General features: G+C 43.6%; 49 protein-coding genes (2 of these 49 running past the window's edge). 23 read left to right on the top strand and 26 right to left on the bottom strand.

What is annotated here, in order from left to right; genetic code table 11:
- Positions 1–314: the 3' end of an NAD(P)/FAD-dependent oxidoreductase gene (locus tag UQW94_RS17715; protein ID WP_005378463.1), read on the top strand. The gene continues 976 nt to the left of window position 1, outside the view; 314 of the gene's 1,290 nt are visible here — the last part of the coding sequence; its start codon lies off the left edge, out of view; the stop codon is at positions 312–314.
- A 76-nt stretch (positions 315–390) separates the two neighbouring features.
- Here the strand turns inward: UQW94_RS17715 and UQW94_RS17710 are convergent, their stop codons facing one another.
- From UQW94_RS17710 to UQW94_RS17695, 4 genes are all read right to left on the bottom strand, one after another.
- A complete protein-coding gene (locus tag UQW94_RS17710; protein ID WP_005387823.1) occupies positions 391–939 on the bottom strand; it encodes a GNAT family N-acetyltransferase in 549 nt (182 codons plus the stop codon).
- A 160-nt stretch (positions 940–1,099) separates the two neighbouring features.
- On the bottom strand, positions 1,100–1,873 hold the full coding sequence (locus tag UQW94_RS17705) for a peptidoglycan binding protein CsiV (RefSeq protein WP_005387825.1): 774 nt from the start codon (positions 1,871–1,873) through the stop codon (positions 1,100–1,102).
- A gap of 7 nt (positions 1,874–1,880) precedes the next feature.
- Positions 1,881–5,342, bottom strand: coding sequence for a transcription-repair coupling factor (gene mfd / locus UQW94_RS17700; RefSeq protein ID WP_239938931.1), 3,462 nt, complete (start codon positions 5,340–5,342; stop codon positions 1,881–1,883).
- Between the two features lie 5 nt (positions 5,343–5,347).
- Positions 5,348–5,917 (bottom strand): hypothetical protein, encoded by a 570-nt coding sequence (locus UQW94_RS17695; RefSeq protein ID WP_017820014.1) that lies wholly within the window; start codon positions 5,915–5,917, stop codon positions 5,348–5,350.
- 249 nt (positions 5,918–6,166) lie between these two features.
- On the opposite strand from UQW94_RS17695, the gene lolC reads away from it, so the two are divergent.
- From lolC to lolE, 3 genes are read left to right on the top strand one after another with little or no spacing between them, the layout of a single operon-like run.
- Positions 6,167–7,375, top strand: a complete 1,209-nt coding sequence (gene lolC, locus UQW94_RS17690) for a lipoprotein-releasing ABC transporter permease subunit LolC (protein WP_322142449.1) — start codon at positions 6,167–6,169, stop codon at positions 7,373–7,375.
- On the top strand, positions 7,368–8,075 hold the full coding sequence (gene lolD, locus UQW94_RS17685; protein ID WP_005378457.1) for a lipoprotein-releasing ABC transporter ATP-binding protein LolD: 708 nt from the start codon (positions 7,368–7,370) through the stop codon (positions 8,073–8,075). Before lolC ends, lolD begins: the two co-directional genes overlap by 8 nt.
- A 2-nt stretch (positions 8,076–8,077) precedes the next feature.
- Positions 8,078–9,322, top strand: coding sequence for a lipoprotein-releasing ABC transporter permease subunit LolE (gene lolE / locus UQW94_RS17680; RefSeq protein ID WP_322142448.1), 1,245 nt, complete (start codon positions 8,078–8,080; stop codon positions 9,320–9,322).
- 149 nt (positions 9,323–9,471) lie between these two features.
- On the opposite strand, the gene UQW94_RS17675 is transcribed toward lolE, so the two are convergent.
- Positions 9,472–9,981 carry a DUF2062 domain-containing protein gene (locus tag UQW94_RS17675; RefSeq protein ID WP_005387834.1) on the bottom strand — a complete coding sequence of 170 codons (510 nt, stop codon included), beginning with the start codon at positions 9,979–9,981 and terminating at the stop codon, positions 9,472–9,474.
- 8 nt (positions 9,982–9,989) lie between these two features.
- Between UQW94_RS17675 and UQW94_RS17670 the strand changes: the two genes are divergently transcribed.
- Entirely contained in the window at positions 9,990–12,275 is a 2,286-nt protein-coding gene (locus UQW94_RS17670) for a DNA internalization-related competence protein ComEC/Rec2 (protein WP_322142447.1), read from the top strand.
- Positions 12,276–12,278: 3 nt separating this feature from the next.
- Here the strand turns inward: UQW94_RS17670 and UQW94_RS17665 are convergent, their stop codons facing one another.
- Positions 12,279–13,268 (bottom strand): glycosyltransferase family 8 protein, encoded by a 990-nt coding sequence (locus UQW94_RS17665; RefSeq protein WP_104978932.1) that lies wholly within the window; start codon positions 13,266–13,268, stop codon positions 12,279–12,281.
- Between the two features lie 345 nt (positions 13,269–13,613).
- Here UQW94_RS17665 and msbA point away from each other — a divergent pair, with 345 nt between their 5' ends.
- The 4 genes from msbA to kdsB are packed head-to-tail and all read left to right on the top strand — an operon-like array spanning position 13,614 to position 17,290.
- Positions 13,614–15,362 (top strand): lipid A ABC transporter ATP-binding protein/permease MsbA, encoded by a 1,749-nt coding sequence (msbA, locus tag UQW94_RS17660; RefSeq protein WP_104978934.1) that lies wholly within the window; start codon positions 13,614–13,616, stop codon positions 15,360–15,362.
- Between the two features lie 5 nt (positions 15,363–15,367).
- The gene (gene lpxK / locus UQW94_RS17655; protein WP_322142446.1) at positions 15,368–16,375 is read left to right on the top strand and encodes a tetraacyldisaccharide 4'-kinase; all 1,008 of its coding nucleotides are present in this window, start codon (positions 15,368–15,370) and stop codon (positions 16,373–16,375) included.
- Positions 16,356–16,535 carry a Trm112 family protein gene (locus UQW94_RS17650; protein WP_005378451.1) on the top strand — a complete coding sequence of 60 codons (180 nt, stop codon included), beginning with the start codon at positions 16,356–16,358 and terminating at the stop codon, positions 16,533–16,535. The genes lpxK and UQW94_RS17650 overlap by 20 nt, the downstream gene beginning before the upstream one ends.
- Positions 16,535–17,290, top strand: a complete 756-nt coding sequence (kdsB, locus tag UQW94_RS17645; protein ID WP_005378450.1) for a 3-deoxy-manno-octulosonate cytidylyltransferase — start codon at positions 16,535–16,537, stop codon at positions 17,288–17,290. Before UQW94_RS17650 ends, kdsB begins: the two co-directional genes overlap by 1 nt.
- A gap of 79 nt (positions 17,291–17,369) precedes the next feature.
- Here kdsB and UQW94_RS17640 read toward each other — a convergent pair whose 3' ends face one another.
- The 9 genes from UQW94_RS17640 to UQW94_RS17600 form a co-directional block, all read right to left on the bottom strand.
- Positions 17,370–18,929: a SpoVR family protein gene (locus tag UQW94_RS17640; protein WP_005378449.1), complete on the bottom strand. Its 1,560-nt coding sequence runs from the start codon at positions 18,927–18,929 to the stop codon at positions 17,370–17,372.
- An 11-nt stretch (positions 18,930–18,940) separates the two neighbouring features.
- Entirely contained in the window at positions 18,941–20,212 is a 1,272-nt protein-coding gene (locus tag UQW94_RS17635; RefSeq protein WP_005378448.1) for a YeaH/YhbH family protein, read from the bottom strand.
- Between the two features lie 47 nt (positions 20,213–20,259).
- Entirely contained in the window at positions 20,260–22,194 is a 1,935-nt protein-coding gene (locus tag UQW94_RS17630) for a PrkA family serine protein kinase (protein WP_005378447.1), read from the bottom strand.
- Between the two features lie 492 nt (positions 22,195–22,686).
- Entirely contained in the window at positions 22,687–23,187 is a 501-nt protein-coding gene (locus tag UQW94_RS17625; RefSeq protein WP_064367974.1) for a YfbU family protein, read from the bottom strand.
- A 136-nt stretch (positions 23,188–23,323) separates the two neighbouring features.
- Positions 23,324–23,989 (bottom strand): energy-coupling factor ABC transporter permease, encoded by a 666-nt coding sequence (locus UQW94_RS17620; RefSeq protein ID WP_005378445.1) that lies wholly within the window; start codon positions 23,987–23,989, stop codon positions 23,324–23,326.
- Positions 23,990–24,143: 154 nt separating this feature from the next.
- Positions 24,144–24,884 (bottom strand): pyruvate formate lyase 1-activating protein, encoded by a 741-nt coding sequence (gene pflA, locus UQW94_RS17615; RefSeq protein ID WP_005378444.1) that lies wholly within the window; start codon positions 24,882–24,884, stop codon positions 24,144–24,146.
- A gap of 211 nt (positions 24,885–25,095) precedes the next feature.
- Complete coding sequence (locus UQW94_RS17610; RefSeq protein ID WP_322142445.1) at positions 25,096–26,073, bottom strand: lipid A deacylase LpxR family protein; 978 nt, start codon at positions 26,071–26,073, stop codon at positions 25,096–25,098.
- Between the two features lie 152 nt (positions 26,074–26,225).
- Positions 26,226–28,502, bottom strand: coding sequence for a formate C-acetyltransferase (pflB, locus tag UQW94_RS17605; protein WP_005378442.1), 2,277 nt, complete (start codon positions 28,500–28,502; stop codon positions 26,226–26,228).
- A gap of 303 nt (positions 28,503–28,805) precedes the next feature.
- Positions 28,806–30,353 (bottom strand): DUF3360 family protein, encoded by a 1,548-nt coding sequence (locus UQW94_RS17600; protein ID WP_005378441.1) that lies wholly within the window; start codon positions 30,351–30,353, stop codon positions 28,806–28,808.
- Positions 30,354–30,806: 453 nt separating this feature from the next.
- Here UQW94_RS17600 and UQW94_RS17595 point away from each other — a divergent pair, with 453 nt between their 5' ends.
- The 6 genes from UQW94_RS17595 (at position 30,807) to UQW94_RS17570 (ending at position 38,517) form a co-directional block, all read left to right on the top strand.
- Positions 30,807–32,270, top strand: coding sequence for a 54K polar flagellar sheath protein A (locus UQW94_RS17595; RefSeq protein ID WP_151514641.1), 1,464 nt, complete (start codon positions 30,807–30,809; stop codon positions 32,268–32,270).
- Between the two features lie 241 nt (positions 32,271–32,511).
- Positions 32,512–33,282: an ABC transporter ATP-binding protein gene (locus UQW94_RS17590; protein WP_005378438.1), complete on the top strand. Its 771-nt coding sequence runs from the start codon at positions 32,512–32,514 to the stop codon at positions 33,280–33,282.
- Positions 33,283–33,365: 83 nt separating this feature from the next.
- The gene (locus tag UQW94_RS17585) at positions 33,366–34,136 is read left to right on the top strand and encodes an ABC transporter substrate-binding protein (RefSeq protein WP_005378437.1); all 771 of its coding nucleotides are present in this window, start codon (positions 33,366–33,368) and stop codon (positions 34,134–34,136) included.
- Between the two features lie 81 nt (positions 34,137–34,217).
- A complete protein-coding gene (locus UQW94_RS17580) occupies positions 34,218–34,958 on the top strand; it encodes an ABC transporter permease (RefSeq protein ID WP_005378436.1) in 741 nt (246 codons plus the stop codon).
- A gap of 3 nt (positions 34,959–34,961) precedes the next feature.
- Positions 34,962–35,639, top strand: a complete 678-nt coding sequence (locus UQW94_RS17575) for an ABC transporter permease (protein ID WP_005378435.1) — start codon at positions 34,962–34,964, stop codon at positions 35,637–35,639.
- A gap of 154 nt (positions 35,640–35,793) precedes the next feature.
- A complete protein-coding gene (locus UQW94_RS17570) occupies positions 35,794–38,517 on the top strand; it encodes an ImpA family metalloprotease (RefSeq protein WP_322142444.1) in 2,724 nt (907 codons plus the stop codon).
- A 93-nt stretch (positions 38,518–38,610) separates the two neighbouring features.
- On the opposite strand, the gene xthA is transcribed toward UQW94_RS17570, so the two are convergent.
- The 5 genes from xthA to dinG form a co-directional block, all read right to left on the bottom strand.
- A complete protein-coding gene (gene xthA / locus UQW94_RS17565) occupies positions 38,611–39,417 on the bottom strand; it encodes an exodeoxyribonuclease III (protein WP_005378433.1) in 807 nt (268 codons plus the stop codon).
- A 95-nt stretch (positions 39,418–39,512) separates the two neighbouring features.
- A complete protein-coding gene (rsmS, locus tag UQW94_RS17560) occupies positions 39,513–39,677 on the bottom strand; it encodes a pleiotropic regulatory protein RsmS (protein ID WP_005378432.1) in 165 nt (54 codons plus the stop codon).
- Entirely contained in the window at positions 39,677–40,222 is a 546-nt protein-coding gene (locus UQW94_RS17555; protein ID WP_222712671.1) for a primosomal replication protein, read from the bottom strand. The genes rsmS and UQW94_RS17555 overlap by 1 nt, the downstream gene beginning before the upstream one ends.
- On the bottom strand, positions 40,219–41,004 hold the full coding sequence (locus UQW94_RS17550) for a sulfite exporter TauE/SafE family protein (RefSeq protein ID WP_171344559.1): 786 nt from the start codon (positions 41,002–41,004) through the stop codon (positions 40,219–40,221). Before UQW94_RS17550 ends, UQW94_RS17555 begins: the two co-directional genes overlap by 4 nt.
- 14 nt (positions 41,005–41,018) lie before the next feature.
- Positions 41,019–43,094: an ATP-dependent DNA helicase DinG gene (gene dinG / locus UQW94_RS17545; RefSeq protein WP_017634733.1), complete on the bottom strand. Its 2,076-nt coding sequence runs from the start codon at positions 43,092–43,094 to the stop codon at positions 41,019–41,021.
- 514 nt (positions 43,095–43,608) lie between these two features.
- Here dinG and UQW94_RS17540 point away from each other — a divergent pair.
- Positions 43,609–44,640, top strand: coding sequence for a porin (locus tag UQW94_RS17540; RefSeq protein WP_182038222.1), 1,032 nt, complete (start codon positions 43,609–43,611; stop codon positions 44,638–44,640).
- A gap of 76 nt (positions 44,641–44,716) precedes the next feature.
- The gene (locus UQW94_RS17535) at positions 44,717–45,394 is read left to right on the top strand and encodes a DUF2057 family protein (RefSeq protein ID WP_213893678.1); all 678 of its coding nucleotides are present in this window, start codon (positions 44,717–44,719) and stop codon (positions 45,392–45,394) included.
- An 85-nt stretch (positions 45,395–45,479) separates the two neighbouring features.
- Here UQW94_RS17535 and UQW94_RS17530 read toward each other — a convergent pair whose 3' ends face one another.
- Entirely contained in the window at positions 45,480–46,181 is a 702-nt protein-coding gene (locus UQW94_RS17530) for a pseudouridine synthase (protein WP_005387874.1), read from the bottom strand.
- A 311-nt stretch (positions 46,182–46,492) separates the two neighbouring features.
- Here UQW94_RS17530 and UQW94_RS17525 point away from each other — a divergent pair, with 311 nt between their 5' ends.
- Positions 46,493–48,718 (top strand): NADP-dependent isocitrate dehydrogenase, encoded by a 2,226-nt coding sequence (locus UQW94_RS17525; RefSeq protein ID WP_222712672.1) that lies wholly within the window; start codon positions 46,493–46,495, stop codon positions 48,716–48,718.
- 185 nt (positions 48,719–48,903) lie between these two features.
- Here the strand turns inward: UQW94_RS17525 and cspD are convergent, their stop codons facing one another.
- On the bottom strand, positions 48,904–49,122 hold the full coding sequence (cspD, locus tag UQW94_RS17520) for a cold shock domain-containing protein CspD (RefSeq protein ID WP_005378407.1): 219 nt from the start codon (positions 49,120–49,122) through the stop codon (positions 48,904–48,906).
- 704 nt (positions 49,123–49,826) lie between these two features.
- On the opposite strand from cspD, the gene clpS reads away from it, so the two are divergent.
- Entirely contained in the window at positions 49,827–50,147 is a 321-nt protein-coding gene (gene clpS, locus UQW94_RS17515) for an ATP-dependent Clp protease adapter ClpS (RefSeq protein WP_005378419.1), read from the top strand.
- A 50-nt stretch (positions 50,148–50,197) separates the two neighbouring features.
- Positions 50,198–52,465 (top strand): ATP-dependent Clp protease ATP-binding subunit ClpA, encoded by a 2,268-nt coding sequence (clpA, locus tag UQW94_RS17510; RefSeq protein ID WP_322142443.1) that lies wholly within the window; start codon positions 50,198–50,200, stop codon positions 52,463–52,465.
- 134 nt (positions 52,466–52,599) lie between these two features.
- Here clpA and infA read toward each other — a convergent pair whose 3' ends face one another.
- The 3 genes from infA to aat form a co-directional block, all read right to left on the bottom strand.
- On the bottom strand, positions 52,600–52,818 hold the full coding sequence (gene infA, locus UQW94_RS17505; protein WP_001040192.1) for a translation initiation factor IF-1: 219 nt from the start codon (positions 52,816–52,818) through the stop codon (positions 52,600–52,602).
- Positions 52,819–52,899: 81 nt separating this feature from the next.
- Entirely contained in the window at positions 52,900–53,601 is a 702-nt protein-coding gene (locus tag UQW94_RS17500; protein WP_005378346.1) for an arginyltransferase, read from the bottom strand.
- Positions 53,598–54,305 (bottom strand): leucyl/phenylalanyl-tRNA--protein transferase, encoded by a 708-nt coding sequence (aat, locus tag UQW94_RS17495; RefSeq protein WP_005378347.1) that lies wholly within the window; start codon positions 54,303–54,305, stop codon positions 53,598–53,600. The genes UQW94_RS17500 and aat overlap by 4 nt, the downstream gene beginning before the upstream one ends.
- Before the next feature lie 39 nt (positions 54,306–54,344).
- Between aat and UQW94_RS17490 the strand changes: the two genes are divergently transcribed.
- Positions 54,345–54,821, top strand: a complete 477-nt coding sequence (locus UQW94_RS17490) for a glycine zipper 2TM domain-containing protein (RefSeq protein WP_005378348.1) — start codon at positions 54,345–54,347, stop codon at positions 54,819–54,821.
- Positions 54,822–55,111: 290 nt separating this feature from the next.
- Positions 55,112–56,392, top strand: coding sequence for a 3-phosphoshikimate 1-carboxyvinyltransferase (aroA, locus tag UQW94_RS17485; protein ID WP_017634728.1), 1,281 nt, complete (start codon positions 55,112–55,114; stop codon positions 56,390–56,392).
- A 63-nt stretch (positions 56,393–56,455) separates the two neighbouring features.
- Here the strand turns inward: aroA and UQW94_RS17480 are convergent, their stop codons facing one another.
- Complete coding sequence (locus UQW94_RS17480) at positions 56,456–56,704, bottom strand: YciN family protein (protein WP_005387884.1); 249 nt, start codon at positions 56,702–56,704, stop codon at positions 56,456–56,458.
- Between the two features lie 434 nt (positions 56,705–57,138).
- On the opposite strand from UQW94_RS17480, the gene topA reads away from it, so the two are divergent.
- On the top strand, positions 57,139–57,671 hold the 5' portion of the coding sequence (topA, locus tag UQW94_RS17475) for a type I DNA topoisomerase (RefSeq protein ID WP_005378351.1). Its footprint extends 2,098 nt past the window's final position; 533 of the gene's 2,631 nt are visible here — the first part of the coding sequence; the start codon lies at positions 57,139–57,141; the stop codon falls past the right edge of the window.

Here is a 57,671-nt window from a genome sequence, read left to right as displayed (position 1 = left end):
CTCAAGCTGCACACCAAATGGCAAGCCAGGCATTTAGTAACATCGTCGCGAAGATCAACGGGCGCGAGTTGAAAGACTACGTATATAAAGATCACGGTTCATTAGTGTCTCTAAGTCGCTTCTCAACCGTTGGTAGTCTGATGGGGAACCTAACTAAAGGGTCGATGATGGTAGAAGGCCGTATTGCTCGTGTCGTTTACATCTCGTTGTATCGCATGCACCTAATGGCGTTGCACGGTGTATTCAAAACCGGTCTGATGATGCTCGTCGGCCGCATTAATCGCGTGCTGCGTCCAAACCTTAAGCTGCACTAAGGTTTTAAATCCACTCTGTGTGGATGTGTTGTATCTTAAAAAATGCAGAAGCCACCGCAAGTCGGTGGCTTTTTGTTTATGTTAGATCTGTCGGTAAAAGTGAGAACACAACGCCATCTTTAGGCTTACCCTGAAAAATAAACCGGTTTCTGGCGATGGCTTCTTTTTGTGCACCGACGGACTCAATTAAGGCTTGGCTAGCTTCGTTGTCGGGGTCACAAACAATCTCTAGTCGAGTTAAACTTAGCTTTGCGAAGCAGAATTCTGCTAAGGCTTTAACGGCTTCTTGGGCATAGCCTTGCCGTTGATAGCGGTCGGCAACCCAGTAACCAATACTCGCCATATTAAACGTATGATATAACTCATTAACCGCTGCCATTCCAACCAAAGTGTTACTTTGCCGCTCATAGATACCGAAACCAAAAGCCTCAGTTTTGACCCAGTTAAGACGGGTTGCCAACAGAAAGTCCTGCGCGGTTTTCAATGTGACGTTTTTATCACACCAGTCAAGCCATTGGTGCAGCGAAGGGGATTCTGCAAGTAATCGTTGTAGTGAATGTGCTTCTTCAGCAGGGATGAGCTTGAGCGCTAAGCGGGGCGCAATGATTTCAAAGTCTGGACTCATGAACTAATACGACTTCCATGTTGAGTGTAAGTAAATTGAAAGCTGTCTATTTATACTTGAACGCAGCTATTTTCCTTGCTCTGCGTTGGTTAGGAATAACTGAGGTATAGCAGATAAAAACAAAGCGCAGCTTTGCTGCGCTTTGTCGAACCGCTCGTGCTTATCGAACCCGACGAACTTGAATGATCATACCCATCAACGGGTTATCTAGGTAATGAGTCTCGCTGCTACGCATACGACGTTTTTGATCCATTCGATAACTCTTCAGGAATTTCTCTTCGGTTACTGTCGGCGATATTTCTGCCAAGTTACCGACTTGGACGTTACCATCGACTTCACCTAAGTCATCCGCCAATTGCTCAGTTGAGGTTGGTTCAAAACGCACCTCTCTAACACTTGGTTCGCGGAGATCTAGTGTTGTTTCGGCGAAGAGGTAATGCTGTACGTATATTTGGAATCGACCATCTAGCTCATATAAAGGACCATTGACCGTCTCTTCACTGTAACCGTCACTGGAAAATGTTTGATTACTATTGCCATTTATTGGGCGGCCATCTGCTTGATAAGAATCAGAGAAATCTCGCCCGCCAACGATGCGGAAAATTGGGGCGCTAGATTTACCTCGGTCACCTTGACGCCAGGCTACGTGTTTAAGCACTTTAAAGCCGGCATGATTATTTAGTGCCGCTTCTTGCGCGTTGAGACGGAAAGAAGAACTTGGCAAAAGCGTCACGCCTTTAGAGCGGCGGTAGGATTCACTCTCTAGGCTACCGACATTTTCCATATCGATTTTTGGCAGTTGATTCGGCCAAGATTCTGTTGTGCTTTCAGCGTCGACTGCTCGCTTGAAAATGATCACTTCAATATCAAATTGGCGCTGTGCCCAAGAGGGCATTGAGACACATAGAAGCAATAACGGGATCAGTATTCTCATTCGACTATTAGCTCGTTGGTAATAAATTCTGTTTAAAATCATTCAGTAAGTCTTGAACAAACTGAATGCGTTTACGTCGGTCCACCAATGGTACGCTAAACTTGAACTTAGTTGGACCTTCCATTGCAAATTTTTGCGGCTGTGATTGCAGCAGTTTAACTAAATACGCTGGATTTATGTCAGCATCAGGGTAAAACTCGATAAATCCACCTTTATCATGGGCTTCTATCTTTTTCGCTTTTAAACTACCAGCCGAAATTTTCAATTCTGAGACGGCAAGTAAGTTCTTTGTTGCGTCTGGAAGCAGACCAAAGCGATCAATCAGTTCCACTTTTAGCTCTGATAGTTCATCACTGCTTGTGACACTCGCAATGCGTTTGTACATCGACAGTCGTGTGTTTACATCCGGAATGTAATCATCTGGTAAGAGCGCTGGAATTCGCATTTCCACTTCAGTTTGCTCACGAAGCAGCTCATCCAAAGATGGCTCCTTGCCTTCTTTTAATGCTTGCACTGCTTGTTCCAGCATTTCCATATAAAGTGTAAAACCAACGGATTGAATTTGCCCACTTTGCTCATCACCAAGCAGCTCACCAGCACCACGGATTTCTAAATCGTGGGTTGCTAACGTAAAGCCAGCACCTAAGTCTTCCAGTGAAGCAATCGCATCAAGACGCTTGATGGCATCTTTGGTCATGGCTTTTGGATGTGGCGTTAATAAGTAAGCATAGGCCTGATGGTGCGAACGTCCAACACGGCCACGCAATTGATGCAACTGCGCCAAGCCAAGATTGTCCGCACGATCCATGATTATGGTATTTGCCGTTGGTACGTCGATACCGGTTTCGATGATGGTTGTACACACCAACACATTAAAGCGCTGATGGTAGAAGTCATTCATGATTCGCTCAAGTTCGCGCTCGCGCATTTGACCATGAGCCACGGTAATGCGTGCCTCTGGGATGAGTTTCTGTAAGTCTTCTGCCGTTTTTTCAATGGTTTCAACCTGATTGTGCAGGAAGTAAACCTGACCACCACGCATAATTTCACGCAGTACCGCTTCACGGAGCACTGGCTCTTCTTTTTGTCGAACAAAGGTTTTAATGGCTAAACGGCGTGCAGGAGGTGTCGCGATGATCGACAGGTCTCGCATGCCACTCATTGCCATATTCAGTGTGCGTGGAATTGGTGTTGCGGTGAGGGTAAGAATGTCCACATCCGCACGCATTGCTTTGACTTTTTCTTTTTGACGAACCCCGAAGCGGTGTTCCTCATCAACGATCAACAAACCTAAATCTTTGAATTTAATGTCGCTCGAAAGCAGCTTATGCGTACCAACGACAATGTCTACTTTACCATCGGCAACGTCTTGCAGAATGACTTTTTGTTCTTTGGCAGATTTAAAACGAGACAGTACTTCAACTCGGATTGGTAAGTTGGCAAAACGGTCACGGAAGTTTTCGAAATGCTGCTGAGCAAGCAAGGTTGTTGGTACGAGTACGGCGACCTGTTTACTGTTATCCGTTGCGACAAATGCTGCGCGCATAGCGACTTCCGTTTTACCAAAGCCCACGTCACCACACACTAAGCGATCCATCGCTTTTGCCTGGCACATGTCTGACAAGACGGCATTGATGGCCATCGCTTGGTCATCTGTTTCTTCAAACGGGAATGTTGCTTTAAATGTTGCGTATTGCCCACGATCTAGCTCAAATTTGAAGCCAGGTTTTAATTCTCGTTTAGCATACACATCCAGCAATTCTGCCGCGACATCACGCACTTTTTCTGCCGCTTTACGACGTGCTTTTGCCCACGCTTCACCACCTAATTTATGCAGTGGCGCACTCTCTTCAGCGCCGCCAGAATAACGGCTGATAAGATTCAGTGATGAAACTGGCACGTAGAGCTTGGCATCGTTTTGATACTCAAGGGTGACGTATTCCGTTTTCATACCACCGGCTTCAAGTGTTTGTAAACCGATGTAGCGGCCAATACCGTGATCAATATGAACCACAGGTTGACCGGGTTTTAGTTCCGCAAGATGGCGAATAACGGTGTCACTGTTGACGGCTTTTTTATCTTTGCGGCGTCGCTGGATAACGCGGTCACCGAGTAGATCACTTTCACAGATCAGAGCGAAGTTCAGCTCTTCGTGAATGAAACCATGCTCTGCTGCGCCTAAGATCAAGCTGAATCGATCACCCGAGTCTAGAGCTTGGTAAAGTGAGCCATGTACGACTGGCCGAACTTTGATGCCTTGCAACAGCTCCGTTAGTGCTTCACGACGACCTTCTGACTCTACCGAGAAAACGATTTTTCCGCTGAATTGCTCACTAAACTGACGAAGGCGCGAGAGCGGCTCTTTATTTTGTTGCTGAACGCCAAGCTCGGCTAACGATTGTACGGGTAGGTTTTGACGACCGGCACGCTTAACCACTTTATCTAGGCTCAATTGAGCGATAGGGAGCTGTTTTAGTTGACTGAAAAGTTCGTCTTTTTTCAACCAAAGCTGTTCAGGAGTCAAAAGAGGACGCAGCGGATCAACTTTTTTCTGGTCGTATCGATATTCGACATCGGTTAAGAAAGTATCGACCGCAGATTCGATATCACCATATGTGATGACTTGAGAGTCTTCTGGCAAATATTCAAATAAAGTCTCGGTATGGTCAAAAAACAGCGGCTGCCAATACTCAATACCAGCGGGCCACGTGCCTTTGGTCACTTGCATGTAGATTGATTCAGGCTCGCGGCGTGCGTCGAACTGGGTGCGCCAACGTGTACGGAAATCTTCAATCGCTTCTTTAGTGGTTGGGAACTCATGTGCAGGCAGCAATTGGATTTGCTGAATATCGTCGATAGAGCGTTGGTTCTCTGGATCAAACGTGCGAATGGTATCTATTTCATCATCAAAGAAGTCGATGCGGTACGGGTCATTGCTGCCCATAGGAAAGAGATCCAGAATAGACCCACGACTTGCATATTCACCTGGCCCAAATACTTGATCTACATGGCGGTAGCCTGAATTTTCAAGTTGTACACGTAACTTCTTTAGCGAGATTCGATCACCAGTTTTCACCATTAAAGTGTGTTGCAACAAAAAATCACGTGGCGATTGGCGTTGCAATACTGTACTGACCGGGACGATGGTTATGCCATCACGTTGACTTGGCAGTTGGTATAGGCGTGCGATACGTTCAGAGATGATTTCTTGATGCGGAGAAAAGTTATCGTAAGGCAGCGTTTCCCAGTCGGGGAATAGGCTTACCGTTTGGTCGGTGAATTGCTCAATCTCTGCCTGAAGCTTTAAAGCGATTTGCGGGTCAGGCACAACGAGTAGCGAGTGACTCGAATGCTGCTTGGCTAGCTCTGCAATGGCTAGAGGTAGAGCTGCGCCCGGCAAATTACCTAGCTGTTTTTTGTCGCCACGCTCTGAAGGGTTGGTGACGGAAAGAATCGTTGCTTTTGTCATAGGAATTATTTTTTATCTCGCTCCATCGAGCGCTGACGTAAAAGTTTTTGTTGTTGATACAGTGCCGCCTTTATCAGTAAATCTTGATCAGATTCTCGGAGCATCTTGTATCTAAGCGTGATAATGAAATCTTGCTCTGAAGCATCACATTCTTCTACTTGAGCGTAACAGTAAATCGCCGCAGCAGGGTGATCGAGGAACAGTTTAACACGAACGAGTTGTTGAGTAGTTAACGCTGTACCTGAGCGGAAACTGAGTTGACTAGCACCAAACTGCGTCGTTTGATAGCGAATGGAGGCGTCATCTTGTTGTGAAAGCATAAAGCTCAACAAGAGGTTAAGTTTCGCGTTTTGCGTATCAAGCAAGTTGATCACATGCTTTAACTCTTTGTTTTTCAGCTCTAGACGCGCGTTGTCTGCCAACATATCTAAGTGACTAAATTCACTGGCGACAATAAATGGTGCTGGAATTTCGGAGACAAATGTTTCTTCATCTGGCAAAGCAAAGTCCTCACTCAACGTTTCGACGTTGATGGTGAGGTTATGATGGACGGTAAAGTATTCTTGCTCTGTCATATAGTCGATCCTTTTGCCAGTGAGCGCTCCCTGTTCACTCAACAAACAAAGAGAAATAGGGCACTGATTATCGCTAACTGAATGAAGTTATCAAGTTTAGCCGATTTGTCCTTGAACTTTTTGCCCTAAATACAGACTTATTGCATGTCGTTGACAAATTTAGCGATTCTCTTGTCTTCTTAATGAGAAGAGTAAGGTAAGATAATCCGCTAAAGCTTTATATCAAAACAACCAGTTGGTTTGTCTTATATGTATCATCCTATCTCATTGTTTATTGGCTTAAGGTATCTTCGGGGACGCTCTGGAGATAGGTTCAGCCGATTTGTTTCTTATATGTCGACGGCGGGTATTACGATCGGTGTAATGGCGTTGGTGACGGTTCTTTCTGTGATGAACGGGTTTGAATCGCAGTTAAAAGAACGCATTTTAGGTGTGCTACCTCATGCCGTTGTTTCGCAACACGATGGAAAAACGCCGATGACCGAGTCTGCCCCTCCATTTGTTCAAGCGATGTCGAGTGAATCCCAGCCGGAACCTATCGTTAGAGGAGAGGCTGTTATTCAGAGTTCTGCACAGCTGACGGCTGGTTACCTCATCGGTATTGAACCTAAGAAAGGCGATCCGATTAGCAACCATTTGATTGCCGGACGATTATCGTCACTTCAAGCAGGTGACTACAATGTATTTTTGGGTCACAGTTTGGCGCGTTCACTAAAGGTCTCAATCGGGGATAAAGTGCGCTTGATGGTGACCAACGCGACGCAGTTTACCCCACTTGGTCGTATTCCTAGCCAGCGAAACTTTACTGTCTCAGGCATTTTCAATACGGGATCGGACGTTGATGGTCAATTAATGATTGTGAACATGACGGATGCATCTAAGCTGATGCGTTTCCCTAAAGACACGGTTTCTGGTTGGCGTGTCTTTTTCTCTGACCCATTTATGGTGACGGATTTTGCTGACCAACCCATGCCTGATGGGTGGCAATGGAGTGATTGGCGCGAACAGCGTGGTGAGCTTTTCCAAGCGGTGAAAATGGAAAAGAACATGATGGGACTTATGCTAGGTCTAATTGTGGGTGTCGCTGCATTCAATATTATCTCCGCTTTAATCATGGTAGTAATGGAGAAGCAATCAGAAGTCGCAATATTGAAAACTCAAGGCATGAATCAATCTCAAGTGATGACCATTTTCATGGTGCAAGGTGCAAGCAGTGGTGTAATTGGCGCGATTGTTGGTGGTGCTGCGGGCGTGATCTTGTCACTTAATCTAAATGCGATTCTTGAATCTGCTGGTGTGGCGCTGTTCAGCTTTGGTGGTCATCTCCCTATCTTGATTGATTCACTACAAATTCTTTTAGTGGTGGTGTTGGCGATTGCTCTTAGCCTTGCTGCTACGCTTTATCCTTCTTATCGAGCATCTTCTGTTAAACCTGCTGAGGCACTTCGCTATGAATAAGCTATTAGAATGTCGTGATATTCGTAAAGTCTACCGAGAGGGTTCGTTAGATACGGAAGTGTTGAAAGGCGTAAGTTTCGATATCGACAAAGGGGAGTTGGTTTCTATTGTTGGCTCTTCTGGTTCGGGAAAAAGTACCTTATTGCATATTTTAGGTGCGTTAGATGACGCAACTCATGGTGAAGTTGATTTTCTAGGGCAAAACCTATCAGCTTTGAGCTCGAACAAACAGGCGGCATTACGCAACAAGCACCTTGGTTTTGTATACCAGTTTCATCACTTGTTGGCTGACTTTACTGCGCTTGAAAATGTGGCGATGCCACTGATGATTGGCGGTGCTAAAGTAGCGGATGCAAAACAGGCGGCTAAAGCGCTGTTAGATAAAGTTGGTTTGAGTCATCGGATGCAACATAGACCCTCCGAGTTATCGGGCGGAGAGCGTCAGCGTGTTGCGATTGCGCGTGCATTGGTGAATAAGCCTGATCTGGTCTTGGCTGATGAACCTACAGGGAACTTAGATCACAATACGGCACTGTCTATCTATGATTTGATGCGCGAGCTCAATAAAGAGTCAAACATTGCATTTTTGGTTGTCACGCATGACAAAGAGCTGGCAGCAAAAATGGATCGTCAAATGCACATGCAAGATGGTTTGCTCGTAGATCGTTTTGTGACTGATACAGCATCTGCGGAGGGCTAGTTTTGTTTACCTCTTTAGCTTTGATGATTGGTGGTCGCTTCAGTCGAGCGAAAAAGCGCAACAAGATGGTGTCTTTCATATCGCTTTCTTCGACTATTGGTATTGCGGTTGGCGTTGCTGTGATCATTATCGGTTTGTCTGCAATGAATGGCTTTGAGCGCGAGCTGCAATCGCGTGTGTTGTCTGTGATCCCACACGGCGAGTTAGAAGGTGTTAATGGACCATTTCATGACTACACCAAAACGATGAATCAAGCTCTAAAACATGAACATGTTGTTGCGGCAGCACCGTACGTTCGTTTTACGGGCTTGGCAGAAAAAGGCAGTAAGCTAAAAGCGATAGAAGTTCGTGGTGTAGAGCCTACTTTCGAGCAAGCGGTGTCGAGCTTATCGAATTTTATTGACCAAGAAGCTTGGCAAAACTTTTATGCCGGTCAGCAGCAAGTGATCTTAGGACGAGGTGTAGCAAACGAGCTAAATGTCGCCGTGGGGGATTACGTTACGTTGATGATTCCGCAAACAGGCGGTGCAAATAAAGTGCAGGCTCCTAAGCGAGTGCGCGTGAAGGTGTCAGGGTTCTTAACATTGAATGGCCAAATCGACCACTCTCTAGCGTTAGTACCATTAGCGGATGCTCAGCAATACGCGAGATTAGGGGAAGGGGTCACTGGCATTTCACTAAAAACTGACGATGTTCTCAATGCGCCTTCTATTGTTCGCGAGGTTGGTAGCATGATTGATGTTTATGTGTATTTGAAAAGCTGGCAGCAAAAGTTTGGTTTTTTGTATCGCGATATTCAGCTCGTGCGCACCATTATGTACTTGGTGATGGTACTGGTGATTGGCGTGGCATGTTTTAATATTGTGTCTACGTTGATGATGGCAGTGAAAGACCGAGCGGCGGAAATCGCAATTTTGCGAACAATGGGAGCAAAAGATAGCCTAATCAAACGGATCTTTGTTTGGCAAGGTGTATTCTCTGGTGTATTTGGCAGTCTCGTCGGCAGTGTTATCGGTGTCTTAGTGGCGTTAAACCTGACTCCGTTAGTTAAAGGGTTAGAGAGCTTAATTGGTCATCAGTTTTTATCGGGCGATATTTACTTCGTCGACTTCTTACCATCACAACTACACTGGCCAGATGTGGCATTGGTGTCAGTGACGGCGATAGTGCTTAGTTTACTTGCGACGTGGTATCCTGCTTCTCGTGCCGCAAGGTTGAATCCGGCGGCTGTACTGAGTTCTAAATAGCTGATTGTTTTACAATATGCGAAAAACAAAAAAGGACCGAATTCGGTCCTTTTTTGTATTTATCCGACTTGAGTAACATCGCGTTTCATTCTAACTGTTAGATGCCCCTCAACTGATAGCTCAAATGCTGATTTTTACGCAGTAAGGTCTTATCTTATTTTGCGTTTTTGCCAGCTCCGTACCACTGAGTAGCGCCAAAGCCCTCGAATTCCGAAGTAGCCAATAATCGCGGATACAACCCCACAAATTGCGCAGCCCAATAGAAATGGAGGTCCAATGGTACTCATTTGCTGCATGATGAATTCCCACGATAGTTCAAAGTGAAAAGGTTGTGGGGGAAGACGCATCACTAGAGCACCTAGCTTGTACGCAAAGTAAAATAGCACAGGCATAGTGATAGGATTGCTGATCCATACCAAAGCGACGGAGAGGGGCAGATTGACACCCAACATAATGGCCAAACCAGCGGCCATGATCATTTGGCTCGGCAGCGGAACAAAAGCCATAAATAACCCGACAGCAAAAGCCCCTGATGCCGAGCGGCGGTTTAAGCACCACAAGTTCGGGTTGTACAACACATTGCCGAAGACCTTCAATGCTTTTTGGCGTTTGATCAATTCATGATCTGGCATGAAGCGTTTTATCAGCTTTCTAGGCATAGGACAGCATGACTCTCTCAGAAAAAAGTTGGACCTTGGCGTTATTTGTAGCGAGCGTAATCTCGTCGGCTTGGTGGCCGACAATACCAGATTGGCGTTGGTTGCTGCTGGGAATAATAACCACTGGCTCAATAATCAAATTACGTCGTGGCTTAATTAGCATAGGCGCAATTGCGGGCTTTATGGTTGTCATCGTCCACGGCAATGTATTGGAGTCTCAGAGACAAGCCCTTTTTCAAGCAGGGGAGAATATTACCATAATTGGTAAAGTTGACAGCCCTTTTACGCAAATAAGTCACGGTTATGAAGGTATTGTCGCGATAGAAGCGGTAAATTCTCAAACTCTGTTACCTTTTCTTAAACCTAAAATCCGTCTTATTACGCCTTTTCCACTCGATGTTAACAGTGAGTTTACGACATCCATTTCGTTAAAGCCGATTACAGGTCTACGCAACGAAGCTGGCTTTGATGCTGAAAAGCACGCGATGGGTAAAAATACTATCGCCCGAGCGGTTGTTAACAAAGACGCTAAGTGGATTGTTCGTTCTAATGTATCTCTGCGTCAATCCATTATTGCCGATGTCGCTGATGATGTGTCTTCCCTTCATCATTTCTCGTTAATAAGTGCGTTAGTTTTTGCTGACCGTTCTTGGCTGTCTAAAGAGGATTGGCAAGCGCTCAGGGACAGTGGTTTACTGCATTTGGTCTCCATTTCTGGTTTACATATTGGTATGGCGTTTACTTTTGGGCTAGTCGTGGGCGGTACCGTTCGTTATCTATTACCCCAATACCAGTTGTTACCTAGCTTATATGGGCTGATCTTCGCTGTTGCCTACGCTTGGTTAGCGGATTTCTCTCTGCCTACTACGCGAGCAGTGTCGGTATGCGTTGTTTACGTTCTCCTGAAGTATACTCTGGTGCACTGGACTTCTTGGCGAGTTCTTTTGCTTGCAGTATCTCTACAACTGCTTGTCCAACCTTTTGCATCCTACAGTATGAGCTTTTGGTTATCATACCTCTCCGTTTGTGCGGTATTGTTCGCAATTAATTTGATTCGACATCAAAGGGGAGGTTGGAAAACGAAATTAAAAGCGGTATTGCTTACTCAATTGATGTTGAGCGCTTTAATCGTACCTGTTAGTGGCCATTTCTTTTCCGGTTTTAGTTTGTCCTCAATAGCCTACAACTTGGTATTTATTCCTTGGTTTGGATTTATCGTTGTACCTTTGATGTTCCTAGCCCTGTTCTCATCTTTGTTTCTTGAAATGATAGCGAAGCCTCTGTGGCATTTGGTGGACTGGTCATTACAGCCACTGAGCACGTCAATACAGTACGCAATAGGTTCTTGGCAACCTATTAGCATGGAAATGACAATGCTGGTTATGGCGATAGTGGTTTGCTTAATATTTCAACGGTTCATGTCTCAGTACGCGTGGTATTTGTTACTCGGCATCGTTATTAGTATCAAGCTTGCATCGGAGTATGAACCACATTGGCGTATCGATGTATTAGATGTAGGTCATGGCCTTGCAGTGGTTGTAGAAAAAGACGACAAGGTGTTGCTGTATGACACTGGTAAAGCATGGCAAAGCGGCAGTATCGCAGAGCAGGTCGTCACTCCGGTTTTGCATCAACGAGGTTATGAAAGCATAGATACACTGATTCTAAGCCATTCCGATAATGATCACGCAGGCGGCCGCTTTTTCATTGAAGATGCCTTTTCTCCACAGCGTAAACTTAGTAGTCAATTCTTTATCGAATATGAGCCTTGCACTAGAGGCGACCAATGGAAATGGCAAGGATTAAACATGGAAGTGCTCTGGCCTCCTGCACTTGTTCAACGTGCGTATAATCCGCACTCCTGTGTATTACGACTTACTGACCCTATTTCTAACTTTAGTATGCTTTTTACTGGTGATATTGAGGCCATTAGCGAGTGGATTTTGCTTAGAGAACCCGGAAAGTTACAAAGCGATGTGATGCTAGTCCCTCACCACGGGAGTAAAAGTTCATCGAATCCTCGATTTATTGAGGCGGTGAGCCCGAGTGTGGCAGTTGCTTCTTTAGCAAAAAACAATCGATGGGGAATGCCAGCGGAAAATGTCGTTGCTTCATACCGAAAGCTTGGCGTTACTTGGCTTGATACTGGTGAGGGTGGTCAGGTAAGCTTCTTTATTCACCGTGATAATTGGCGCTCAGAAACCAAACGTAGCGATACATTTGAGCCTTGGTATAGGCAAATGCTGCGTAGCGGAACTAATATAAAAAGACCTAATGTCGAATTAGGTCTGTAAGTTTTAGCTTTTTATTTTTAATATATCCAACCTGAATTTTTTATTCTTTTTTAATGGTAGTGTAAAACTAAATAGTTTCTTTTCACCATTTGGTCTGGCTAGTTGCTCTAAGCTAGAAAAGTAGTCTTCGAAAAACTCGGTCTTAAGTATACATTCTAACCACAAGTTAGCTTTTATAGAATCTAATTTGTTCCATGGTTTTACTCTTGATGCGTAATGGAGTTGAATCGGATTATCATATGCATCCAATAATTCTTCTTTAGTATAGTTAACCTCATCCACAAACTCTTTTCTGTCATACATACTATACACATAGTTACAAACCATGTTTCTTAAGGGTAATTTTCCAACTCTAGGGTGACAACAGAAGTTTAGAACGTCTTGTTCTGGCTGTATTAATCTGTGAGAGTTTTTTTCGAGGTAGTCTTTAAACCTTTTCTCTAAATTATCTTTTCTAATGAGATCGGCATTCATAAAAAAGTATCCAGCACCTATTTTCAGTTGGCTAATCTCTTCATTAGAAAAACTCTTTTTATAAACATCATTATAGCTTAGGATCTTATCTACAGAGAATACCCCTGATATATAATTATTATCATCGTTGTTATTATATTCTATAAAATCTTTTGAAATGTCATTTAAGTAAATAACATCGACATCAGATACGATCATTTTTTTATGTTCTTTAATTAAACTTGAAATACTAAGTTTGTAAAACATAGCTTTAGAGTAATGACCTTTTGTCTTTATGTTTTTCCAATCATTTTCAAAGTCGACATTTTCATCGAAATTAATGAAAATAAGCTCTGAGTTTTTGAATTTTTGTATGGTTTTTTTTAATTTTTCTTGATTTAGCAGCGTAATATCTTCATGTAAGACATATATCTGGTATTTGTAGTTTTTATCTGATTTCTCAAGCAAAGAATAGAATGCTACTGCAGCTGGAATAACATAGTTGTTATCAAAGCAATGAACAATGGGAATGACTTGCATATTTTTTATTGTAAATAAGAATGAACATATCAAGAGTATAGAGCGAAATATAAAAGACTAAAAGACTTTCTCTAAGTGGACATAACACATTTATTAATGTTTATCAGTAGATGAACAGGTACGATGGTCAAGTTTGCTTCACGATGAGGCTTGATCCCCCAATTTTCATATTTAAGATTGAATATCAGTTGAGTCAGAGTAGGTTAGCCAATGACACATTGGAGATCTACTGGGTAAAAGTGGCAGTCTTATACGTTAGCAAACTTAGTGTACGTTCTAGGGATAGGCATATGAGCGCTAACAGAGTAGAATGAATGCCTTAATGTAAGAAAACAAAGCACTTCTATGTCAACAAATACTGATGAAACGACTTGGCAGACGTTTAAGCGTCTCTGGCAATTTATACGCCTTTATAAATCTGGCCTAATCGTTGCTGTTTTAGCATTAGTTATTAATGCAATATCAGATACTTATATGATTTCCTTGCTAAAACCGCTACTCGATGAAGGTTTTGGGAACGCTGAGTCTGATTTTTTACGCACGCTTCCATTGATTATTTTTGCTATGATGTTCATTCGTGGCATAAGTGGATTTGTCTCCACCTACTGTTTGAGTTGGGTATCTGGCAACGTAGTTATGCAAGTCCGTCGCATGGTGTTCAATCACTTTATGCATATGCCGGTGTCTTACTTTGATAAGGAAAAGACGGGCAATTTATTGTCGCGTATAACCTACGACTCAGAGCAAGTGTCAGCGGCAACTAGCCAAGCGTTGGTGAGCATTGTCCGTGAAGGCGCAAGTATCATTGGTCTGTTAGTCTTGATGTTTTACAACAGCTGGCAATTGTCGCTAGTGCTGTTTGCTGTTGCTCCCGTTGTAGCATGGGGTATTGGTGTTGTTTCTAAACGTTTTAGAAAAATATCCAAAAATATGCAGACCATGATGGGTAACGTAACTGCATCAGCAGAGCAGATGCTGAAAGGCCATAAAGTTGTGCTGAGCTATGGCGGCCAAGACATCGAACGTAAACGATTTGAAAAAGTCAGCAACCAAATGCGTCAACAAAGCATGAAGTTGGTGACGGCTCAAGCGGCGGCTAACCCTATCATCCAAATGATTGCATCACTTGCAATTGTTGCCGTTCTTTATTTAGCAAGTATTGATTCGATTAAAGAGCAGTTGACTCCAGGGACATTTACTGTTGTCTTCTCTGCAATGTTTGGTCTGATGCGCCCACTTAAAGCGCTGACTAACGTTACTTCTCAGTTCCAACGTGGTATGGCCGCGAGCCAAACGCTCTTCGCGTTAATTGACCTCGAGCCTGAGAAAAACGAAGGTAAGTTGACAGTTGAACGCGCAAATGGCGATGTTTCGGTTAAAAACGTAAGCTTTACTTACACTGGCGCAGAAAAACCAGCATTGGAAAATGTCAGCTTCGATATTCCAAGAGGAAAAACGGTGGCGCTAGTTGGCCGTTCTGGCTCAGGTAAAAGTACCATCGCGAACTTGTTCAACCGCTTCTATGATGTTGGCAGTGGATCTATCACATTAGATGGGCATGATATTCGTGATTACGAGCTAAAGAATTTACGTCAGCAATTTGCACTAGTATCGCAAAATGTTCATTTGTTTAATGACACGATAGCAAACAATATTGCGTACGCAACGGATGGCCAATACGAACGCAGTGATATCGAGAAAGCGGCAACACTCGCGCATGCGATGGAGTTCATCAGTAAGATGGATGGCGGACTAGATGCGATGATTGGTGAAAATGGTGCTAGCTTGTCTGGTGGTCAACGCCAACGTGTTGCGATTGCGCGAGCTCTATTGCGTGATGCTCCAGTGCTGATTCTTGATGAGGCAACTTCGGCTTTGGATACCGAATCCGAGCGAGCTATTCAAGCTGCACTTGATGAGCTGCAAAAAGACAAAACGGTACTTGTAATAGCGCACCGCTTATCCACAATCGAGAAAGCCGATGAAATTCTTGTGGTTGATGATGGTGCCATCATTGAACGTGGCAACCACGCTGAGCTTATTGAGAAAAATGGTGCGTATGCACAATTGCACCGTATTCAGTTTGGTGAATAAGCGCGGTGATTGAAAAAATCTGGTTTGAAAGCCATCCAATAAAATATCTCTTGTGGCCGCTTTTGTGGCCACTGAGTTTATTATTTGGAGCGATAAGCAAGTCAAAGCGAAAGCAATACCAAACTGGCCGCAAGCAAGCTTATAATGCGCCTATACCTGTTGTTGTGGTTGGCAATATCACTGCTGGTGGCAATGGTAAAACACCAGTTGTTGTGTGGCTTGTTGAGCAACTACAGCAAATGGGCTTTAAGCCGGGGGTTGTTTCTCGTGGTTATGGGGCAAAGGCTCCTGCCTATCCGTTAGTGCTAAAAGAAGATACGCCAGCGAAGCATTGTGGCGATGAACCTAAGTTGATTCATCGCCGTACAGGAGCACCTGTTGCGGTAGATCCTGTGCGTTCAAATGCAGTGAAAGCACTGCTAGATTTGGATGTGGATATCATAATTACGGATGATGGATTACAACATTATGCGTTAGGCCGTGATATTGAGTTAGTGATTGTGGATGGGAATCGCCGGTTTGGGAATGAAAACCTGATTCCATTAGGTCCTTTACGTGAAGGTATTGAGCGACTTAAAGAAGTCGACTTTATCATCACCAATGGCGGTCAAGCGCATACGGGCGAAATCGCAATGGCTTTAGCACCCTCTAAAGCTATTAATCTTAAGACTAAGCAACATGTGGATGTCTCGGAGTTGAAAGATCTCGTCGCATTTGCGGGCATTGGGCATCCTCCGCGTTTTTTTCATACACTAAACTCGATGAACGCAAATGTTAAAGTCACAAAAGGTTTTGCTGACCATCAAGACTTTGATCAACAAGAATTAGAAGCATTGGCTCAACAAGGGACCAATGTGATTATGACCGAGAAAGATGCCGTCAAGTGCAGCCATTATGCGCAAGATAATTGGTGGTATCTGCCTGTATCTGCCCAGTTTGAATCAAACGATGCAGAGCAAATTTTAAATAGAATAAAAGAGGTTAAAGCGGCTTATGGATCACCGTCTACTTGAGATTGTAGCTTGCCCTGTTTGCAAAGGTAAGCTGACGTACGATAAAGATAATCAAGAGTTGATCTGCAAATTGGATCGCCTTGCTTACCCGATCAAAGAGGGTATTCCAGTTCTGCTAGAGCCTGAAGCTCGCACTATGAGCATGGATGAGGGACGCTAATGTCTTTTACGGTTGTCATCCCTTCGCGCTACGCATCGAGCCGTTTGCCTGGTAAACCGCTAGCGGATATTGGTGGTAAGCCTATGGTTCAGTGGGTTTATGAACAAGCGCTACAAGCGGGTGCGGAAGATGTCATCGTTGCAACTGATGACGAGCGTGTTGCGAAAGCGGTTTCGTCATTTGGTGGTAAAGTTTGTATGACCTCTCCCCACCACGAATCAGGTACGGAGCGTCTTGCCGAAGTTGTTGAAAAGATGGCTATTCCGTCAGACCACATTATTGTTAATGTGCAAGGGGATGAGCCTTTGATTCCGCCGTCCATCATTCGTCAGGTTGCTGATAACTTATCTGGGTGTGAAGCCCCGATGGCGACGTTAGCTGTAGAAATAGACTCGGAAGAGGAAGTGTTCAACCCGAACGCTGTTAAAGTTGTCGCAGATGAGCAAGGCTATGCGTTGTACTTTAGTCGAGCAACCATCCCTTGGGATCGCGATAACTTTGCTAAACAAGACAAAACTATTGCCAACCCATTAATGCGTCATATTGGTATTTATGCTTATCGAGCTGGTTTCATTAATACGTATGTCAACTGGGCACCAAGTGCATTAGAGCAGATTGAGTGTCTTGAGCAACTGCGAGTGCTTTGGTACGGTGAAAAAATTCATGTGGCGGTAGCGAAAGAAGCACCAGCGGCAGGGGTTGATACGCCCGAAGACCTAGAAGCCGTGCGCGCGATTGTTGCAAAGCAAGCGTAACAAATGCTCATATAGATTTAAGAATAAACAAGGCTCCTGAATTAGGAGCCTTTTTGTTTTACTTGTATCGCGGTATTAGTTAAATGTTAGTGTCGTATTGGTTCCGTTTAGGGCAGGTTGCTAACACTTCTCGGTGACCGGTGTCTTTCACTTCTTGGAGAATGACATCAAAGCCCCATAATCGGTACACGTGCTTTAGAACTTCTTCGTAACTATCATCAAGTGGGATGCGGTTGTGAGGAACGTACTGCAACGTAAGCGATCTATCACCACGGACATCGACATTAAACACCTGAATGTTTGGCTCAAGATTAGATAAGTTATACTGAGCAGCTAAGGTTTCTCTAATGCGTTTATAACCCATCTCATCGTGTATCGCAGCGACTTCAATAAAGTTCTTATGATCATCATCGTTGATCGCAAACAGCTTGAAATCACGCATTAATTTCGGAGAAAGGTATTGGCTAATAAAGCTTTCATCTTTGAAATTATGCATCGCGAAATGCACTGCATCTAACCAGTCGGTTCCTGCTAGGTCTGGAAACCACTCTTTGTCCTCATCAGTTGGTTCTTCACAGATACGCTTAATATCTCGGAACATGGCAAAGCCTAACGCGTAGGGGTTAATGCCATTAAAGTAAGGACTGTTATAAGGCGGCTGAGCCACGACACTGGTGTGGCTATGTAAGAACTCTAGAATGAATTTTTCAGACACCAAGCCCTCATCATAAAGATGGTTGAGTATGGTGTAGTGCCAGAACGTTGCCCAGCCCTCATTCATAACTTGCGTTTGTTTTTGCGGATAAAAATACTGACTGATCTTACGGACGATCCGAACAACTTCACGCTGCCACGGCTCTAGCAACGGCGCATGTTTTTCGAAGAAGTAGAGCAAGTTTTCCTGAGGCTCGCTTGGGAATCGCTCTTTAATGTCTTCCTCTTTCGTCTTGGCTGTCGGTACCGTGCGCCAAAGCTCATTAACTTGAGATTGTAGGTATGCTTCGCGTTCTTCTTGTCTTGCTTTTTCCTCTGTAATTGAGATTTTCTCTGGACGCTTGTAGCGGTCTACACCAAAGTTCATTAACGCGTGACAAGAGTCGAGCAGTTTTTCCACTTCTTTTACGCCATATCGTTCTTCACACTCGGCTAAATACTTTTTGGCGAACAGCAGATAGTCGATAATAGAGCTGGCGTCAGTCCACGTTTGGAATAGGTAATTACCTTTGAAAAAAGAGTTATGGCCGTAACACGCGTGCGCTATCACGAGTGCTTGCATTGTTACCGTATTTTCTTCCATCAAATAAGCAATACAAGGGTCGGAGTTAATCACAATCTCGTAGGCTAACCCCATTTGACCATGTTTATAGTTCTGCTCTGTTTGAATGAATTTTTTACCAAATGACCAGTGGTTGTAATTGATTGGCATGCCGATACTTGAGTAGGCATCCATCATCTGTTCTGAAGTAATCACTTCTATTTGGTTAGGGTAAGTGTCTAGGCGATAATGCTCCGCGACACGCTTAATTTCTTTGTGGTATCGCTCTAACAGCTCAAATGTCCAATCTGGTCCATCTGGCAACACTTTACTGTTACGCTTTTTAGGCGCCTCTCCTGAGAGGTTTCTCGTTGCGGTATTCATCGCTAGCCTCCTTACGCCGTTTCTTTTTGGAATAGTTCACGAAAGACTGGGAAAATATCCTCCACAGAGCGAATGTTTTTCATTGCGAAATTAGGAAACTCTTCAGTGAGTTTTTCGTACTCATGCCATAGAGTTTGGTGCGATCGCCGCGTGATCTCTATGTAAGAGTAATACTGACAGTTTGGAAGTAATTTGTTCACTAACAGATCCCGGCATCTTGGCGAATCATCTGCCCAGTTGTCACCGTCGGATGCTTGAGCTGCATATATGTTCCACTGACCAATCGGGTATCGCTCTTTTACTATTTCATCCATTAACTTGAGCGCGCTAGATACAATGGTACCCCCGGTTTCTTGTGAGTAGAAAAATTCGTGCTCGTCCACTTCCTTCGCTTGGGTATGGTGGCGGATAAAGACGACTTCGACATTCTCGTAGGTACGAGTTAAGAACAAGTACAAAAGAACATAGAAGCGTTTTGCGATGTCTTTCGTTGCCTGGTCCATCGAACCGGATACGTCCATTAGACAGAACATTACCGCTTGGCTCGATGGTACCGGGCGTTTCTCATAGTTCTTGAAGCGTAAGTCGAAGGTATCGATGAACGGCACGCTTTCGATTTTCTTGCGCAGTTCTTCAATTTCAGCCTTCAAGCGGTTCTCTTCAAACTGCTGAGCAGGTTCAATATTTTTGATGCGAGCAAGTTCGTCTTCTAACTCTTTAAGAAGTCGTTTCTTACCAGCAGTCATTGCAGTACGGCGCGCAAGAGATTGTTGCAGAGAGCGTACTACGGCGATATTGGAAGGGATACCGGCAGTTTGAAAGCCTGCACGGTGCGTTTTCCATTCTGTGATTTTGGCAATTTGGTTTTTTTCTAGATTAGGCAGCTCGAGATCTTCGAACAAAATATCGAGGTACTCATCTTTTGATATTTGGAATACAAATTCGTCTTGGCCTTCTCCATCTGGACTGGCGTTCCCTTCTCCAGAGCCGCTACCTTGACCGCCACCTTTGGGACGCTCAATTTTATCACCAGTAATGAATTGGTCGTTACCGGGATGAACTCGTTCTCGAACACCACCTTTGCCTTGATGAAATATAGGCTCATTGATGTCTTTGTGAGGGATAGAGACGTCTTCGCCCGTTTCCGTATTCGTAATCGAGCGTCGATTCACTGCGTCTGCTACCGACTCTTTTATTTGCTCTTTGTGGCGCTTCAAGAAGCGCTGTCGATTAACAGCGCTCTTGTTCTTGCCATTGAGCCTTCGGTCTATAAATTGCGCCATGAAATAGCCCTCTTCATGTTTCACAAGCGACCTAACTCAATACTGGGTTAGGATGACTTACGTACTCGTAGGTACCACTCAGAAAGTAGGCGAACCTGTTTCTCGGTATAGCCTTTTTCCATCATGCGAGCGACAAAGTCGTCGTGCTTCTTCTGATCTTCAGAAGAGGTTTTCGCATTAAATGAGATAACCGGAAGTAGCTCTTCGGTATTGGAGAACATTTTCTTCTCGATTACTGTGCGCAGTTTTTCGTAGCTGGTCCAAACCGGGTTTTGACCATTGTTATTCGCTTTCGCACGAAGCACAAAGTTAACGATTTCGTTTCGGAAATCTTTCGGGTTAGAAATACCAGCTGTTTTTTCGATCTTCTCTAGCTCAGCATTCAGTGAAGAGCGATCAAATAGCTGACCAGTTTCTGGATCTCGGTACTCTTGGTCTTGAATCCAGAAGTCTGCATAGGTGACATATCGGTCGAAGATGTTTTGGCCGTACTCAGAGTAAGACTCAAGATAAGCGGTCTGAATCTCTTTACCGATAAATTCAACGTATCGAGGTACTAGGTAGCCTTTCAAGAACTCGAGATATTTCTCTGCTGTTTCAGCAGGGAACTGTTCGCGCTCAACCTGTTGTTCAATCACATAGAATAGATGTACAGGGTTGGCTGCCACTTCGGTTTGGTCGAAGTTAAATACGCGTGACAAAATCTTAAAGGCAAAACGTGTTGAGAGACCGTTCATGCCTTCATCGACACCAGCATAATCACGATACTCTTGATAGCTTTTTGCCTTTGGATCCGTATCTTTCAGCGTTTCACCGTCGTATACGCGCATCTTAGAGAAGATGGACGAGTTTTCAGGCTCTTTAAGTCGAGAAAGAATACTGAATTGTGCCAGAGTCTCGAGCGTGCTTGGTGAACAAGGGGCTTGAGACAACTCACTGTTTTCAAGAAGTTTTTGGTAGATTTTGACTTCTTCTGAAACACGTAGACAGTAAGGTACTTTCACAATATAAACACGGTCCAAGAACGCTTCATTGTTCTTGTTGTTACGGAAGGTCTGCCACTCAGATTCGTTTGAGTGAGCCAGAATCATACCGTCGAATGGAATCGCAGAAAGGCCTTCTGTACCGTTGAAGTTGCCTTCTTGCGTTGCTGTTAACAGCGGGTGAAGCACTTTGATTGGTGCTTTGAACATCTCAACGAATTCCATTAAACCTTGGTTTGCTTTACACAGCGCACCGGAGTAGCTGTAAGCGTCTGGATCGTCTTGCGAATAGTGTTCAAGCTTACGAATATCGACTTTACCAACCAATGATGAGATATCTTGGTTGTTTTCATCGCCTGGTTCAGTTTTGGCAATACCGATTTGGTCAAGGATAGAAGGGCGTACTTTCACTACTTTAAATTTGGTGATATCACCACCAAACTCGTGAAGACGTTTAGCGGCCCAAGGAGACATGATCGAGCGAAGATAACGGTGCTCGATGCCATATTCTTTTTTCAAAATATCGCCATCTTCTGTGGCTTTGAATAGGCAGAACGGATGGTCATTCACTGGGCTGCGTTCGCCGTTAGCAGTAAGAACATAAATAGGCATCTGTTCCATCAGAGCCTTAAGCTTTTCTGCAAGCGAAGACTTACCGCCACCTACAGGGCCAAGTAGGTAAAGAATCTGCTTACGCTCTTCTAGGCCTTGCGCCGCATGTTTTAGGTAAGACACAATTTGTTCTATGGCATCTTCCATGCCATAAAAGTCTTTAAAGGTTTCATAACGAGAGATAACACGATTCGAGAAGATTCGGCTTAGTCTCGGATCCTTTGCCGTATCGATTATCTCTGGTTCACCAATCGCCATCAGTAGGCGTTCTGCTGCATTAGCATAAGCGCTTTTGTCATCTTTACACAGGGCTAAAAACTCCTGTAACGACATCTCTTCATCTTTTGCAGCTTCATATCTTGATTGATAGTGGTCGAAAATACTCATGTCGCTTTCCCCTTTAATAGTCAGTCTACCGACGAACGTTGATTCAGGCTTTCCACCAACAGTTATGCTCGTTGTTGTTTGAATATACGTCCTGTTATCACATTTGGTTCGTACAGAATGTAAGATTGGCGACACCAAAGACTTTGCTTTATGGACGGTTTTTTCGTTACAACGGTGAGCGGTGGATATGAATTTTTCAATCACAGCCTTTCTCTACTTAAGCCTAGTCGGGGATTTGCAATTTTGCTTAACAATTATGAATTTATTGTAAAAGTGACATTTGAATCACTCTTTTATTAAGGACGAATTTATGTCGTGAATAGGTGCAATAGAAATCAAATATTTGGCAAAGACAGAAGAGTCTCAGTGATTCGTTGTTCTACATTGAGCAAGGTAAGTGAAAGAGGTAGGAAGAGAGCAAAGTCTTAGATAAGTTTGTGACAGGGTAAATAACAAGGAGAGCGGGCGCTCTCCTCATCTTAGACGACCATTTTATGCGCTGAAGATTTGCGCTAGTTCGTTTTCACATAAATGATACTGACGAGGGCAGTTACGCCAAGTTTGCAGCATACGGCGGTATTTATCTAGCATCGGCATTTGGCTGTTAAAGTGATGATCTGCCTTGTCAAACTGAGGGTACAAACCTTCAGAATCGATGAGAAAACGTACGTAATGTACTTGTTGCGCTTCTGAAGCGATATCAAATCCCAAGAACTTCAAGCGGCGCTGATCTACGTTGCTGCGGTCTTCATTGTCTAGCATGTTGTAAGATTCTTGCATCGCATGATACATCTCCATAACGTCGATGATCTCACGACATTCTGCTTCTGAGAGGCAGCCGAAATCTTTGTTCAACTCTCGCATTTGTAGTTCATAACCACGTTCAACGATCGTTTGTAAGCGTTTGTATTTGGCCGCATTACTTGGATCAAGTTGAGACATAAGGTTGTATTGGTTTGATAGAATCAAACGTTGAGCGTTTGACATTTCCATGGTGACCTCACTAGATATCTAATACATTTTTAATGTGCTTAGGTTAACGCTTAAGACATGAGTGAAACATGATCTCAACACATATTTAATACTAAAAAATGGCAAGAACTGTCACTTTTGACCAGTTTGAAAACACTTATTTATGGTAATGATTGTATATGTAGTCTCGGTCTGAAAATACTCTCAGCCACTCTGGCTTGAATACGGTTAAAACCGCCAGTGCCATACCATTTAGTAGACCTTCAGGAAAGGCGAGCAACGGCACAAAAACAAAGTAGTTATGTTGAATGGTTTCCCAATCGTAGTGACCAACTGATAGGTGATAAAAAGAGTTAATGATGAGGTGCAGACTTCCTGTTATCGCGCCATTGAAAAATCCAGCAACGAAGATGAAAACAAAAATGTTTCGTGGCAAGTAGTGGTAACTCAGAAGAAACACTAAGTAACTAATGAAAATCGGAATTAGGGCTGATAGAACTAACGACGTGGGTAAGAGTAGCAAGGACACATCATGTAGTAGGTGGTTGACCAACATAGCGGGAATGCTGAGTAGAAATGCCATGCGCCAACCATACATCATCGTCAGCGTTGTTAGTGCAAGAAAATGAATCTGTAATCCTTCTTTTACACCTGCTTGAGCTGTCCATAAAATACTGAAAAAGAAGAGCGTTGCAAAAACGAGGTGCTGAAATCCTTTTTCTTTTTCCAGTTTGGGCCAAACGACTTTTTTCCAATCTGGTAGGCAGTAGACTACTACTATCCAAATTGAGACAACAAGAGAGCCTAAGTTAAACAAATCCATGTTACTTCCTTCCTATGCGAACATGACGCAATCATTTCTATCGTTCTTTTTATACCTAAATGACCGCAGAGAAACTCACTGATAAGGCTTAGATATAATCAAAAAAATACCAGCAATAAGCTGGTATTTTAAAGAGGTTAGTCTTGCGGTTCACTTAGTATTTTACGTTATCGTTGTATTGAGCAAGAATGGATTGAATTTCATCCATGGTTTCTTTCGGTGGCGGGTTTACGCCTTCGAGTGGGTATTCTAAGCCTAACGCTTCCCACTTATGAGCCCCTAATTTGTGGTAAGGAAGTAACTCGACCTTTTCGATGTTATCCATGTCTTTAATAAATTCACCAAGCATGTGTGCTGCTTCTGGGTCATCTGTGTAACCAGGCACGACGACATAGCGAATCCATGTTTTCTTTCCGATTTTTTGCAAGTAACGAGCAAAGTCCAATGTGCGTCGGTTGGATACACCAATGAGATCTTGGTGCACTTCGTCTTTCATGTGTTTGATGTCAAGCATGACTAAGTCTGTTGCATCCAGTACTTCATCGATAACATCAGTGTGCTTACGAACATAACCGTTAGTATCTAGACATGTATGAATGCCTTCGGCTTTAGCAGCGCGGAAAAAATCACGTACGAATTCCGGTTGAAGCATCGCTTCGCCGCCAGAACAAGTAACGCCACCGCCTGATGCATTCATGAAGTGGCGGTAACTTTTCGCTTCGGAAATGATTTCTTCAACCGTGACTTCTTTGCCATCATGCGTGTCCCAAGTATCGCGGTTATGGCAATACTTACAGCGCATTAAACAACCTTGCAAGAAGACGATAAATCGAATACCAGGTCCGTCTACGGTACCACATGACTCAAATGAGTGAATACGACCAGCTGTTGACATCTTTTGCTCTCATTACTAGTAAATTCTAGCTGTTATTTTATTACAAAAAGCAGGGTTAAAACAGCTTTGTCGGTACTAAAGGCAAGGTTATTTGAAGAAAGAAAATAGATGGAGCCAATCTACATAAACGCTTGAACACGAGGTGGTTAATACCTACCCCGAGAACTTGCCGTGTATCTAGATTGACTTCGATGCTGGGATAATCCAGTTTTTATAAAAAGGCGAACACGGAGAACGAGCCTGTCCCATAAACATCGGTTTGGGCTTCTTCATAATCCGGTGTTTTAATTGTAAAGGTGATGCTTGCACCGTAATTTTGGTTGTACCAAGATACCCCCGCGACGGCACTTGCTTGCCAATTTTGCAGAGTGACGTCGTATGGCGCTGATGGTTCAGGAATGCCAGGACGATCTCCTTCGATAGTCATGTCATTAAAGCGGTAACGACCTTCAAATCCGGTGAACAAGAACCAACTCGACGTGTTCTGAGCGATCATACTTGCTGAAAAAGGGCTTTCGACACTGATATTGGCGGCTCCGATGCTATTCGCTAGGTTTGTACCCCAACGAAACATGACGCCTTGAGAGACATCACTACGGAAGTTACCCGCATTGATGTCGTTAATGTTGGTGATCTCCCATTGTGTTTTTTGTTCTTCGCTGCGCATCAATTTGTTAAATACGCGGTAACCAAGGCTGAACGCAACTTTATCTTCAATCTGGTAATCCCAACCTTGAGGGTCCGTCGATCCTGTTATGCCGTGAACGATTTCTTGCGCCTTTTCTGATAGCGAACTTTCACCCGTAGCTCCTATGGTGAAATTGTACCGTACAGCTTTGTCACTCGTTAGGGAAAGGTAGTTGATTTCGGTGTGTAGGTAACCGGCATATGGGCGATCATTGATTAGTGGATAATCGGCTTCAATGTCGCTTGGAGTCCACATTTTGTGGCCAAGAACCAACTCTATTTTATCGATATTGGCGTGCTCTGAGTTAGCTAGACTCAGCCATTTCCATTGGCTTTCTTGTATCAGTTGGTCTGTCGCGTACGAAAGGAAAACACCATTCGTATAGTCTTGATCGACGCCAAAAATACCATCGTTGTCGATGGTAAAAGAAACCGTAGACTTAGTGGATGCTATTGCAACTGGAGAAAGAAGGGTAAGAATAATTAATTTACTAAATCTCATAGACTTTATTTGCTAACTTTTTTCGCATCATACGTAAGAATGCGGGCAAAAGTCTTTCGCGATATCACAACTTTCATTCAAGAAATAAAAAAGGCTGATGCTACTTAGCATCAGCCTTTGTTGTATTACTAGAACGTTATTTCGCTATAGTCTTATAGAGACTCAGTGAATGTACGCGCGATTACGTCAGCTTGTTGCTCTGCAGTTAGAGAGTTGAAGCGAACAGCGTAACCAGATACACGGATTGTTAGCTGAGGGTATTTCTCTGGGTGCTTAACTGCGTCTTCTAGAGTTTCACGGTTAAGAACGTTCACGTTTAGGTGTTGGCCACCTTCGATACCCGCTTCGTGGTGGAAGTAACCATCCATAAGACCAGCAAGGTTAGCGCGTTGTGAACCCTCATCTTTACCTAGCGCGTTAGGTACGATAGAGAATGTGTAAGAGATACCATCTTGTGCGTCAGCAAACGGCAGTTTAGCAACTGAAGTTAGTGATGCTACAGCACCTTTCTCGTCACGACCGTGCATTGGGTTTGCACCTGGAGCAAATGGAGCACCAGCACGACGACCGTCAGGCGTGTTACCAGTTTTCTTACCGTAAACCACGTTTGAAGTGATAGTAAGAATTGACTGAGTAGGGATTGCATCACGGTAAGTCTTAAGCTTACGGATTTTGCCCATAAATACAGAAACAAGTTCACATGCAATGTCATCAACGCGTGGGTCGTTGTTACCGAATTTAGGGTAATCGCCTTCGATTTCGAAGTCGATTGCTAGACCGTCTTCGTCACGAATTGGCTTAACTTTTGCGTATTTAATTGCAGATAGTGAGTCAGCCGCAACAGATAGACCAGCAATACCACAAGCCATAGTACGTTTAACGTCACGGTCGTGTAGAGCCATTAGTGCCGCTTCGTAGCTGTACTTATCGTGCATGAAGTGGATAGCGTTTAGTGCAGTCACATATTGTTTCGCTAGCCAATCCATGAAGTGGTCCATTTTCTCCCACAGTTCATCGTAGTTAAGAACATCGCCTTCGATCTTAGGCATTTGTGGGCCAACTTGGATTTTTAGCTTCTCATCCACACCACCGTTGATGGTGTAAAGCATTGTTTTCGCAAGGTTCGCACGAGCACCGAAGAACTGCATTTGCTTACCAACAACCATTGGGGATACACAACATGCGATCGCGTAGTCGTCAGAGTTCATGTCTGGACGCATTAGGTCGTCATTTTCGTACTGAATAGAAGAAGTATCGATAGATACTTTCGCACAGAACTTCTTGAAGCCTTCAGGTAGTTGCTCAGACCAAAGAACAGTGATGTTTGGCTCTGGAGAAGGACCCATAGTGTATAGTGAGTTTAGGAAACGGAAGTTTGTACGAGTAACTAGCGTACGACCGTCAAGACCCATACCACCCATAGACTCAGTTGCCCAGATAGGGTCGCCAGAGAATAGATCATCGTACTCAGGAGTACGTAGGAAACGAACCATACGTAGTTTCATTACGAAGTGGTCGATCATTTCCTGAGCTTGTTCTTCAGTTAGCTTACCAGCCGCGATATCACGTTCGATGAAGATGTCTAGGAACGTAGAAGTACGACCTAGAGACATAGCCGCACCGTTTTGAGATTTAACAGCAGCTAGGTAACCGAAGTAAGTCCACTGAATAGCTTCTTGCGCAGTTTCAGCAGGACGAGAAATATCACAACCGTATTTTGCAGCCATTTCTTTGATTTGACCTAGAGCACGGTGTTGCTCTGCGATCTCTTCACGAAGCTGCATTGTCATTTGTAGGTCTTCGCCGTTCTCAAAACGCTCTTGTAGAGAAGAGAACTGCGCGAATTTATCCTTCATTAGGAAGTCAATACCGTATAGAGCAACACGACGGTAGTCACCGATGATACGACCACGACCGTATGCATCTGGAAGACCAGTCAGTACGCCAGATTTACGACACGCCATGATTTGAGGAGTGTAGATATCGAAAACGCCTTGGTTGTGAGTTTTACGGTATTCTGTGTAGATTTTTTTAACTTGTGGGTCTAGCTCGCGGTCGTAGGCTTTGCATGAACCTTCAACCATGCGGATACCACCGTTAGGGATGATCGCACGTTTTAGAGGAGCGTCAGTTTGAAGACCTACGATAGTTTCTAGGTCTTTTTCGATGTAGCCTGCATCGTGAGCAGTGATGGTAGAGATAACTGAAGTATCAAAATCAACAGGAGCGTGAGTCGCGTTCTCTTGTTTGATGCCTTCCATTACCTTAGCCCAAAGCTTGTTAGTCGCTTCAGTACCTTCAGAAACTAGGAAAGATTCGTCGCCTTCGTACGGAGTGTAGTTCTTCTGAATGAAATCACGAACGTTTACTTCGTTTTGCCAGTCGCCTGCAGCAAAACCTTCCCAAGCTTTAGCAAATTGCTCTGCCATGACATACCTACCTTTTTAGTAGAAAAAAATACGTACTGCTTCGCCGTTGAGCCAGCTATCCCCAGATAAAAGAGGGGAACAGTACACTCTTATGAATAACAATATTTATAGTCTTAAATTTACGTATTCGATTTACAAAACTATAAATATTGTCACTAGTTTTAACGTTTCTCTTTTTAAGCAACAGTTAGAGGTTAAACTAAAATTTTTTTGCAAACCTTAAACTAAATCAATAAATCCTCAAAAATCTCGATAAAAATGGGGTAGCGACGAGCGCTACCCACAAATTTCTGGACTGCTAGCTTATAGCCAAGCTTGGATGCCATACTGGCCTTCAAGCATACCAACTGCAAGCATAGCAACTAAACAGATAACAAGTACGCTTACTGGGATCACAATCTTGTCTACAAATGATAGGCGAGACGCGCGCTCTTTATCTCCAATTAAACCGTTGTTATCTAAAAGCATAGTTAGTGCCCAAGCTAGAACTGGATTAACAACGGCAGAACCAAAGATACAAATGCCTGCTGCTTGTGAGTCTTTCGAGTCCTTCACCATCTGCATGCCAGCTTCAAGCAGTGGTAGAGATACACCAACGAGAAGAGCAACGCGCATAACTGGAGGCCATACTGCAACGTCCATAGGAAAACCAAGGATTGCAACAATAATACATAGAGAGCCTAGTAAGATGGCACCAGCAGGAATAGGGCGTTTCGCGATTGCAGCAGGGATCATGTAAGTCCCCCAAGATGATGTGATGTTACCACCACCCACTGCAGTACCGACCATTTGGCGAACGGAACACATTGTCATTGTGTCATCAACGTCCATCAGCACTTTCTCACTCTTACGTGGGTAGTTCATCTCTTGGAAGATACGGTGACCCAAGAAGTCAGGTGACCACATTGCTACCGCAAGAATGGCGAATGGTAGTGAAGCGATGAAGTGTTCCATATTAGGAAGACCAAGCATCCAACCTTCTTCTGTTGAACCCCACCAGTAGATTGGATTTAGGTTTGGAAGGCCTGTCTCGGTTACGAATTTAATATCGAAGCCTGCGCCAAGAGCAAGTGCGATTGCAAGCCCAGTGAAGGCACAAACAGGGATCGCTAGCCAGCGTTTGTTCACTTTAGCAAGGAACGCGTATAAGCCAATGGTAACCGCAAGAACAATTAGACCGATGTAACCCATGCTACCAGCGGCAACCGTATCGGATTGCAAACCAACAGCCCAAGCTTGAATAGAGTTAATTTGGCTCATGGTTCCGGTTAAACCTAGGAAAATAAGAAGGCCACCAGCCGTACCTTCAGAGGTGAGGTTAACCAGTTTTGACCCACCTTTTAAGAGGCTCAAAATCAAACCAAACACACCAATGAGAATTGCTAATGCAAGAGGATGAGCACCAGCAAGAGCGATGGTACCAATAAGAGGGATCATTGGGCCGTGGTTGCCTGCTAGGTTGGCTTTAGGGTTAATAAAACCAGAGGCAAGTACACAGAAAAGAAGTGCAGGGATGAGCATTTCTACACGCGCAACTTCGATAGCAAAGTCCTTGCCTAAGTTTACGTGGTCCCATGCTGCAGTAAGACCTTCAGCCCAAGACATCATTACCGCAGAGTACATTGCGATAATACCGATAGTACCAGCAAGTGCTGGAACAAGGTCTTCAAGCTCAAAGCGGAAGTCACGACCTGGCAAGTTCAAGCCAAAACGACGTGGCTTCATGATTTGTAGTTCGTGGTCTAGGTAGTCTGAACGGCTTGCGAACTCAGATGCTGGACGATGAAGCTCACGGTAGCTCTTGGTCTCGATATCTGAATCAGAGTGCGTTTTGTTAACTGCGTCTGACATAGATTCCTCATATATTTAAAAGTTATGAATTCTTCATTCAATTGTGTTAGTCCGCATCCTGCGGCACGCTTATGCTAGCTATTATTAGATTTGTTACACGTCGACACTGTGCCTAAGCATAGCTAATAACTTATTGTGTTGAGGCACAAAAAAAGCCTCATCTTTTGGCAGGAGTCTAGCAAGATAGCCATTTAGGGTGATTGATTTAGATCACTTTAAGAATGGTTGTGAAATAAAACTACAGAAAGTTTCTGGCATGCGAATGAGATGCGGAGAACTTGTGTAATTTCATTACACAAGTTGCATAAAATTAGAACTTTTTGTCCTTTTGCACGAGATGCAGATTAAATGTCAATATTCACGATGATTATATAAAGCTGGCTTTATTCTTGCTTTGGACAGAGCAAAGACAATTTTTTGGCTAATCATTGCCGCTCAGTTTAGGAAAAAGACATGAAACAGCTTAAAGTACTGCCACTAGTGGCAATCATCTCAGGGTTAATGGTCGGTTGTGGCGGCGGTGGCGGCGGTGGCGGTAGTTCCACACCAAGAACTACATTCACTTTTACTTTTGCAGCTCCAAATGTCATTAGTGAAACAAATGCACAAAAAGACAGCTGTACTATTTACGACCGAAGAGTAGATGGCAACGGCATCGAGCAGGTATTGACCTATCAACCAGCCGTAAGTGCACAGCTAACAGGAGGTAAGGTCGTCGGTTTCTATTCAGACAAGAATGGTGTCCGTCAAGGCGACTTTATCTACCCATCAGGCACTACTTTGAAATTTGTTCTAGAAGACATTCCTGAGGACGGCTATTTTACTTATCAGTTGCTTGATGCTTCTGGAACAGTATTTACGGCAAACAGCTTCGGTCGAGATTTTTTAAAGGACAATAACCTTAGAAACTCAACGTTCTCAATGAATCGAGAGGCGGTGTCTGCTTGCAATAAAAATGGCAACTTCCGTAAGGCTACCCGAACTGACCTTAAATATGAAGCAACGGAGGCTGGTGGCTTAGAGTACAACTTCATATCTAAAATTGCGAAAGAGTCTAAGCCTACCTATTCTATTGATTCTTTGGATGTAAGAGCAATTGGTTCGAAGATGGAGTCGACAGTCGTGCTACAATATGCAGACGCAGCGAAAACAGAACTGCACCAGTATGGTATTCGCGATTGGTCGAGTGAATCACCATTGCCGTTGGTTGGCATGAATGGTTCTTCTCCAATCTTGAACCCAACACTTTTTAAATATGACACTTTAGACATCAGTGTACTTGTTGGTGATTACAACTACGAAGTTGCAGAGCTACCTATGTCAACGACGAAGTTCTACCACCCGCTTGAGCCAAAAACGGAAACTTGGACTTACAGTGTTGCAGCTGAAAAACCTATCAATGGTTGGACGGTAGTGCTGAACCAAAAGATGTATCAGGACGCAAATTGGGATATCTCAATTGATCCAAGCGCTTACTACAACCTAAATGCTCTGCCTGCGTCGCATGTGGTGAGAGGCTCAACTATTGATACTGGTTTTGCTTTCACTGACCAAGATAAAGGCTTTAGCCGCCTTGCATATCGTGCAGAGTCTAACTCTGGAACACTACACCGAGTAACACACAAGATATTTACAACTTTAGAGAGTGATGTCGTTGTTCCGGAGTTGTTCTACTACACATTCGATGACAGTGTGAAGCAAGATTTGAAAGTTTCTTCTAAAAGTGATTTCTCACAATCTATTGTCGTGGAGTCTGCTGAAGCAAACCTAAATAGCTATGACTTTGTTTCTCTTTTCTCTCATGGTGATGTGACCGATCTTAAAGTGGATCACGATGGTCTTGTGATCAGTGAAGTTGATTCTGAGAAGGTCAATACGAATGCTCAGAAATCTGATTTTATGGTATTGGTTAAGTAGCGTCTTAACACTTTTGTAAATTTATTAAGCCCCTTTGAAAGGGGCTTTTTTATATTTAATATTCAACTTTTGAAGAATATGTTGCTATATATTGCATATTAATTTGTCTATCGTATCTTTCTATTCGAATTATTTAGGTTAATAATTTGTTGCAAGTTTCAGAGGGCGGTGCTAATTTGTTCCGAATTAGAGAGGGCGGAGTCCCTTAATTGCAGTGACAAAAACACAGGGAGTAGGGCGCATGAATGATGTACCAGCGCTAGATATAAAAGACCTGCACAAAACATTTGGACAAAATGAAGTTTTAAAAGGCATTTCACTTGCCGCGCACAAAGGAGATGTTATCTCCATCATTGGCTCTTCCGGCTCAGGTAAGAGTACCTTTCTCAGATGTATCAACTTGCTAGAAACGCCTACCGCGGGCGAAATTTGGGTAAATGGTGAATTAATCCAAATGAAGAACAACAGAGCAGGTGAATCTGTTCCTGCTAATGAAAAGCAAGTCCAACGTATTCGCTCACGCCTGGCAATGGTTTTCCAAGGTTTCAACCTCTGGTCTCACCTAACCGTACTAGAAAACGTGATTGAGGCGCCTGTTCATGTCCTAGGCGTGCCAAAAGCTCAAGCGATTGAAAACGCAGAAGTCTTGCTTAAGAAGGTAGGCTTGTATGAGCGTAAGGATTATTACCCTGGGCACTTATCTGGCGGCCAGCAGCAACGTGCAGCTATTGCCCGTGCGCTAGCAGTTGACCCAGAGGTGATGTTGTTTGACGAGCCAACTTCTGCGCTTGACCCAGAACTTGTAGGAGAAGTTCTGGGGGTAATGAGAGATTTGGCAGATGAAGGGCGAACTATGCTGGTGGTCACGCACGAAATGGCGTTTGCGCGTGACGTATCAAACCATGTGATGTTTTTACATCAAGGCTTAGTGGAAGAACAGGGAAATCCAGCTAAGCTATTTACAAACCCGGATTCAGAACGATTACAGCAGTTTATCTCATCCATTTACTAATATTTGTTAGGCGGCAGACTATTGCCTCCTAAGCCAACACAACAAACAAAACGAAATAAAATAGCAATCACAGGAGTATGGAAATGAAAAAGTGGTTATTAGCAGCAACGATTGCTGCAACGGCAGTATCAGGTGTTGCCCAAGCGAAAGAATGGAAAACAGTTCGCTTTGGTATCGAAGGTGCTTACCCTCCGTTTAGCTGGACAGAAACTGATGGCTCAATAAAAGGCTTTGACGTAGACATGGCAAATGCACTCTGTGAAGAGATGCAAGTGAAGTGCAAAATCGTCGCTCAAGATTGGGATGGTATTATTCCTTCTCTGCTTGCACGTAAGTACGATGCCATCATCGCAGCAATGTCTATCACTGAAGAGCGCAAGAAAAAAGTCGATTTCACTGGCAAGTACGCACAAATTCCAAATAAATTTATCGCTAAGAAAGGTGCGGGTCTAGATTTTGATAATCTTAAAGATGTCAAAATTGGCGTGCAACGTGCGACGACACATGACAAGTACTTAACTGACAACTACGGCGATGATGTTGAAATTGTGCGTTATGGCTCTTTTGATGAAGCGTATCTTGATCTAGAAAATGGTCGAATTGCTGCTGTTTTAGGTGATGCTTCTGCTCTAGAAGAGGGTGTGATCAACAAAGCAGGTGGCGAAGCTTATGAGTTTGTTGGACCGTCGTTAACCGATCCAAAATGGTTTGGTGAAGGTATGGGTATCGCTGTTCGTAAACAAGACAAAGATCTGACGAAGAAACTCGACGCAGCAATTATTTCACTACGTGAGAAAGGTGTTTACCAAGAAATTGCTGGTAAATACTTTAACTACGATGTGTACGGTGAATAAACCGTAATTAAGCGACCGTTGGCTTGTTCCTAGAAGTAGTCAACGGTCGATTTTTTGAGTTTAGGGATTAGGAACTCACCTATGCTAGATTTACAAGGATACGAAGCTTCGATTTTGAAAGGAGCTTTAGTAACAATAGAAGTTGCAGTGCTTTCACTCATTCTCGCCATGGTCTTAGGCATGCTTGGCGCATTAGCTAAGTTAGCACCTTACAAATGGGCAAGGGCGATTGCCACTCTTTACACCACAGTCATTCGCGGCATTCCAGATTTGGTTCTGATGATGCTGATTTTCTTTGGTGGACAAATACTTTTAAATAACAGCCTTTACTCCATTAACGAAACGCTTAACGAGTGGTTTGCCTCGAGTGATCCAAACCATGAATGGACGTCTTACTTACCTGATTATATTGATGTCAGCCCATTTATTGCTGGTGTACTCACGATTGGTTTTATCTTTGGCGCCTACATGGCGGAGACTTTTCGTGGAGCGATCATGGCGGTGGACAAAGGTGAGCTAGAAGCGGCGAAAGCTTATGGGATGAGTTCTGCTTTATCGTTTAGAAGAATCTTACTGCCTCAGATGATTCGTCATGCATTACCTGGATTTGGTAATAACTGGTTAGTGTTACTTAAGACCACTGCGTTAGTTTCCATTATTGGTCTGGATGACATGGTGAGAATGAGCTCATTGGCAGCAGGTACAACGAAAATGCCGTTCACCTTTTACATGGCTGTCGCGCTCATCTTTCTATTTTTTACCAGCGTTTCGACCGGGCTACTCAAGCTTGTTGAGCGTAAGTTCAGTATTCACGCGAGGTAAGTTATGGACTTTTCTTTGATTATTGAAAGCTTTCCAACTTATCTTCAGGGACTTTGGACAACAGTTTGGTTAGTGGGATTAGCGTTGGTTATTGGCTTGTGTGTCTCTATCCCATTAGCCGTGGCACGCAATAGTACCAATTACGCTCTAAGCTTACCTTCTTGGGGATTCATTTACTTTTTCCGTGGAACGCCGCTATTGGTTCAGCTGTATTTGATTTACTACGGCATGGATCAGTTTTTCCCTGTGAAAGATACCTTGTGGGAGAACGCTTGGTTTTGTGCTTTGGTCGCTTTTATTCTGAATACATCGGCTTACACCGCAGAAATTATTCGTGGTGCGATTAATGGTTTGCCGAAAGGTGAGGTGGAAGCTGCGAAAGCCTATGGCATGAGTAAGTTTATGACATACAGACGTATTATCTTGCCGAGTGCATTGCGTCGAGCATTACCAGCTTATTCCAACGAGGTCATATTTATGCTGCACGGAAGTGCAGTCGCGGGCATCGTTACCATCATGGATTTAACTGGTGCTGCGCGTCTAGTTAACTCGCGCTACTATGCACCATTTGAGTCTTTCCTGACGGCGGGGCTGTTCTACATGGCACTGACGTTTATGATCTTGTGGTGTTTCAAAGTGGCAGAGAAGCGTTTCTTAGCTTATCTGCGTCCTTTAAGCTAATTATCAATAGAGGCAATAGCACCGGAATGGGTGCTATTGCTTTTGATAATTTTGTTATCTTCATTCCTATTTTTCCAGCCGATGTAAAAGACTCTTTCTTATTATTCATTAACTTACATTAACATTCGGTAAACTCATTGTTTAGTAAGTAAAAATGAAAAAAACAATTCTATCGTTGGGCATTGCCGCCTTAGCCACAGGATGTGGTGGGGGAGAGGGAGAATCACAACCTAATGCTCAAGTAAAACCAACGCCAGCTCCAGTTCAACAAGCTCTTGAAACTGGTAATGCACTGCTCGTTTCTGACCCGAGCGATTTCATTCGTGAAAGTCGTCAGGTTGTGGAAGCTCACAAGATGCAGTCGAATACGATCAAATCTGCAATTGCGAAAAGCCTTTCAGGTCTTTATTGGGATCCAACCCATGATGCCGCGATCTTGGCACCTCAGTATGGCTTCAACGACACCATCTTGATGACCAATAAGGCCATGGCAAGCGGTTACAAAGATCAAGCTCTGTCAATTGGCGTTGCCGGGGAAAAGTCTAATGGTCAACGTTACGCACTATTAGGTAGTAACCCATTTAGAACGGCACAACGTTTTCCCGACTCTTCCAACGCAGCGATGACGCAATGGTTAAGTAACCTGGTCACTTGGTTGTCGGGCGGAGTTACTTCAAACGTCGTCATCGCGCAAATGGATCAGTCTTATTACTTTCCGGATGAGCAAGCGACTCGGAATTGGCTGAAAGACAATGTTTCACAAGAGCTGGCGTTTAACGAGGCCAACCTATGCGATGGTTCGAAGCTACTTAGCTGCTTGCAAACCAATACTCCAAACTTATTGATCTTGTCACAGCATCTGCAATCTGGAGATACCAACAAACCAGTACTCGAAGCTTTGGAATACGCTGAGCAAGCCCAAATTCCTGTTCTATACCTGCATTGGGATGGAGGACTAACTGATCTTGGCCAAGACATTTTGGAAAAATTCCATGTTGATTATGTGGGAGATAACTATTGGCGTAAGTTAGGCTTGGTCGACTGGGAACCTTCATCGTTGATGAACGTTGTGCCGGACTCTGTCATCACACAACAAGCGCTGTTGTCTCGTTTTGAATCTCAAAATTTCAACGTTGACTTGTCAAAGTGTGATGACAAATCCTGCCCTGACACTGCGAATATGGACAGTCAATTTTATGCAGGGGCAAACAGCATTCGCCATTGGTTGCAAAAGCTTGATGAACAAAAAGTAGATTTGTTTAATCAAAACGGCTACCAATACGAAAAACTCATGGTATTGCTGGCTGATCATTATCGTCAAACGGTTGTCTTCCCGATGGACAAACAATCAACCCAAACGACCGAATTCCTAAAGTCGTACTTTGCCGATTACGTGCAATACAACAGCCGAAGCGTAAACCCAAAACAACCAAATATGGGGAACTTCAGCCGTAGTGAGTTTAGCCCTGACATAAAGAGAATCAGTGCAACGATTAATATAGAATCAAAGCGTAACTTCCGTTCGGCTGGTGTGTATGCGCTTCCTGGGGAAACCTTTACGGTTAAACGTAATGACAGCAATGATGTGGCGACTAAGATTGTCATCAACACTTTAAGAAGTGGTGCAACTCATGAGTTCAGCAAAGATGGATACACGCGACCAAAACTGCTGACTTCATTCGGCTATGAAGTGAAGCCGGGTGAAACCATCACGCTGACTTCTCCTTATGGTGGTCCAGTACAGGTTCACTTTGACAAAAATGATGTTCCGGTTGAACTGAAATTTAATCATGTGGCACAGCATCCAGTTTGGAGAAGTGAGAAGGACAACGACGCTTTTATTCAACAGTTAGAAGCCAATTTATTCGATTGGGCTGAGCTGATCACTCCTGGGTTTGAAGTACACTCAAAGCGCGACAAAATGTTGGAGTCGGTCAACGATGAAATGTGGTCTACCCCTTCGGAAATGGCGCTTGCAACAGAAGAATATGTTCACAACTACCCGCATGTGCTGGCAGGTTTCCAAGGGCCGGGCATAGATGAAGTGCCTGAAATTATTCAATACGCCCAAAACCAAGGTTGGGAAATCGCCAATATTGATATAGTGAAGCACATGAACGCTGACCAAGCGACGTGTGGTTATGGTTGTTCGGGTAACCCTTACGATGCTTACTGGTCATTCAGCCCACTCGGTCACGGTGATTTACATGAGCTTGGTCATGGTTTAGAAAAAGGTCGATTCCGATTTTCAGGCTGGGAAGGGCATTCAACGACCAATTACTACTCGTATTACAGTAAGTCTCGTTTCTTCCAGAATACGGGAAAAGTTTCAACTTGCCAAAGCTTGGATTTCAAAGGCCAGTTTGAATTATTGCAAGCTAGCCGAACTCAAGCGGATCCAAACGCATACATGGCTGCGCAAAATCAAACCAGTTGGAGTTGGGGCGCTCGTGTTTACATTCAAATGATGATGGCGGCGCAGCATGAAGGTGTGCTTAAAAATGGTTGGCATTTATTGGCGCGCTTGCACCTGATTGAACGTGAGTTTAACCGCTTAAAATCGGACGACGCGCTTTGGGATGAGAGACGATTGAGCATTGGTTTTGCCAACTACTCTCGGGAAGAAGCAAATAGCATCTCGAACAACGACTGGTTGCTTATTGCTCTGAGCTACATCTCTCAGCGAGATATGACTAGCTATCTCGATATGTGGGGGTTCTCGTTCACAGAAAAAGCGAAACAGCAGGTTGTGGCGCTGAATCTACCGCCGATGCCGCTCACTTACTTTGCAAGTAGTAATACAGGCTACTGTCTGAACGAATTTGCACAAACACCGATAACTGTTGATGGTCAAACGGTTTGGCCGCTGAATCAGTGATTAAATGGTAATTTGTATGAAAAAGGGAGACTGAGTCTCCCTTTTTATTGGATTAAGCTTAGCGTTGAGTCTCGCTTATAGCTTTGCAATATATTACTTAAATGTTGACCAGATTGGTGCGTGATCTGAAGGCTTCTCGATACCACGAAGCTCATAGTCGATACCAGATTCAATACACTTTTCCGCTAGAGAAGGGGTTGCCAAAATGACATCAATTCGTAGGCCACGGTTATCATCAAAACCGCGAGAACGGTAGTCAAACCACGAAAATTGATCGTTCACCTCTGGGTATAGCTTACGGAAGGTGTCCACAAAGCCCCAGTCTAGTAAGGTTTTCAACCATTCGCGCTCTTCAGGTTGGAATGAACATTTACCTGTTTTTAGCCAACGTTTACGGTTTGGCTCGCCGATACCGATATCTGCATCAATAGGGCTGATGTTGATGTCACCCATAACAATCAATTGCTCGTCGTTATTGTGATGATCGTTTAGGTAGGTCATCAGATCTTTATAGAATTGGCGCTTGTATGGGAATTTGGTTTCGTGGCTGATGTTATCCCCTTGAGGGAAGTAGCCGTTTAGCACAGTGACCTTTTCGCCGTTTTCATTTAAAAACGTTGCCATGATCATGCGCTTTTGATGTTCTTCGTTATCCGTCGGGAACCCTTTTTGTACGTGTAGAGGCTCTTGCTTACAAAGCATTGCTACGCCGTAATGTGCTTTTTGACCATGAAAATACACTTTGTAGCCCATGGCTTCGACAGCTTCAATCGGGAATGCTTCATCGTGAACTTTAATTTCCTGAAGACCAATTACATCAGGTTGGTGTTTGTCGATTAGCGCTTGGAGTTGGTGCAGTCGCGCACGTAGTCCATTGATGTTAAAGCTGATTACTTTCATTATTTATCCTTTTGGGGGCGTACTTTTTTATGAATAGTATCATTGTGTAAGAGCACTGAAAACGAGTCTCGGTGAAAGGAGTGAAACGCTCTGAGCTACTTTGCTTTTAATTTGTTTTCTAAGTCGTTTTGCACGATCTTTAAAGCGTTAAGCGCAACTTCTGGATCTATCTCATTGCTCTCAAGCAAATAGATTAAATCGACAGCCAGTTTGATCTCTTCAGGTGCGTCATCTAAAGGCGAGGTTGGTTGGTCAGCCATTATTGATGTTTTTCCCTATGTGTAATTTGGTTCTCTAGCTTAAGAAGTGCTGCTTCACAACGCGCTAAACGTTGCTCGGTTGCTAGTAATACTTTTTGAGCGTTGGCACGCATAAAACTCGGAGCGCTTTCGACAGCACGTTCTTTTTCTAACACCATCTCGCGCAAGCGCCTTGCCCACTCTTGGTGTTGAGCGAGCTCCTGATAAAGCACGTTGATAGGCTTGCGGAAATGGCTGCTATGTTTGATTTCATTCTTACGAATTTTAGTGGTAGAAATCTCGCGTTGAATCGCACCGATTTGCGCCACTAACCGTTCAGTGAGGTACTCAGCACGCAAAGCGGTGAGCTTACCTTCATTTTGCTCACGCACAATCGCATCCAGCGTGGCTTTTGCTTCTTTTACGCAAGGAGTAAGTAAGCGAGAGCGGCAACCAAATAAACGCTCATCAAAAAGCGGAACATGATGTTCGCCTCTTTGACGGTCAAGAACAGCGGCTTGCTTCGCCATTTGTTCTAGATTTTCCTGGAGTTGAGAAATGTTCATGACAAACCTACAAACCATGCGTCATAAGCCAATTTAATGGCTAGTATGCTGACGACAGTAACAAATACAGGACGAATGAATTTAGAACCAAATCTAATAGCGGAGTGCGCGCCAACAAAAGCACCAGCCATTAAACATACTCCCATTGTTAAGCCTAGCACCCAGTTGATATGTCCGAGGAATGCAAAAGTGATCAAAGAGGTAAAGTTACTGGTAAAGTTCATTGCTTTTGCTAAGCCAGAGGCGAGCAAGATATTCAGCCGGTACAGCGCCATTGAACTTACTGTCCAAAAAGCCCCAGTTCCAGGCCCTGCGAGTCCGTCGTAGAATCCTATGGATAAGCCTTGCATGTACTGTTTTTTATGAAGTTTTGGGCAAGGCTCGGGTATTGGACTTTGATGAGCAGAGTGGGGTGTTTTATGAAAAACGGTATACAACGCTGCCGCCAAAATAACAAGCGGCAATCCTTTTTCCAGCCAATCCGTACTAATCGCATCTACAAATAGCGTACCTAATGTGGCTCCGATGAGTGTTGCCACGAATGCACGCCTCCAGCATTGAGGTTTGAATAGACGTTTTTTGTAGTACGTAAATGCTGCAGTAGAAGAAGCAAAGGTAGCGGCAAGTTTATTGGTGCCTAGTGCAATATGAGGCGGCAAGCCTAGCGAAAGTAGAGCAGGTACGGTAAGCATGCCACCACCACCGGCAACTGCATCAATAAATCCTGCGACAAAAGCGACAAGCGCCAACACCAACAGCATGGTTGGCTCAATCATTTCCATAAATGGTGATTCTTCTAATATTCTATTTTACGTTTAAATGGAGGTAGTGAGTCGATTAAGGCTTGTCCGTATCGCTTAGTGACTAGGCGTCGATCAAGAATCGTTACTCTACCAGAATCTCTCTCTTTACGCAGTAAGCGACCTACGCTCTGGATCAGCTTTTTGCTTGCGTCTGGTACAGTTATTTGCATAAACGGGTTTCCTCCTTTTTTCTCAATGTATTCGGAATGAGCCTGCTCAACAGGGGAGGTTGGAACGCCAAATGGAATTTTTGTAATCACCAAGTTTTCAAGTAATTCGCCAGGTAAGTCTAGCCCCTCAGAGAAACTGCCAGTGCCAAATAAGACGCTGGTTTTATTTGATTCTATTAACTTTTTATGTTTTTTTAGAATTTCTTGACGTGAGCTTTCACCTTGAACTTGCAACGCCCAGCCTTTTTTTATGAACTCCGAAGAGAGTGCCTTCGCGACTTGGTTCATCTGCCAATAGGATGAGAATAATACTAAGTTGGCTTTCTTGTCTTCCAAGTACTTAGGTAAGATCTCAATAAGATATTCAGTAAATTGAGGCGCTGGTGGTTCATATTTCATCGCAGGGATGAGTAATTCTGCCTGGTTTTGGTAATCGAATGGTGACGCAAGCGCTAAAAACTGAGTGCCTGATTCTGGTTTTCCATCAATACCAACCTGATGGCAAAAGTAATGGAAAGAGTTTAATGCACGCATCGTTGCGGAAACCAAAATGGCGCCAATACATCTGCTCCAAATCTGTTGGTCGAGTTGCCATCCAATTTCAAGTGGCGAAACACTCACAATGAAATCACCCTCGCGATCGGGGTGGGTTTCTAACCAGCGAGCTAAAGGCGCACCTTTTTCACGAGTTGGTTCAGCCATTAAATGCCATACTTGCGCTAGGTTTTCTAACCTTTGAATGTAGAAACCGAGCTCTGCAAGCGCTGGTTCAGCCAACCTTGTCGCAAGCTCCCCGTCTTTTACTCTTTCCGCAATAAGGTCGGCAATTTTTGCCACACTCTGATTTGCTTTTTTACTGAACTGTTTTAGTTCTTTGGATTGGTTCTCTAGCCACTCAGGTAGTTCACCGTGTTCGAAGCGGTAGATACCCTCTTCAAATTGAGCTGGGTCGAACTGTTTGGGCAATTGAGTCAGTGCCGGTATCAAGTTCTGAACCGCGTCTTGAAGGTCGTTGCGAAATCGAGCTACGCGTTTCTCGTCTGCGAGTGATGAAAACTTACTAATCGACTGATTTAACTTCTCAAGCCATGCTGCCGCGCCTTTTAAACTCGCAGATGCTGAAGCATGGTCACGAGCGACGTGAGGTAAGTGATGTGCCTCGTCGAAGACGTATATTGTATTTTCTGGCTCAGGTAAAATCACGCCGCCACCTAAATCTGCGTCTGCCATGACGAGAGAGTGGTTAGCAATGATGACATCGTTTTTATCCAACTCTGAGCGCGCTTTTTGGAATGGGCAGCCGCGGTGGCCTGGTAAACTGTTATTGCAACTGTGTTTATCACTGACAATCAGTTGCCAAAGCTTATCGTCGATGGGTTTAGGCCAAGAATCACGGTCACCGTCCCATTTACCTTGCGCAAGAGAGCGATGCATTGTTTCTAACAGCTCTATATCTTTTTGCTTAGGTTTGGTTTCAAACATGGCTAACTGGCCACCATCAGCACCGCTAGCAGTGGCGAGCTTTTCTGCACAACAATAGCGTTGACGGCCTTTTGCCAAAATAAAAGAAAACTCTCGGTCGGTAATCCGACGAAAAAGAGGGAGGTCTTTATTTATGAGCTGCTCTTGCAGAGCGACGGTCGCCGTTGAGATAACCACTTTCCTATTGTTATGTACAGCCACGGGAATGGTCGCCATTAGATAAGAGAGCGATTTACCAATTCCAGTCCCTGCTTCTGCAACGAGTATTCGGTTAGATTTGTGATACTGACCGCACAGCGTTTTTGCAATCTCTGCAACAAGGTAGTTTTGTGCTCTTCTAGGCACAAAGTTATCAAGTTGATCTTGAAGGTTTTGATAGCTATTACGAATCGATTTTTGAATGTTACTGGTCAGCATACGGGCCTCAAATGCGTTGGAGGCGAATAGTAGCACACATCACTAGTTGTACAGTAGTTCACAAAACGGAATGCTTTTATAAGGAATGTAGATCTCCTTCACAAAAAAATATTGAACCTAATCTTAATGAAATTAATTTCATTATATGAAAAATATAAAACTCTAAATATGATGTTTTTGTGGTTTTTTATTCCATTTTATGTGTTTCATAGAGTCTGTTTTGGGTTTAAAATCTCATTGTTAACGGTTTTATAAATTATGAAAAATCAAGAGGATTGATTAGATGTTCGTCGAGTAAATAAAGATAAGTATTACAAGTTATTGTTTTTTAATATTATTTTTGTTTTTTTACATTGGCATTTAGAAAATTTGACAGTCAGAATAATCTTTTGCACTCTTAGCTCCAGATTTTGAGGAGGCGTTGTATAACCTTTTGTTAACGCTCTATCTCAAACATATAAAAAAGGGAACCGGACAAGGATATCCCGAACTAAGAAAAGGCAGTGGATTAATTATGAAAAAAACTCTATTAGCACTAGCTGTAGTTGCGTCTGCAACTTCAGTGAACGCAGCTGAAGTATTCAAATCTGAAGAAGGTTCTGTAGATTTCTACGGTCAGCTACGTCCAACTCTTCTATTCCTAGACAGCACAGACCACACTGCAGAGCTAAACACTAGCTCTTCTCGTATGGGTGTAAACGGTGTTTACGTTGTAAACGACAACCTAAAAGTTCTGGGTGAAGTTGAAATCGGTGTTGCTCTAGGTGACAACTACGGTGCAGGTGCTGATTCAAGCGAGCGTACTGATGACTCGGTATACGTACGCCGTCACATCTTTGGCTTCGACATGGGCGATATGGGTACACTTCGTTTTGGTAAAGAAGGTACTTGGGCTGATGACATCTACGGAGCTGATTACTCATACTTCTTCGGTGGTTCTGCACTTCTTTACGGACACGCGTGGAACAACTCTTCTCAAATTAAATACGCTTACGAAAATGACGCATTCTGGCTAAAAGCTGGTTACGCGCTAGGTGAGAAAGATCAAAACGAAGAAATCCGCGAAGTATTCGTAGGTAAGTCTTTCAATGACCTATCTGTACACGCTGGCGTTCTTTCTTCTGAGAACAAGATTGCTTCTAAAGGTAACAACACTGAAAACCTATCTTTCGAAGTAACTGCTGAATACGCTCTAGATGAGCACACTCTAGGTGCTACGTACTACTACAACGAAAATGAAGACAAAGCAGCTAACGAGACTATCGATTCTCACGGTATCTCTCTAGCAGGCATGTTCGTTGTAGCTCCTAAAACAACACTTTACTCTGGTTACGAGCTAGTAATGTCGTCTTCTGACCAATCTGGCAAGAAAGATGGCGACCAATCTAAATTTTACGCTGGCGTTGAATACAAGTTCTCTAAATGGGCTCGCGTATTCGCAGAAGCGGGTTACAATTTTGATGGTGATAAGCTAGAAGCTGGTAAAACAACTGCAGCAACTGATTCTAAAACTGACTTCGGTGTTGGTGCACGTTTCTACTGGTAATCAATACCCAGTTTGATATTGTAAGACCCAGCTATATGCTGGGTCTTTTACTATGAAGATAAGGATGAAAAATTCTATGCAGTTATCATTAAAAGTGGCAATGGCGTTGTCTATTCTTGCCAGTACAAACCTTTATGCTGCAACGACTTTAGTGGTTCCAGAAGACGTGAAGTTATTGGCCGTCAACATGGAGAAGCCAAAACTTGAGGGGGGACTTTTCTCTAGTGAGAAGACAATTGAGATCCCTGACGGAACTAACCAAATTGTCTTCAAATATCAACCTGCTTTTGAAACAAACGAAAACCTTAAGACGGTTTACAGTGATGTAATCGTTGCTAAATTTGATGCTGAAAACGAAAAGCTAACGTTTGAGCTGCCAGAGTTTAAAACTCTTCGCCAAGCGCAAAACAACATCTCGCCTCTAGATTGGCAATTACTGGATACCAAAGGCCAACCTATTGCTTTGGTCGAAGATGTATTAGAGTCAGATGGTGTTCAAATTGGTCGTAATTACCCTCAAGAATCTCGTAACTACAACATTGCTGGCGGTATCGCGAGTGTTGCCGTTAGTTATGTAACTGTGAATCAGCATCAACAATCAGTAAGTGATATCGAGCCTCGAGTTGAGAGCAGTGATACCCGTTCAACAGCCGCATCAAACGACAGCCCAATGGTTGATGTATTAAAGACGATGTACCAGAAGGCGTCTCCGGCGGAAAAAGAGGCCTTTAAAAACTGGCTTGCTGAGCAGTAATCCCTTAGTTCATTAGGTAGGGCTTAACTGAAAAAGTACGAATCTAAAAAGCAGGCTTTAAGCCTGCTTTTATCTTTTCTGCTTATTAGAGAGAGATTTCTCTCCATTCACCAGGCATTAGGTCGTTAAGGACGATATCACCCATCGAATGACGAATGAGGCGCAAAGTAGGGAAGCCAATGTGCGCAGTCATGCGACGCACCTGACGATTTCTTCCTTCAATAATGGTAATGGCTAACCAAGTGGTAGGGATATTTGCGCGAAAACGGACCGGAGGCGTTCTGTCCCAGACTTGTGGTTCTGGAATAACTTCAACTTCGGCTGGTAGAGTCATACCATCTTTTAGCTCTACTCCCTTTCTCAATTTTTCAAGATCTTGCTCCTGAGGAGCGCCATCAACTTGAACCCAATAAGTCTTCGGCGATTTTGACTTTGGCTGCGTTAGCTTCGCCTGCAAGATGCCATCGTTAGTGAGTACCATCAAACCTTCGCTGTCTCGGTCCAATCGGCCAGCCGCATAGACATTTTTGATTGGGATATAGTCCGCTAACGTTTTGCGACCATCGCCATCGGTAAATTGACTGAGCGTATCGTAAGGCTTATTGAAAATAATGACTTTACGATCTTTAGGGGCCACTTTGGGCTTTTGGCTTTTTGTTGGGCGATTAGGGCGGCGGTCTTGCTGAGTACGAGTCTTCGAGCCATTGCGAGCTCCTGAGTGTTTAAAATGGCCCGTTTTAGACTGGTTACGACTGCGACCTTTTTCCTGACCTGTACGAGATGACATGTTAACTACCCTGCAAAAATGTAAATGAACTGTGTTTGAAAGTTTTAAGTTTTCTCATGATCGGATATGATTTGCGCGCCTAAAACTAACAAACGCGCACAGAATGATAGACTAATTCGTGTTATTTGTTTAATTATATCAGTGCACTCATGGATTCAGAGCTTAGAGCTTCAAACTACAACAAAGAGTGCGAACCGCATGTGGCGTTAGTGAGGAGACATGTACTGCTAACGTGCAGCAATGCGTCAATTAAACCAACTCAGACGCTGAGTTGATCAGCCAACAAGTTGATTAAAAAATAGGGAAATTTCATGCCTACAGAAAAACCTACAATTATCTACACCATCACTGATGAAGCGCCGGCGCTAGCAACTTATTCATTACTACCAATCATTCAATCATTCACAGCATCGTCTGGCATCAATGTAGATACTCGTGATATTTCACTAGCAGGTCGAATTATCGCTAACTTCCCAGAGCATCTAAAAGAAGAACAGCGCATTGGCGATGCGTTGACTGAGCTTGGTGAACTAGCTCAAACTCCAGAAGCAAATATCATCAAGCTACCTAACATTTCAGCTTCAGTTCCTCAGCTTAAAGCGGCGATTAAAGAGCTTCAGGCGAAAGGTTACGATTTACCAAACTACCCAGAAGAGCCGAGCACGTACGAAGAGAAAGCGATTAAAGCGGCTTACGACAAAATCAAAGGTAGTGCGGTTAACCCAGTACTTCGTGAAGGTAACTCAGACCGTCGTGCTCCGACTTCGGTAAAGAACTACGCGAAGAAAAACCCACACTCAATGGGTGCATGGTCAGCAGAATCTAAGTCTCATGTTGCGAGCATGTCAGACAATGACTTCTTTGGTAGCGAAAAGTCTACAACTATCTCTGGTGCAACAGAGGTCAAAATCGAGTTTGCCGGTAATGATGGTACAGTTAAAGAGCTTAAGTCTGCGTTCCCATTACTAGATAAAGAAGTCATTGATACTTCCGTAATGAAGAAGAAGGCGTTGGTTGAATTTTTCGAGAAAGAGATTGCAGAAGCGAAAGCGCAAGACGTGCTGCTGTCTCTTCATATGAAAGCGACGATGATGAAAGTTTCTGACCCTGTCATTTTCGGCCATGCCGTAAAAGTTTACTACAAAGACGTTTTCGATAAGTACGGTAAGCTGTTTGAAGAGCTAGGCGTTGATGTAAACAATGGCATCGGTGATGTTTACTCAAAAATTGAGTCTCTACCTGAAGCGCAAAAAGCAGAAATTGAAGCGGCCATTCAAGCGGTTTACCAAACTCAACCAGAACTTGCGATGGTTGACTCTGATCGTGGTATCACAAACTTACATGTACCAAGTGACATTATTGTAGATGCTTCTATGCCAGCAATGCTTCGCTCTTCGGGTCAAATGTGGGGACCAGATGGTAAACAAAAAGACACCAAAGCGATGATTCCAGATCGTAGCTACGCAGGTATTTACCAAGCGGTTATTGATTTCTGTAAAGAGCACGGCGCATTTGATCCAACCACTATGGGTAGCGTACCTAACGTTGGTCTAATGGCTCAGAAAGCTGAAGAGTATGGTTCTCACGACAAGACATTCATTCTAGACGCTGCGGGTACTGTTCGCGTTGTTGATGCTTCAGGTAACGTACTGTTAGAGCAAGCGGTTGAAGAAGGTGATATCTTCCGTATGTGTCAGGTTAAAGACGCACCAATCCAAGATTGGGTTAAACTAGCAGTGACTCGCGCACGTGCAACAGGTGTTCCAGCTGTATTCTGGCTAGATGAAAACCGCGCGCACGATGCTGAGCTCATCAAGAAAGTAAACGCCTACCTACCAGATCACGATACTGACGGTCTAGAGATTAAGATCCTATCTCCTGTTGAAGCTTGTAAGTACTCACTAGAGCGTATGAAAGCGGGCCTAGATACTATCTCTGTTACAGGTAATGTTCTTCGTGACTACCTAACAGACTTGTTCCCAATTCTAGAGTTAGGTACGTCTGCTAAGATGCTATCTATTGTTCCATTGATGAATGGTGGTGGTCTATTTGAAACAGGCGCTGGTGGTTCTGCTCCTAAGCACGTTCAACAAGTAGAAAAAGAGAATCACCTTCGTTGGGATTCTTTGGGCGAGTTCCTAGCGCTTGCAGCTTCGTTAGAGCATTTAAGTGTAGCGACAAACAATCCTAAGGCTCAGGTTCTAGCAGATACACTAGATAAAGCGACCGGTGAGTTTTTAGACACCAACAAATCTCCGTCACGCAAAGTGGGTGAGCTAGATAACCGTGGAAGCCACTTCTATCTTGCACTTTACTGGGCGAAAGCGCTTTCAGAGCAAACGGATGATGCGGATCTTGCTGCTGAATTTGCACCAATTGCAAAAGCGCTGTCAGAGCAGGAAGAAACGATCGTTGCTGAGCTAAATAATGCGCAAGGCGTGAAAGGTGAGCTAGGAGGTTACTACTTACTAGACGATGCATTGGTTTCTAAATTGATGCGTCCAAGCGAAACCTTTAACGCAATCATTAACAAGTAAGTTAGTGTTAAAAAACACGTCGTTTTCGGCGTGTTTCCTATCCTGTAAGTGCGTTGTACATGTTCCTTTTGTAACACGTGCTCTAAATAGTAAGAAACCCGCTATCTTGGCGGGTTTATTTTTCTCTTCAAAACATCAACGTGGCGTTTCGAGAGCAATATTTTTATATTTCGACAGCGCTCTAATTATTTGGCTTGGCCTTCAAGAGGCACGACGCTACTCGCGTGACAGCCTTTGGGACCTTTTTCAATCTCGTAAGAGACTTGTTGGCCTGCTTTCAGTGTACGATAACCGTCCATCTGGATAGTTGAGTAGTGGGCAAAGATATCTCCCTCTTCTTCATCTGAACAAATAAACCCAAATCCTTTGGCATTGTTAAACCACTTTACTGTACCTGTAGCCATGCTTTACATCCCTCATGCATTTTTTACTGATGTTGTTACTGCAACCAAGTTATACCTTTAACTTGGTACTACCATTGTCAGCGAATGCCAACAAACGTCAAATCAATGATAAGTCACATTCATCAAACCACTTAAAGAAGAGATGTTTCAAAATGATGATTTATGCATCGACACTTTCCACTGTAGTCAATGAATTTCGACAGTCAATAGCAGTGAGCAACAAACAGAAACATAATTGAAAACAAATCACTTTTGAGATTAACAAATTTGCAAACAGTTTTTCGTATATACGCAGAAGTTTAGTCAATTTGCCTATGAAGTGGTTCATACTGAAAAAGCCATACTGTCCGTGTTGCTTATGGTAGAAGAATCCTCTGACTGAATAAAAAATGAAGTTTTCGTGATAATTACCGTATTCTCAATGAGGAAGTGTGATCCAGATAGAAGATGATGGGGTGGTTTGCAATAGTCCGAAAGCAATAAATAGAAAGTTCTTTTATAAGAAAAAATGTGTAACTTATCGACAAGCATCTTTTATTTGCGCCGTATCAAGACGTGCATTAGTCTCTATATTAGGTAGCAACTTTTATCGATCAAAGATCGAATTCGGTGCCATAACTCACTACACCGCGCTGCACGCTTGTGGTAGATTGTTTTTATAGGTCGAAAACATCAACCCTTTGATACGATATCTTTAGATTGCCATGAGTAAAAATTTTGAATGGGTCACTCCGGACTCTGATCTTCTGGAGCGAGAAAGTACGAAAGTCCAGCCACCTAAGCTGTACAATGTCGTACTCAATAATGATGACTATACACCTATGGATTTCGTCATAGAGGTGCTTGAGCGATTTTTCTCACATGATATTGATAAAGCAACTCAAATCATGCTTCAGGTCCACTATGAAGGAAAGGCAATCTGCGGCACATACAGCGCAGAAATTGCCGAAACAAAAGTAGCGCAAGTTACGATGTACGCAAGGGAAAATGAACATCCGCTACTTTGCACTATGGAGCAAGCGTAAACAAAGAAGACTTGCTCGAACAACCCCAGTTGTTTTTTCGGGAGGTACTTATGCTAAATAAAGAACTAGAGTCAAGCCTTAACGGTGCATTTGCTCGGGCGCGCGATAAACGCCACGAGTTTATGACTGTCGAACACCTCCTACTTGCATTGTTGGAAAATGATGCAGCTAAGGAAGCCCTTCTAGCTTGTAAGGCGGATCTTGACGCTTTACGCAACGAACTCGATATTTTCATCGATCAAACTACGCCTCTTATCCCAGATAGTGATGAGACGCGTGAAACGCAGCCGACTTTGAGTTTTCAACGTGTACTACAACGCGCCGTCTTTCATGTACAGTCGTCTGGTCGTAATGAAGTAACAGGCGCCAACGTGCTTGTTGCTATCTTCAGTGAACAAGAGTCGCATGCCGCTTACTTACTGAAGAAAAATGACATCTCCCGATTAGATATTGTTAACTTCATCTCCCACGGTATTACTAAAGCATCAGGTGCAGGTGAGGATTCATCATCAGACTCGTTTAGCTCAGAAAGTGTTGAAGAGCCTAATTCTGAAGAACGCCTAGAAAGCTTTGCGACGAATCTTAATCAAGTTGCTAAAGATGGAAACATCGACCCACTCATTGGACGTGATAAAGAGTTAGAGCGCACTATTCAGGTACTTTGTCGACGCCGCAAGAATAATCCACTACTAGTGGGTGAGGCAGGGGTTGGTAAAACAGCCATTGCGGAAGGTCTTGCATGGAGAATTGTCGAAGGGCAGGTCCCTGAGGTCATTCAAAACAGCGTGATTTATTCACTAGATATTGGCTCTTTGCTCGCTGGTACCAAATATCGCGGTGATTTTGAAAAACGCTTCAAGGCGGTTTTGAAACAACTTGAAAAAGAAGAAGATGCCATTTTGTTCATCGATGAAATACATACCATCATCGGTGCAGGCGCGGCATCTGGTGGTCAAGTCGATGCAGCAAATCTTATTAAGCCTCTTTTAAGTAGCGGTAAGTTGCGTTGTATTGGTTCGACGACATACCAAGAATACAGCAACATTTTCGAGAAAGAGCGTGCGTTGTCTCGCCGTTTCCAAAAGATAGACGTTGTAGAGCCTTCATTAGATGACACAACTAAAATCTTGATGGGCTTGAAGCCGAAGTACGAAGCTCACCATGAAGTACGTTATACCAATAAAGCACTGCGTGCCGCGGTAGAACTGTCGGCTAAATACATTAATGAACGCCATCTACCAGATAAGGCCATTGATGTCATTGATGAAGCTGGTGCTCGTAGTCGTCTTGCTCCTGCAAGCCGTCGTAAAAAAACGGTCGGAGTGGCTGATATCGAATCAATGGTTGCCAAAATGGCGCGAATTCCAGAGAAGTCGGTTTCTTCTTCAGATAAAGACATTTTGAAAAACTTAGATAGCAAAATGAAGATGTTGGTATTCGGTCAAGATAATGCGATTGATGCATTATCCGAGGCGATCAAGCTGACACGTGCAGGTTTAGGTGTAGACAACAAACCTGTTGGTTCATTCTTGTTTGCAGGCCCAACAGGGGTTGGTAAAACAGAGGTGACGGTGCAGTTATCTAAGCTTCTAGGTATCGAACTACTTCGTTTTGATATGTCTGAGTATGGTGAGCGTCACTCCGTAAGTCGCTTAATTGGTGCGCCTCCTGGTTATGTCGGTTATGACCAAGGTGGTTTGCTAACCGATGCTGTTATTAAGCACCCACATTCAGTCGTATTACTTGATGAGATTGAAAAAGCGCACCCTGATATCTTTAACCTGTTGTTGCAAGTCATGGATAACGGTACGCTAACGGACAACAATGGTCGCAAAGCAGACTTCCGTAATGTCATTCTTGTTATGACAACTAACGCAGGTGTGGCGGAAACCGAGAAGAAATCAATTGGTTTGATTCAACAAGACAACAGTCACGATGCAATGGCGGAAATTAAGAAGGTGTTTACTCCTGAGTTCCGTAACCGTCTTGATAACATCATCTGGTTTAACAGCCTTGATGAAAGCGTTATCCATCAAGTGGTTGATAAGTTCATTGTTGAACTGCAAGTGCAACTTGATGCGAGAGGCGTTTCAATGGAAGTATCGCAAGACGCTCGCCATTGGTTAGCACATAAAGGTTATGACAAAGCTATGGGGGCTCGCCCAATGGGGCGTGTTATCCAAGAACAGCTTAAGAAGCCTTTGGCTAACGAACTGTTGTTTGGATCTTTAGTTGACGGCGGTACAGTGAAGGTAACGCTGGTCAACGATACGCTTGAGTTTGAATACTTAAGTGAGAAAGAGACAGCGATGCATTAATCGTTAGTCGGTAACAAACGCAAAAACGTACGAGAAGATCGTACGCTTTTTTTATCTGAATTAAATCGGAAAAAATTGTGCAATAAAAAACGGAGCAGCTTGCTCCGTTTTTTATTGCATCCGAAAATCAGAGATTAACGAGCGCGGAAGACGATGCGGCCTTTTGACAGGTCGTATGGAGTCATCTCTACAGTTACTTTGTCACCCGTTAGGATACGGATGTAGTTCTTACGCATCTTGCCAGAGATGTGAGCAGTCACAACGTGACCGTTTTCAAGTTCAACACGGAACATAGTGTTTGGTAGAGTGTCAAGGACAGTGCCTTGCATCTCGATTACGTCTTCTTTAGCCATTTAATCCTCTTTAGAAATTAGGCAATATTAGCGGGCTATATTCTGCCGCTAAATAGTAATTATGTAAAGTTGAGGCGTATTCTACCCTCGCCAACGCTGATTTACTAGCCTTTGGTGGCGTTGAAAGCGTGTTTTGTAGCTCATTGCTGGGCACTCATCAATCTGATATCCCAAATATAGCCACTGTTGTTTGTTTTCTTGGCAGTATTTAATTTGATAAAGCACTGCTAACGTGCCAAGAGATAACTCGTAGTCAGGGTCAAAGAAAGTATAAAAAGCACTCGAGCATTGTGGCATCAAATCTGTCACCGCAATGGCGAGCAATTGATCTGATTCATCGTAAATGTGTAAAAACGACGTTGTCAGCCAGCTAGTTTGAGCAAATCGAGCAAACTCATCACGCTTTGGTGGGTACATAGTGCCGTTTTTATGCCGTTTGCAGATGTACCGACTGTAAAGCTCAAACCATTCCTCATCCATTTCAGGTTTCATTTCCCAGCGTAAAGACTGTGCTTTATTAAGCAGCCTCTTCTGACTTTTTGATAATCTAACGTCTGGAATCGAGACTCGAATTGGCTGGCAAGCGGTGCAATGCTCGCAATGCGGTTTATATATGGTATCTCCGCTACGACGAAAACCGTTAGCCATGAGCAACTGGTAATTTTCTTCAGTATGCAGCCTTTCATCAAGCGCCACCGCAACTCGCTCTTGCCGTTCAGGCAAATAACTACAAGGGTGATTATTCGTCAACCCTATTCGAATATGTTGTATATCCGTACTCATACTGAATCCTGCAAAACTTGGGGCTGATAGGCATCAAATAGTGTTTGCTTTTCTCTTAAAGATAGTAGTTTTTGCATAAATTCGTCACGCTCAAGTTCAAATGCGCCAAGTGATGCCAAGTGAGAATTCATAACTTGGCAATCGATTAATTGACCTTGCTTTGACGCCAAATGGTTGCATAAGTACCACAATGCAATTTTGGATGCGTTATCTTTTAGGCTAAACATCGACTCCCCGCAAAAAAGTTGGCCCACGCAGATGCCATATAGTCCGCCAATCAGGTTGTTGTCATGCCATACTTCTACAGAGTGACAGTGACCAAGTTTGGCTAACTCAATGTAGGAAGTTTGCATTTCCTCGTTGAGCCATGTTTCCTCTGCAGGGCGTGTTGAAGAACATAGTCTAATCACTTCTTCTGTCGCGAAATTGAGTGTTACTTTATAGTTATGTTTACGCTGAAATTTTTTGAGACTTTTAGATGGCTTAAACTGCAATGGGTCAAACACAGCGCGCGGAGAAGGGCTCCACCATAAAATAGGTTCACCAGGACCATACCAAGGGAAAATGCCTTGATAGTAACCATTGAGGATTCTCATGGGGTTTAAGTCACCACCAAAAGCCAGCAAACCATTGGGGTCGCTGAGTGCTTTATAGGGTGAGGGAAAGTTGAACGTTTCATCGAGTTCAGTTAAATAAATAGCCATAAGAAGTCGTTACCAACATTGGAGTCAGAGGAGTTTATGATGACCTGGTTAAGAAATATCGTAAAAGTATGGCTTGGGATCATACTGTTTTTACCACTTGTCGCCAACGCAGCCTATGAAAGAAATGTTGCCAAGCCAGTTAATGAAGTAGTTTACGGGAAGATTGACTCTGTCCGTTATATTACTCAACAAGAGGTTGTTCAATCGAAAAGTAACGGTTGGAAGACACTACTTGGTGCCACTATCGGTGGTTTAGTCGGTAATCAATTTGGTGGCGGTACGGGAAGAGAAGTCGCGACGGCAGTGGGTGCGCTTGCAGGTGCCGCAGTTGCTCAAAACCAAAGTAATTACCAATACACGGTTGAATATAAGTTAGTTGAGCTACTCATCAAAGTGAAGGGTGATAAGCTAATTAATGTCATCCAAGATGTTGATAAAAATATGTTATTTAGTCGAGGGGATGAAGTTCGTATTTTATATTTTGATGATGGAGTCAGGGTTGATATCACTTATTAACCCTAGGTTGTTTTAGTCTAACGAAGCCTAATCAGGCATGTACAGTCGGGCTGGCTTATCGTCAAATAAAGTCGAAATAGTTTGCTGTTTCGCCGTGCTTCTTTCGCTCTGATTTACATCGCTGGCAATGCCTTTAATTCTGTATCTTTAGGCTGCTTGAGGATATTCATAAATTAGCGCCGATTTACTCTGGTTTTGTCGTGTTTTTTTGGGTAGTCTGAATTCACGAAGAATTGTTTAGCCCTCATAAAAAATCGTATGTTGAGGGCACAAAGGATTATCAACTTTTAATGGAAAGCCTAACGTTACAACCTATCAATAAAATTCAAGGGGAAGTGAACCTTCCTGGCTCTAAAAGCGTTTCTAATCGAGCTCTTTTACTTGCTGCTCTTGCTAAAGGCAGAACTCGCCTTACTAATCTCCTCGACAGTGATGATATTCGTCATATGCTGAATGCGCTGACTAAACTAGGCGTTCAATACCAACTTTCCGAAGATAAAACAGAATGTCTCGTTGACGGCCTTGGGCGTCCGTTTTCTGTCTCAGAGCCGGTAGAGTTATTTCTCGGCAATGCTGGCACTGCGATGCGACCATTAGCTGCGGCTCTTTGTCTTGGAGAAGGGGAGTATGTACTGACGGGCGAACCTCGTATGAAAGAGCGTCCAATTGGTCACCTTGTCACGGCACTGAAAGATGCTGGTGCGAACGTTGAGTACATGGAAAACGAGAACTTTCCGCCTCTCAAAATAATTGGTACTGGCCTAAAAGCAGGTACAGTTTCTATCGATGGGTCCATTTCAAGTCAGTTCTTGACCGCTTTCTTAATGTCTGCGCCATTGGCTGAAGGTGAAATTCGCATCAACATTGAAGGCGATTTGGTTTCTAAGCCTTATATCGATATCACCCTGCATATCATGAAGCAGTTTGGAGTCGATGTGATCAACAACGACTATCAAGAGTTTGTGATCCCAGCCGGTCAGCAATACATCGCTCCAGGTGATTTCTTGGTTGAAGGTGACGCGTCTTCTGCTTCTTACTTCTTGGCGGCGGCAGCCATCAAAGGCGGAGAAGTTAAAGTCACGGGTATCGGTAAAAACAGCATTCAAGGTGATATTCAATTTGCTGATGCGCTTGAAAAAATGGGTGCAGAAATTGAATGGGGTGATGACTACGTAATTTCACGTGTTGGTCAATTAAAAGGCATTGATATGGATTACAACCATATCCCTGATGCTGCAATGACCATCGCGACAACAGCGTTATTTGCCGAAGGCACTACCGCTATTCGTAACGTTTATAACTGGCGTGTAAAAGAAACAGACCGTTTGTCAGCTATGGCGACTGAGTTACGTAAAGTTGGTGCGGAAGTGGAAGAAGGGGAAGACTACATCATCGTCAAACCTGTTTCTCAGTTAAAGCATGCAGCGATTGATACTTACGATGATCATCGTATGGCGATGTGTTTTTCGCTGGTGGCACTTAGTGATACGCCTGTGACGATTAACGATCCAAAGTGTACGTCGAAAACGTTCCCTGACTACTTCGACAAACTTAAGGCTTTAAGTTGCTAAATATTCTGACCTAAAACAGGAAAGCCAGAGTGAATAACACTCTGGCTTTTTTGTTTCCCAATACTATTTAACCAGCGTAAATTCCTTAGAAAGGTGATGCGCTAAGTATTTGAACATATTGAATACTGCAGTCGTATTTGAAGTTGGTAAACCTTTGTCATCAAGGAAGTATTCACCTTTAAAAACTAAAACACCTTCTTTTTCTTCTACGCTTGTTGCTCGCATTCCCTCGATGTAATCATCGTGCTCTTGGATGATTTGGTTAGCGATCAAAAGAAGGTCGAACTCTTCGATAAACGTTCTATCAGACATATTCTTTCTACCATTCTATTCAGTTAAGAACGCTGAGTATACCTACAACTAAAATGGGTTTGCATGATTAATTCAGTCAATCGTTCAGTAAGACTAAACAGATCAATTTTTAGAGTGTAAATATGATGCGGAGGAAGATGGCAGAGTATTGAACGAAACTATTTTGTGATGGGTAACAAAATTTATTGCATTGGATTAGCGGATGCTAAGTTTGCCTGTTTAGATATGCCGCTCAATACCTTTCAGAACCCTGTCTCTTTGAAGTATAAAGACGATGAATTGTCAACCAATCGGATCTGAATTTCAAAAAAGCAGTTGATCTTCTTTTCATCTCGCACAATAGTAAAAAAAGAAGCAATGAAATAGAACATTATGCGGGTGGCCTTTAAACAAGGTTTCTACCCGCATTATTATGAAGGACGTTAGAGTCAGTTATGGGTAAATCACTCGTTATAGTGGAGTCACCAGCCAAGGCAAAGACGATAAATAAGTACCTTGGTAAAGACTTTATTGTTAAGTCTAGTGTTGGTCATGTGCGTGATCTGCCTACGGCCGGTCAAAGCACTGGTGAGAAAAAAGCCGCAGCCATCTCAACTAAAGGGATGAGTCCGGAAGAGAAAGCGCGCGTTAAAAAAGAGAAAGACCGCAAAGCGTTGATCAAAAAAATGGGGATTAACCCATATCATGACTGGGAAGCGAATTACCAAATCCTTCCAGGCAAAGAAAAAGTTGTCAACGAACTACAAAAACTCGCCAAAGACGCAGATTGCGTTTATCTCGCAACCGATTTGGACCGCGAAGGGGAAGCAATCGCATGGCACCTTCGTGAGATCATCGGTGGCGATGAAGAGCGATACAAACGTGTAGTTTTTAACGAAATTACGAAAAACGCGATCCAACAAGCTTTCCAGACACCTGGCGAGCTGAACATGGATGGTGTAAATGCCCAACAAGCACGTCGCTTCAT

The sequence above is a fragment of the Vibrio sp. PBL-C16 genome (genome assembly GCF_034321865.1).
In the GTDB taxonomy this organism is placed as follows: domain Bacteria; phylum Pseudomonadota; class Gammaproteobacteria; order Enterobacterales; family Vibrionaceae; genus Vibrio; species Vibrio alginolyticus.
This window is presented reverse-complemented; position numbering and strand designations above follow the sequence as displayed.

Excerpts from the sequence above, each read along its gene's own strand:
- UQW94_RS17695 (WP_017820014.1), bottom strand. The coding sequence starts at position 5,917 with ATGACAGAGCAAGAATACTTTACCGTCCATCATAACCTCACCATCAAC.
- UQW94_RS17595 (WP_151514641.1), top strand. The coding sequence starts at position 30,807 with ATGAAACAGCTTAAAGTACTGCCACTAGTGGCAATCATCTCAGGGTTA.
- rsmS (WP_005378432.1), bottom strand. The coding sequence starts at position 39,677 with ATGGCTGACCAACCAACCTCGCCTTTAGATGACGCACCTGAAGAGATC.
- UQW94_RS17710 (WP_005387823.1), bottom strand. The coding sequence starts at position 939 with ATGAGTCCAGACTTTGAAATCATTGCGCCCCGCTTAGCGCTCAAGCTC.
- aat (WP_005378347.1), bottom strand. The coding sequence starts at position 54,305 with ATGGCTATTTATTTAACTGAACTCGATGAAACGTTCAACTTTCCCTCA.
- UQW94_RS17585 (WP_005378437.1), top strand. The coding sequence starts at position 33,366 with ATGAAAAAGTGGTTATTAGCAGCAACGATTGCTGCAACGGCAGTATCA.
- UQW94_RS17580 (WP_005378436.1), top strand. The coding sequence starts at position 34,218 with ATGCTAGATTTACAAGGATACGAAGCTTCGATTTTGAAAGGAGCTTTA.
- UQW94_RS17535 (WP_213893678.1), top strand. The coding sequence starts at position 44,717 with ATGCAGTTATCATTAAAAGTGGCAATGGCGTTGTCTATTCTTGCCAGT.
- aroA (WP_017634728.1), top strand. The coding sequence starts at position 55,112 with ATGGAAAGCCTAACGTTACAACCTATCAATAAAATTCAAGGGGAAGTG.
- UQW94_RS17530 (WP_005387874.1), bottom strand. The coding sequence starts at position 46,181 with ATGTCATCTCGTACAGGTCAGGAAAAAGGTCGCAGTCGTAACCAGTCT.
- cspD (WP_005378407.1), bottom strand. The coding sequence starts at position 49,122 with ATGGCTACAGGTACAGTAAAGTGGTTTAACAATGCCAAAGGATTTGGG.
- lolC (WP_322142449.1), top strand. The coding sequence starts at position 6,167 with ATGTATCATCCTATCTCATTGTTTATTGGCTTAAGGTATCTTCGGGGA.
- infA (WP_001040192.1), bottom strand. The coding sequence starts at position 52,818 with ATGGCTAAAGAAGACGTAATCGAGATGCAAGGCACTGTCCTTGACACT.
- UQW94_RS17620 (WP_005378445.1), bottom strand. The coding sequence starts at position 23,989 with ATGGATTTGTTTAACTTAGGCTCTCTTGTTGTCTCAATTTGGATAGTA.
- UQW94_RS17675 (WP_005387834.1), bottom strand. The coding sequence starts at position 9,981 with ATGCCTAGAAAGCTGATAAAACGCTTCATGCCAGATCATGAATTGATC.
- mfd (WP_239938931.1), bottom strand. The coding sequence starts at position 5,342 with ATGACAAAAGCAACGATTCTTTCCGTCACCAACCCTTCAGAGCGTGGC.
- UQW94_RS17555 (WP_222712671.1), bottom strand. The coding sequence starts at position 40,222 with ATGAACATTTCTCAACTCCAGGAAAATCTAGAACAAATGGCGAAGCAA.
- pflB (WP_005378442.1), bottom strand. The coding sequence starts at position 28,502 with ATGGCAGAGCAATTTGCTAAAGCTTGGGAAGGTTTTGCTGCAGGCGAC.
- dinG (WP_017634733.1), bottom strand. The coding sequence starts at position 43,094 with ATGCTGACCAGTAACATTCAAAAATCGATTCGTAATAGCTATCAAAAC.
- UQW94_RS17570 (WP_322142444.1), top strand. The coding sequence starts at position 35,794 with ATGAAAAAAACAATTCTATCGTTGGGCATTGCCGCCTTAGCCACAGGA.
- UQW94_RS17650 (WP_005378451.1), top strand. The coding sequence starts at position 16,356 with ATGGATCACCGTCTACTTGAGATTGTAGCTTGCCCTGTTTGCAAAGGT.
- UQW94_RS17705 (WP_005387825.1), bottom strand. The coding sequence starts at position 1,873 with ATGAGAATACTGATCCCGTTATTGCTTCTATGTGTCTCAATGCCCTCT.
- UQW94_RS17490 (WP_005378348.1), top strand. The coding sequence starts at position 54,345 with ATGACCTGGTTAAGAAATATCGTAAAAGTATGGCTTGGGATCATACTG.
- UQW94_RS17610 (WP_322142445.1), bottom strand. The coding sequence starts at position 26,073 with ATGAGATTTAGTAAATTAATTATTCTTACCCTTCTTTCTCCAGTTGCA.
- UQW94_RS17630 (WP_005378447.1), bottom strand. The coding sequence starts at position 22,194 with ATGAGTATTTTCGACCACTATCAATCAAGATATGAAGCTGCAAAAGAT.
- UQW94_RS17590 (WP_005378438.1), top strand. The coding sequence starts at position 32,512 with ATGAATGATGTACCAGCGCTAGATATAAAAGACCTGCACAAAACATTT.
- msbA (WP_104978934.1), top strand. The coding sequence starts at position 13,614 with ATGTCAACAAATACTGATGAAACGACTTGGCAGACGTTTAAGCGTCTC.
- UQW94_RS17480 (WP_005387884.1), bottom strand. The coding sequence starts at position 56,704 with ATGTCTGATAGAACGTTTATCGAAGAGTTCGACCTTCTTTTGATCGCT.
- UQW94_RS17600 (WP_005378441.1), bottom strand. The coding sequence starts at position 30,353 with ATGTCAGACGCAGTTAACAAAACGCACTCTGATTCAGATATCGAGACC.
- UQW94_RS17670 (WP_322142447.1), top strand. The coding sequence starts at position 9,990 with ATGACTCTCTCAGAAAAAAGTTGGACCTTGGCGTTATTTGTAGCGAGC.
- UQW94_RS17635 (WP_005378448.1), bottom strand. The coding sequence starts at position 20,212 with ATGGCGCAATTTATAGACCGAAGGCTCAATGGCAAGAACAAGAGCGCT.
- kdsB (WP_005378450.1), top strand. The coding sequence starts at position 16,535 with ATGTCTTTTACGGTTGTCATCCCTTCGCGCTACGCATCGAGCCGTTTG.
- lolD (WP_005378457.1), top strand. The coding sequence starts at position 7,368 with ATGAATAAGCTATTAGAATGTCGTGATATTCGTAAAGTCTACCGAGAG.
- pflA (WP_005378444.1), bottom strand. The coding sequence starts at position 24,884 with ATGTCAACAGCTGGTCGTATTCACTCATTTGAGTCATGTGGTACCGTA.
- UQW94_RS17625 (WP_064367974.1), bottom strand. The coding sequence starts at position 23,187 with ATGGAAATGTCAAACGCTCAACGTTTGATTCTATCAAACCAATACAAC.
- clpA (WP_322142443.1), top strand. The coding sequence starts at position 50,198 with ATGCTAAATAAAGAACTAGAGTCAAGCCTTAACGGTGCATTTGCTCGG.
- UQW94_RS17540 (WP_182038222.1), top strand. The coding sequence starts at position 43,609 with ATGAAAAAAACTCTATTAGCACTAGCTGTAGTTGCGTCTGCAACTTCA.
- UQW94_RS17665 (WP_104978932.1), bottom strand. The coding sequence starts at position 13,268 with ATGCAAGTCATTCCCATTGTTCATTGCTTTGATAACAACTATGTTATT.
- xthA (WP_005378433.1), bottom strand. The coding sequence starts at position 39,417 with ATGAAAGTAATCAGCTTTAACATCAATGGACTACGTGCGCGACTGCAC.
- UQW94_RS17550 (WP_171344559.1), bottom strand. The coding sequence starts at position 41,004 with ATGGAAATGATTGAGCCAACCATGCTGTTGGTGTTGGCGCTTGTCGCT.
- clpS (WP_005378419.1), top strand. The coding sequence starts at position 49,827 with ATGAGTAAAAATTTTGAATGGGTCACTCCGGACTCTGATCTTCTGGAG.
- UQW94_RS17500 (WP_005378346.1), bottom strand. The coding sequence starts at position 53,601 with ATGAGTACGGATATACAACATATTCGAATAGGGTTGACGAATAATCAC.
- UQW94_RS17525 (WP_222712672.1), top strand. The coding sequence starts at position 46,493 with ATGCCTACAGAAAAACCTACAATTATCTACACCATCACTGATGAAGCG.
- UQW94_RS17575 (WP_005378435.1), top strand. The coding sequence starts at position 34,962 with ATGGACTTTTCTTTGATTATTGAAAGCTTTCCAACTTATCTTCAGGGA.
- UQW94_RS17640 (WP_005378449.1), bottom strand. The coding sequence starts at position 18,929 with ATGAATACCGCAACGAGAAACCTCTCAGGAGAGGCGCCTAAAAAGCGT.